General features: G+C 64.5%; 55 protein-coding genes (2 of these 55 only partly in view). 39 read left to right on the top strand and 16 right to left on the bottom strand.

Annotated features, from left to right (window positions below; all coding sequences use genetic code 11):
• The 12 genes from GS_RS04575 to GS_RS04520 form a co-directional block, all read left to right on the top strand.
• A protein-coding gene (locus GS_RS04575) for an NAD(P)/FAD-dependent oxidoreductase (RefSeq protein ID WP_010941577.1) crosses the window boundary here: on the top strand, window positions 1–861 show its 3' portion. It extends 363 nt beyond the left edge of the window; only the last 861 of its 1,224 coding nucleotides appear in the window; its start codon lies off the left edge, out of view; the stop codon is at window positions 859–861.
• Window positions 861–1,148 carry a MoaD/ThiS family protein gene (locus tag GS_RS04570; protein WP_235044974.1) on the top strand — a complete coding sequence of 96 codons (288 nt, stop codon included), beginning with the start codon at window positions 861–863 and terminating at the stop codon, window positions 1,146–1,148. The genes GS_RS04575 and GS_RS04570 overlap by 1 nt, the downstream gene beginning before the upstream one ends.
• A gap of 3 nt (window positions 1,149–1,151) precedes the next feature.
• Window positions 1,152–1,823, top strand: a complete 672-nt coding sequence (locus GS_RS04565; protein WP_010941575.1) for a HesA/MoeB/ThiF family protein — start codon at window positions 1,152–1,154, stop codon at window positions 1,821–1,823.
• Window positions 1,824–2,012: 189 nt separating this feature from the next.
• Window positions 2,013–2,213 carry a 30S ribosomal protein S21 gene (gene rpsU, locus GS_RS04560; RefSeq protein ID WP_010941574.1) on the top strand — a complete coding sequence of 67 codons (201 nt, stop codon included), beginning with the start codon at window positions 2,013–2,015 and terminating at the stop codon, window positions 2,211–2,213.
• 89 nt (window positions 2,214–2,302) lie between these two features.
• On the top strand, window positions 2,303–2,503 hold the full coding sequence (locus GS_RS04555; RefSeq protein WP_010941573.1) for a cold-shock protein: 201 nt from the start codon (window positions 2,303–2,305) through the stop codon (window positions 2,501–2,503).
• Window positions 2,504–2,776: 273 nt separating this feature from the next.
• The gene (locus GS_RS04550; protein WP_010941572.1) at window positions 2,777–3,109 is read left to right on the top strand and encodes a hypothetical protein; all 333 of its coding nucleotides are present in this window, start codon (window positions 2,777–2,779) and stop codon (window positions 3,107–3,109) included.
• The gene (locus tag GS_RS04545) at window positions 3,096–3,965 is read left to right on the top strand and encodes an HDOD domain-containing protein (RefSeq protein WP_010941571.1); all 870 of its coding nucleotides are present in this window, start codon (window positions 3,096–3,098) and stop codon (window positions 3,963–3,965) included. The genes GS_RS04550 and GS_RS04545 overlap by 14 nt, the downstream gene beginning before the upstream one ends.
• Complete coding sequence (locus GS_RS04540; protein ID WP_010941570.1) at window positions 3,962–5,332, top strand: sensor histidine kinase; 1,371 nt, start codon at window positions 3,962–3,964, stop codon at window positions 5,330–5,332. Before GS_RS04545 ends, GS_RS04540 begins: the two co-directional genes overlap by 4 nt.
• Complete coding sequence (locus GS_RS04535) at window positions 5,329–5,709, top strand: response regulator (RefSeq protein WP_010941569.1); 381 nt, start codon at window positions 5,329–5,331, stop codon at window positions 5,707–5,709. The genes GS_RS04540 and GS_RS04535 overlap by 4 nt, the downstream gene beginning before the upstream one ends.
• Window positions 5,710–5,749: 40 nt before the next feature.
• Window positions 5,750–6,142 (top strand): response regulator, encoded by a 393-nt coding sequence (locus GS_RS04530; protein WP_010941568.1) that lies wholly within the window; start codon window positions 5,750–5,752, stop codon window positions 6,140–6,142.
• A gap of 90 nt (window positions 6,143–6,232) precedes the next feature.
• Window positions 6,233–6,940, top strand: coding sequence for a YkgJ family cysteine cluster protein (locus GS_RS04525; protein WP_010941567.1), 708 nt, complete (start codon window positions 6,233–6,235; stop codon window positions 6,938–6,940).
• Window positions 6,941–6,979: 39 nt separating this feature from the next.
• Window positions 6,980–7,921 carry a Trm112 family protein gene (locus tag GS_RS04520; RefSeq protein WP_010941566.1) on the top strand — a complete coding sequence of 314 codons (942 nt, stop codon included), beginning with the start codon at window positions 6,980–6,982 and terminating at the stop codon, window positions 7,919–7,921.
• A 24-nt stretch (window positions 7,922–7,945) separates the two neighbouring features.
• Here the strand turns inward: GS_RS04520 and GS_RS04515 are convergent, their stop codons facing one another.
• The 3 genes from GS_RS04515 to GS_RS04505 form a co-directional block, all read right to left on the bottom strand.
• A complete protein-coding gene (locus GS_RS04515) occupies window positions 7,946–9,541 on the bottom strand; it encodes a DUF445 family protein (RefSeq protein ID WP_010941565.1) in 1,596 nt (531 codons plus the stop codon).
• A 116-nt stretch (window positions 9,542–9,657) separates the two neighbouring features.
• Window positions 9,658–11,469: a DNA helicase RecQ gene (gene recQ / locus GS_RS04510; RefSeq protein ID WP_010941564.1), complete on the bottom strand. Its 1,812-nt coding sequence runs from the start codon at window positions 11,467–11,469 to the stop codon at window positions 9,658–9,660.
• Window positions 11,470–11,471: 2 nt separating this feature from the next.
• On the bottom strand, window positions 11,472–12,353 hold the full coding sequence (locus GS_RS04505) for a formylglycine-generating enzyme family protein (protein ID WP_235044973.1): 882 nt from the start codon (window positions 12,351–12,353) through the stop codon (window positions 11,472–11,474).
• A gap of 294 nt (window positions 12,354–12,647) precedes the next feature.
• Here GS_RS04505 and GS_RS04500 point away from each other — a divergent pair, with 294 nt between their 5' ends.
• The 3 genes from GS_RS04500 to GS_RS04490 all read left to right on the top strand — a co-directional run bounded on the left by GS_RS04500 (window position 12,648) and on the right by GS_RS04490 (window position 16,533).
• Window positions 12,648–12,902 (top strand): DUF4911 domain-containing protein, encoded by a 255-nt coding sequence (locus GS_RS04500; protein WP_010941562.1) that lies wholly within the window; start codon window positions 12,648–12,650, stop codon window positions 12,900–12,902.
• On the top strand, window positions 12,887–14,269 hold the full coding sequence (locus tag GS_RS04495) for a TldD/PmbA family protein (RefSeq protein ID WP_010941561.1): 1,383 nt from the start codon (window positions 12,887–12,889) through the stop codon (window positions 14,267–14,269). Before GS_RS04500 ends, GS_RS04495 begins: the two co-directional genes overlap by 16 nt.
• Window positions 14,270–14,475: 206 nt before the next feature.
• Window positions 14,476–16,533 carry a diguanylate cyclase gene (locus tag GS_RS04490; protein ID WP_235044972.1) on the top strand — a complete coding sequence of 686 codons (2,058 nt, stop codon included), beginning with the start codon at window positions 14,476–14,478 and terminating at the stop codon, window positions 16,531–16,533.
• Window positions 16,534–16,590: 57 nt separating this feature from the next.
• On the opposite strand, the gene GS_RS04485 is transcribed toward GS_RS04490, so the two are convergent.
• On the bottom strand, window positions 16,591–17,106 hold the full coding sequence (locus GS_RS04485) for a peptidylprolyl isomerase (protein ID WP_010941558.1): 516 nt from the start codon (window positions 17,104–17,106) through the stop codon (window positions 16,591–16,593).
• A gap of 167 nt (window positions 17,107–17,273) precedes the next feature.
• On the opposite strand from GS_RS04485, the gene GS_RS04480 reads away from it, so the two are divergent.
• Window positions 17,274–17,945: a peroxiredoxin gene (locus GS_RS04480; RefSeq protein WP_010941557.1), complete on the top strand. Its 672-nt coding sequence runs from the start codon at window positions 17,274–17,276 to the stop codon at window positions 17,943–17,945.
• A gap of 40 nt (window positions 17,946–17,985) precedes the next feature.
• On the opposite strand, the gene GS_RS04475 is transcribed toward GS_RS04480, so the two are convergent.
• Complete coding sequence (locus GS_RS04475) at window positions 17,986–20,028, bottom strand: ATP-dependent helicase (RefSeq protein WP_010941556.1); 2,043 nt, start codon at window positions 20,026–20,028, stop codon at window positions 17,986–17,988.
• A gap of 174 nt (window positions 20,029–20,202) precedes the next feature.
• Window positions 20,203–22,512 (bottom strand): S8 family serine peptidase, encoded by a 2,310-nt coding sequence (locus GS_RS04470; protein WP_235045024.1) that lies wholly within the window; start codon window positions 22,510–22,512, stop codon window positions 20,203–20,205.
• A gap of 222 nt (window positions 22,513–22,734) precedes the next feature.
• Between GS_RS04470 and ligA the strand changes: the two genes are divergently transcribed.
• The 4 genes from ligA (at window position 22,735) to GS_RS04450 (ending at window position 25,926) form a co-directional block, all read left to right on the top strand.
• Window positions 22,735–24,747 carry an NAD-dependent DNA ligase LigA gene (ligA, locus tag GS_RS04465; protein WP_010941554.1) on the top strand — a complete coding sequence of 671 codons (2,013 nt, stop codon included), beginning with the start codon at window positions 22,735–22,737 and terminating at the stop codon, window positions 24,745–24,747.
• Entirely contained in the window at window positions 24,748–25,023 is a 276-nt protein-coding gene (locus GS_RS04460; protein ID WP_010941553.1) for an acylphosphatase, read from the top strand.
• 104 nt (window positions 25,024–25,127) lie between these two features.
• Window positions 25,128–25,337, top strand: coding sequence for a hypothetical protein (locus GS_RS04455; protein ID WP_010941552.1), 210 nt, complete (start codon window positions 25,128–25,130; stop codon window positions 25,335–25,337).
• The gene (locus tag GS_RS04450) at window positions 25,312–25,926 is read left to right on the top strand and encodes an AAA family ATPase (RefSeq protein WP_010941551.1); all 615 of its coding nucleotides are present in this window, start codon (window positions 25,312–25,314) and stop codon (window positions 25,924–25,926) included. Before GS_RS04455 ends, GS_RS04450 begins: the two co-directional genes overlap by 26 nt.
• On the opposite strand, the gene GS_RS04445 is transcribed toward GS_RS04450, so the two are convergent.
• Window positions 25,923–27,248, bottom strand: coding sequence for a radical SAM protein (locus tag GS_RS04445; protein ID WP_010941550.1), 1,326 nt, complete (start codon window positions 27,246–27,248; stop codon window positions 25,923–25,925). The two genes, GS_RS04450 and GS_RS04445, sit on opposite strands and share 4 nt — an antisense overlap.
• A 229-nt stretch (window positions 27,249–27,477) precedes the next feature.
• Between GS_RS04445 and GS_RS04440 the strand changes: the two genes are divergently transcribed.
• The gene (locus GS_RS04440) at window positions 27,478–28,572 is read left to right on the top strand and encodes an AAA family ATPase (protein WP_010941549.1); all 1,095 of its coding nucleotides are present in this window, start codon (window positions 27,478–27,480) and stop codon (window positions 28,570–28,572) included.
• On the opposite strand, the gene gptM is transcribed toward GS_RS04440, so the two are convergent.
• Window positions 28,514–29,851 carry a geopeptide radical SAM maturase gene (gene gptM, locus GS_RS04435; protein ID WP_010941548.1) on the bottom strand — a complete coding sequence of 446 codons (1,338 nt, stop codon included), beginning with the start codon at window positions 29,849–29,851 and terminating at the stop codon, window positions 28,514–28,516. The two genes, GS_RS04440 and gptM, sit on opposite strands and share 59 nt — an antisense overlap.
• 220 nt (window positions 29,852–30,071) lie before the next feature.
• Window positions 30,072–30,191, bottom strand: a complete 120-nt coding sequence (gene gptA / locus GS_RS04430) for a geopeptide (protein WP_235044971.1) — start codon at window positions 30,189–30,191, stop codon at window positions 30,072–30,074.
• 222 nt (window positions 30,192–30,413) lie between these two features.
• Between gptA and GS_RS04425 the strand changes: the two genes are divergently transcribed.
• The 6 genes from GS_RS04425 to GS_RS04400 all read left to right on the top strand — a co-directional run bounded on the left by GS_RS04425 (window position 30,414) and on the right by GS_RS04400 (window position 38,983).
• Window positions 30,414–32,204, top strand: coding sequence for a TonB-dependent receptor plug domain-containing protein (locus GS_RS04425; RefSeq protein ID WP_235044970.1), 1,791 nt, complete (start codon window positions 30,414–30,416; stop codon window positions 32,202–32,204).
• Between the two features lie 20 nt (window positions 32,205–32,224).
• On the top strand, window positions 32,225–33,097 hold the full coding sequence (locus GS_RS04420; RefSeq protein WP_010941545.1) for an ABC transporter substrate-binding protein: 873 nt from the start codon (window positions 32,225–32,227) through the stop codon (window positions 33,095–33,097).
• Window positions 33,098–33,100: 3 nt separating this feature from the next.
• Window positions 33,101–34,675 carry a sensor histidine kinase gene (locus GS_RS17690; RefSeq protein ID WP_010941544.1) on the top strand — a complete coding sequence of 525 codons (1,575 nt, stop codon included), beginning with the start codon at window positions 33,101–33,103 and terminating at the stop codon, window positions 34,673–34,675.
• Window positions 34,676–34,694: 19 nt separating this feature from the next.
• Window positions 34,695–36,710 carry a molybdopterin oxidoreductase family protein gene (locus tag GS_RS04410; RefSeq protein WP_010941543.1) on the top strand — a complete coding sequence of 672 codons (2,016 nt, stop codon included), beginning with the start codon at window positions 34,695–34,697 and terminating at the stop codon, window positions 36,708–36,710.
• A gap of 109 nt (window positions 36,711–36,819) precedes the next feature.
• Entirely contained in the window at window positions 36,820–37,758 is a 939-nt protein-coding gene (locus GS_RS04405; protein WP_010941542.1) for a chemotaxis protein, read from the top strand.
• A 106-nt stretch (window positions 37,759–37,864) separates the two neighbouring features.
• A complete protein-coding gene (locus tag GS_RS04400; RefSeq protein ID WP_235044969.1) occupies window positions 37,865–38,983 on the top strand; it encodes a TIGR04283 family arsenosugar biosynthesis glycosyltransferase in 1,119 nt (372 codons plus the stop codon).
• Here GS_RS04400 and GS_RS04395 read toward each other — a convergent pair.
• On the bottom strand, window positions 38,907–39,653 hold the full coding sequence (locus tag GS_RS04395; protein WP_010941540.1) for a response regulator: 747 nt from the start codon (window positions 39,651–39,653) through the stop codon (window positions 38,907–38,909). The genes GS_RS04400 and GS_RS04395 overlap by 77 nt on opposite strands.
• A gap of 292 nt (window positions 39,654–39,945) precedes the next feature.
• On the bottom strand, window positions 39,946–40,815 hold the full coding sequence (locus GS_RS04390) for a diacylglycerol/lipid kinase family protein (protein ID WP_010941539.1): 870 nt from the start codon (window positions 40,813–40,815) through the stop codon (window positions 39,946–39,948).
• A gap of 134 nt (window positions 40,816–40,949) precedes the next feature.
• Between GS_RS04390 and GS_RS04385 the strand changes: the two genes are divergently transcribed.
• From GS_RS04385 to GS_RS04375, 3 genes are all read left to right on the top strand, one after another.
• The gene (locus GS_RS04385) at window positions 40,950–41,393 is read left to right on the top strand and encodes a hypothetical protein (RefSeq protein WP_010941538.1); all 444 of its coding nucleotides are present in this window, start codon (window positions 40,950–40,952) and stop codon (window positions 41,391–41,393) included.
• 182 nt (window positions 41,394–41,575) lie between these two features.
• Window positions 41,576–44,818, top strand: coding sequence for an AsmA family protein (locus tag GS_RS04380; protein WP_010941537.1), 3,243 nt, complete (start codon window positions 41,576–41,578; stop codon window positions 44,816–44,818).
• Between the two features lie 112 nt (window positions 44,819–44,930).
• Entirely contained in the window at window positions 44,931–45,398 is a 468-nt protein-coding gene (locus GS_RS04375; RefSeq protein ID WP_010941536.1) for a lipoprotein, read from the top strand.
• Between the two features lie 78 nt (window positions 45,399–45,476).
• On the opposite strand, the gene GS_RS04370 is transcribed toward GS_RS04375, so the two are convergent.
• The 4 genes from GS_RS04370 to cdaA all read right to left on the bottom strand — a co-directional run bounded on the left by GS_RS04370 (window position 45,477) and on the right by cdaA (window position 50,142).
• Entirely contained in the window at window positions 45,477–47,141 is a 1,665-nt protein-coding gene (locus GS_RS04370; protein WP_010941535.1) for a B12-binding domain-containing radical SAM protein, read from the bottom strand.
• Entirely contained in the window at window positions 47,119–47,532 is a 414-nt protein-coding gene (locus tag GS_RS04365) for a (deoxy)nucleoside triphosphate pyrophosphohydrolase (protein ID WP_010941534.1), read from the bottom strand. Before GS_RS04365 ends, GS_RS04370 begins: the two co-directional genes overlap by 23 nt.
• A 60-nt stretch (window positions 47,533–47,592) precedes the next feature.
• Entirely contained in the window at window positions 47,593–48,621 is a 1,029-nt protein-coding gene (locus tag GS_RS04360) for a C40 family peptidase (protein ID WP_010941533.1), read from the bottom strand.
• Window positions 48,622–48,729: 108 nt separating this feature from the next.
• Window positions 48,730–50,142 carry a diadenylate cyclase CdaA gene (gene cdaA / locus GS_RS04355; protein ID WP_010941532.1) on the bottom strand — a complete coding sequence of 471 codons (1,413 nt, stop codon included), beginning with the start codon at window positions 50,140–50,142 and terminating at the stop codon, window positions 48,730–48,732.
• A gap of 118 nt (window positions 50,143–50,260) precedes the next feature.
• Here cdaA and ubiE point away from each other — a divergent pair, with 118 nt between their 5' ends.
• The 9 genes from ubiE (at window position 50,261) to galU (ending at window position 55,998) form a co-directional block, all read left to right on the top strand.
• Complete coding sequence (ubiE, locus tag GS_RS04350) at window positions 50,261–51,031, top strand: bifunctional demethylmenaquinone methyltransferase/2-methoxy-6-polyprenyl-1,4-benzoquinol methylase UbiE (RefSeq protein WP_010941531.1); 771 nt, start codon at window positions 50,261–50,263, stop codon at window positions 51,029–51,031.
• A gap of 74 nt (window positions 51,032–51,105) precedes the next feature.
• Window positions 51,106–51,420, top strand: coding sequence for a YggT family protein (locus GS_RS04345; protein ID WP_010941530.1), 315 nt, complete (start codon window positions 51,106–51,108; stop codon window positions 51,418–51,420).
• On the top strand, window positions 51,420–51,869 hold the full coding sequence (locus GS_RS04340) for a DivIVA domain-containing protein (RefSeq protein ID WP_010941529.1): 450 nt from the start codon (window positions 51,420–51,422) through the stop codon (window positions 51,867–51,869). Before GS_RS04345 ends, GS_RS04340 begins: the two co-directional genes overlap by 1 nt.
• Window positions 51,862–52,179: a DUF167 domain-containing protein gene (locus tag GS_RS04335; protein ID WP_041914001.1), complete on the top strand. Its 318-nt coding sequence runs from the start codon at window positions 51,862–51,864 to the stop codon at window positions 52,177–52,179. Before GS_RS04340 ends, GS_RS04335 begins: the two co-directional genes overlap by 8 nt.
• A 102-nt stretch (window positions 52,180–52,281) precedes the next feature.
• On the top strand, window positions 52,282–52,533 hold the full coding sequence (locus GS_RS04330; protein ID WP_010941527.1) for an FmdB family zinc ribbon protein: 252 nt from the start codon (window positions 52,282–52,284) through the stop codon (window positions 52,531–52,533).
• Window positions 52,534–52,689: 156 nt separating this feature from the next.
• Window positions 52,690–53,547, top strand: coding sequence for a bifunctional methylenetetrahydrofolate dehydrogenase/methenyltetrahydrofolate cyclohydrolase FolD (gene folD / locus GS_RS04325; RefSeq protein WP_010941526.1), 858 nt, complete (start codon window positions 52,690–52,692; stop codon window positions 53,545–53,547).
• An 18-nt stretch (window positions 53,548–53,565) separates the two neighbouring features.
• Window positions 53,566–54,213: a methylenetetrahydrofolate reductase C-terminal domain-containing protein gene (locus tag GS_RS04320; RefSeq protein WP_010941525.1), complete on the top strand. Its 648-nt coding sequence runs from the start codon at window positions 53,566–53,568 to the stop codon at window positions 54,211–54,213.
• Window positions 54,210–55,115 carry a methylenetetrahydrofolate reductase gene (locus GS_RS04315; protein WP_010941524.1) on the top strand — a complete coding sequence of 302 codons (906 nt, stop codon included), beginning with the start codon at window positions 54,210–54,212 and terminating at the stop codon, window positions 55,113–55,115. The genes GS_RS04320 and GS_RS04315 overlap by 4 nt, the downstream gene beginning before the upstream one ends.
• Before the next feature lie 13 nt (window positions 55,116–55,128).
• A complete protein-coding gene (galU, locus tag GS_RS04310; RefSeq protein ID WP_010941523.1) occupies window positions 55,129–55,998 on the top strand; it encodes a UTP--glucose-1-phosphate uridylyltransferase GalU in 870 nt (289 codons plus the stop codon).
• A gap of 37 nt (window positions 55,999–56,035) precedes the next feature.
• Here the strand turns inward: galU and GS_RS04305 are convergent, their stop codons facing one another.
• Window positions 56,036–56,514: the 3' portion of an energy transducer TonB gene (locus GS_RS04305; RefSeq protein ID WP_010941522.1), read on the bottom strand. 403 nt of this gene lie beyond the right edge of the window; the window shows 479 of its 882 coding nt (coding positions 404–882); its start codon lies off the right edge, out of view — the gene reads right to left on this strand; the stop codon is at window positions 56,036–56,038.

The following is a 56,514-nucleotide window of genomic DNA, read 5'->3' as shown; positions in this document are numbered from 1 at the left end:
GGGGTCTGCACCCTGCGGCACCTGGCCGACGCCGACCGGTTGGAGCGGCTCCTGAAGGGGGCCCGAAGCGTCACCGCCGTGGGCGCGGGACTTGTGAGCATCCCGCTGCTCTCCCATGCGGGACCGGAGGTGGAGCGGCACCTGGTGATCGGCTCGGATCGGGTCTTCAGCCGGGTGGTGGACCCTGAGGCATCCGCCATCCTGGAGGAGCGCTTCCTGGCAGACGGCCTTGTCCTTCACAAACGGGACGACATCGTGAACCTGTCCGGCACTGACCGGCTGGAGCTCTCCCTGGCCACGGGCAAACGGATCGTCACCGACATGCTGCTGGTAGGCAAGGGGGTGGTTCCCAACACTGACCTGGCCCTCCGGGCGGGGTTGGAAGTGCGGGAGGGCATCGTGACGGACGAGCGCTGCCGCACCAGCCACCCCCAGATTTTCGCTGCCGGTGACGTGGCCGAGGGAAAGGACTTCGTCACCGGAGAGCCGACCATCCAGGGCAACTGGCTGACCGCGGTGGAGCAGGGGGAGATCGCGGCCCTGAATATGCTCGGCTTCGACTGTGCCTACGAGGGGAGCCTCAAGAACAACACCACCGAGGTCTTCGGCGTGGATGTGGCCGTGGTGGGCTACTGCCGCGACGACGCCCCCCGAACCGCCACGGCTCGCGACCCGTTCACCGGCCGGTTCCGCAAGGTCTTTCTGGACGGGCGCGACCGCGTCATCGGCGCCACCATGATCGGCGAGACCAACGACGCCGGCCTCTACTATCAACTGGTCAGAACCCGCGCCCTCTTCCCCGGCCCCACCTTCCTGCGGGGAACCGGCACCCAGGCCGCGGCCCTGGCCCGGCTTGCCTGATGCCCATGGTCAGCGTCCGGTTCTACAGTCTCCTGCGCCTGATGCTCGGGCGCGAAGTCGTGGAACTCCCCTGGGAGGCGGGGGAGACGGTCCGAAGCCTGGTCCAAAGGGCGGAGCAAGCGGTGGGGAGCCCCCTTTCCCGCAAGCTGCTGGACGGCGACGGGGTCCTCCACACGGGCACCATCATCCTGGTGAACCGCCGCAACATTCACCACCTGGAGGGGCTGGAAACCCCCATCCGCGACGGTGACACGGTGGCCCTGTTCCCGCCGGGCGCGGGGGGCTGAGCCGTGACCGGGGGAGAGCGCTACAGCCGGCAGGTACTCGTCTGGGGCGAAGAGAACCAGCGGATGCTGGAACGGTCGGCCATTTTGATCGCCGGGGTCGGGGGGCTCGGCGCCACCGTGGCTCAGCTCATGGCACGAGCCGGCGTGGGAATGCTCTACCTGGCTGACCACGGCGTCGTGGATTGGCCCGACCTGAACCGCCAGCTCCTCTACGACGAAGGGGATGTGGGGCAGAAAAAGGTAACGGCGGCAGCCCGGAAAATAATGGCCATCAACGGCGCCGTCCAGGCAATTCCCCTTGACGTACGTATCGACGGAGCCTTCACCCCACCGGCCGGCATCAACTGCGTTGCCGACTGCCTCGACAGCTTTTCCGGTCGTTTTGCCCTCTTCAACTCACTTGCGGACGGCACGATCCTTATTCACGGGGCCATCCAGGGAGATCACGGGCAGGTGCTCACCCTGGTCAAGGGGGTGTCACGTCCCATCGACGAGATCTTTGCCGGCAGCAGGCAGCCGGCGGGCCCCATCCCGGTCACCCCCGCCGGGCCCGCTGTCATCGCCGGATACATGGCCCATGAACTCACGCGAGCCATCCGGGGCGGGCCGGGACTTGCGGACCGGGTCCTTGTCGTCGACCTGACCGATTATTCCTGCTCTTTTCTCGACGTGTGATGAATAATTGCCGAGCAATAACGAATTTTACATACACATGTCCCCGCTTTGTGCTAATGTGTCAGCACTTTTGGAATGTGCCGGCCGAGGTGCTTTAAAGGAATCCCTTGGCCATTTTTATTTTCGGGAGGGCAGCGGCAACTAGCCACGGACGACCCAACGTCTACCGACCGAGGAAGGAGAGATCACGTGCAGGTAAGCGTTCAGGGAAACGATGTGGACAAGGCCCTCCGGCTGCTGAAGCGCAAGCTCCAGACCGAAGGGTTCTTCAAAGAGATCAAAAAACGCAAGCATTACGAAAAGCCCTCGGTCAAGAAGAAGCGCAAGCAGATGGAGGCCGAGCGCAAGAGAAGAAAGGCCCAGCGGTTCAGAAAGCCCGACAGGGACTGACGCCGGACAGGATGGGAAACAGGCCGCGCAGCGGCTTGAAGCCGGGACCCCCCCCGGACATATCACGCGAAAGCAGGAGAATGAACACCATGGCAAAAGGCAGGGTAAAGTGGTTTAACGACAGCAAGGGCTTTGGTTTCCTCGAGCAGGAGAACGGTGTCGACGTGTTTGTCCATTTCTCCGCGATCACGGGTTCCGGGTTCAAGTCGCTGGCAGAAGGCGAGGAAGTGACCTTTGACGTGGTCAACGGTCCCAAGGGGCTCCAGGCCGCCAACGTCTGCAAGATCTAACGTCCGCCCGGCAGCCGCCTTCCGGGCGGCACAGCACGGCACCATCGAAGGGCTCGTTCACGCGGGCCTTTCTCATTTTCGGCCTGAACGAAGCAGGCCTTCCGCCGACGCCCCGAGCATCGGGCGCTCCAGCCGTTCCTCAGGCCCACCCCCCGGGCAATCCCACCTAAAGTTTAGGTCCATCCGGCCGATGAGATACCAGTGAGCGACGTGGAACATGTCCGTACCTAACGTTACGAATATGTTCCCAATGTCTACCTTCCGGAGGCCTTCATGGGGATGGTCCCCATCGATAATCTCGACGTCGGCATGACCCTGGCCGCGGACGTCATCGACCGAACGGGCCGGCTCCTGCTGGGGGCCGGCGCGGAACTGACCGCCAAGCATCTCCACATCTTCCGCACCTGGGGGGTCGCAGAAGCCGACATCGCCGGTATGGACGACGATCCCGGCAGCCACCTCCCCCAGGAGATCAGCCCGGCCGAACTGGCCACCGCTGAAGAAGCCCTGCGCCCCCTCTTCCTCCACACGGACCTGAAACATCCGGCCATGCGTGAGATCATGCGCCTCGGGGCGGTGAGAAAGGCCATGCATGGCGCATCCTGACCGCGACCGGATATCACTTGAGCGGCTCGTGGAGGAGACGGTAACGGTCTACTCCCTCCCCTTCTTCTACGAGCGCCTCAACGAGGCCATCAACCATCCCCGTAGCTCCATCGCCGACATCGGCCGGATCATCACCGAGGACCAGGGTCTCACGGCGCGCATCCTCAAGCTCGCCAACAGCCCCCTGTTCGGCTACCACTCCCGAGTCGACTCCATCACCAGGGCGCTGACCATCATCGGCACCCAGCAACTGCGCGACCTGGCCCTGGCCGCCTCGGTCATGGGCATTTTCAAGGGGATTCCGGAAGACCTGATGGGGATGACTTCCTTCTGGAAGCACAGCATCGCCTGCGGGACCATTGCCCGAAATCTGGCCACCAGCCGCCGCGAGGTGAACGTGGAGCGGTTCTTCGTGGCCGGCATGCTGCACGATCTGGGACAGTTGGTCATGTGTACCGCCATTCCCGGCACGGTTCGGGAGATGCTGGAGGAGAGCCGTGACAACGAGTCGCTCCATTTCGCCACGGAGCGTCGCCGGCTCGGCTTCGACCACGCCAAGGTGGGAGGAGCCATCCTGAAAAAATGGAAGATCCCGCCGAACATCGCCGAGCCCGTGGCCTGCCACCACATTCCGGCAAAGGCGGAGCAGTTTCCCCTTGAGACGTCGATCATCCACCTGGCAGACATAATCTGCCAGGCCATGGAATTCGGTTTCAGCGGCGAATGGTACGTCCCCCCCCTGGCCACCGAGGCATGGGACCGGGTCGGCATCCCGGTCAGCATGCTCGGCGCGATCATCAGGCAATCGGAGCAGCAGCTGGAAGAAACGTTTGCCATCCTGACGGAGAACGGATGACCGGCACGATCCACGCCATATCCCCGACCGACCCGCGGGAGGAACGGATCCGCTACCTTGAGGAGTCCAATCTCCGCTACGTGGCGATTCTGGACATGCTCGCCTCCAGCGGCGACTTTCAGGCCGGCCTGAGCCGCGCCAAGGATTCGCGGGCCATCTTCCGGGCCACCATGGCCCAGGTGAAACGGCTCATCCCCCTGCGGGGCATGGGATGCCTGGAGGTTGGCAAGGACGGGGATTTCGAGCTGGCCGCCAGCGATCCCCCCTCCTGCCGTGCGGCCCTCCAGACGGAGATCGATGCCAAGATCATGGATGGCACCTTTGCCTGGGCCCTTAACCGGAACCAGGCCATTACCGTGCCGTCGGCCGATGGGGAATACACGCTCCTGCTCCACGTCATCGCCACCCGTTCCGAGGTGCAGGGGATGTTCGCGGCCCTGCTGCCGGCGGAGATCGCCACGATGGACGTGCCGTCGCTCAACGCCCTTTCAATCGTGCTCTACACCTGCGCCTACGCCCTGGAGAGCGCCACGCTCCACGCCATGCTGCGGGACCACATGCAACACCTGGAGGAGCGCGTCCGGGAGCGGACCAGCGAGCTCCAGGCCGCCCGGGAGATGGCAGAATCGGCCAACCTAGCCAAGAGCGAGTTCCTGGCCACCATGAGCCACGAGCTCCGCACGCCGCTCAATGCCGTCATCGGGTTCACCGACGTCCTCCTGTCCCGCACCTACGGCGAGGTGACCGACATCCAGGCGGAATTCCTCGGCTACGTCCTCCAGTCCAGCCGCCACCTCCTGTCGCTCATCAACGACATCCTCGACCTCTCCAAGATCGAGGCCGAGCGGATGGAGCTTGAACCGTCGGACGTGGACATCCGGAAACTCGCCTCCGGCAGCCTCGTCATGGTGAAGGAGCGGGCCCTGCAGCACCGTATCCGGCTGGCGGAAGAGGTGGCGCCCGGCGTCCCCCCGACCATCACGGCGGACGAGCGAAAGTTGAAGCAGATCGTGTTCAACCTGCTGGCGAACGCGGTGAAATTCACCCCCGACGGCGGCAGCGTCACCCTGTCAATCGACCTTTCGCCGGCCGGAGAGCGTGAAGGGAGCATCATGATCGCCGTACAGGACAGCGGCATCGGCCTGGCTACCGGGGATCTGGAGCGTATCTTCGACCCCTTTGTCCAGGCGGACGGTTCCGCGACCCGCCGCTACGAAGGGACCGGGCTGGGGCTTCCCCTCACCCGGAAACTGGTGGAACTTCATGGCGGCACCATCCGGGCGGAAAGCCCGGGCCCGGGGCTGGGGAGCACCTTCCGGGTCATCCTCCCCCCGTGCCCGCCGCCCCTGCACAGTGAGGTCCCATGACCCGTCAGCGCACCATTCTCATCGTGGACGACAACTTCATGAACCGCCGGCTCGTGTCGGCCATGCTCAACGGTACCCTCTACCGGCTGATAGAGAAGGACAGCGGCCGCGAGGGGCTCGACTACGCCCTGAATCACCGGGAGGAACTGGACCTGGTCCTGCTCGACATCGGCATGCCCGACATCTCCGGCACCGAGGTCTGCCGCTCCATCCGGGAGCATGAGACCCGTGACCGACGCCTGCCGGTCATCGCCTATACTGCCCACGCCATGAGTGAAGAGCGTCGCTCGTTCCTCAACGCCGGGTTCGACGACATTCTCATCAAACCGATCACCCGCAACGAATTTCTTGCCGTTCTGGAGAAACATCTGAACTGACACGCCCGTCCCCTCGGGGCCGGACACCACGGGAGCAGCCATGAAGATTCTCATTGTAGAAGACGACCCCGCAAGCCGCCGCCTGATGCTGGCCTATCTGGATCCGCTGGGCCGATGCACCGAGGCCGCCGACGGCCACGAAGCCCTTGCCGCCTTCACGTGGGCCCACGATCTGGGCGAGCCATTCGACCTCATTTGCCTCGATATCATGATGCCTTCCATGACCGGTCACGAGGTGCTCAAGACAATTCGTCACTTTGAGGAAGAGCGGGACATCGACTCCCCCGTCAAGGTCATCATGACCACGGCCCTCAAGGACAGGGACAACGTCATGGCCGCCTTCTGCAACCAGTGCGAAGCCTATCTCGTGAAACCTCTCGAACGGGAGAAACTGCTGGAGCAGATCCAGACCCTGGGGCTCACGACAGCCTGATCACCGCGGGATTTCCCCTTCGCCGCGCCGCGGATCCTGTGATAAGCTTGCCGGAAAATGGCTGGGACACCGGCCGGTTAAGGGGACTCCATGCGGCGAGAAGTGTGCGATGAAGTGCGGATACTGCAGGAGCGGTTCGACGGGGTGATCCGGCGCTGGATCGACGGCTACGCCGAGGGGGGCGGACGGGTCCACTGCGGCAGGGGCTGCAGCGCCTGCTGCTCCCTGACCGTCAACTGCACCTTCACCGAAGCAGTCCGGGTCGCGGACGTCATCAGCGATCTCCAGGCAGCGGCCGTTGCCGGGCATGTGGCGCGGCTGCGGCAGCTTCTCCCCCGGGCCCGGGACCTCACCGGCTGGCTGCGCCTCCATCGGCGGGAGGCGGGCTACTGTCCCTTCCTGGATCATGATGGGGCCTGCGGCGTCTATGCCGTCCGCCCCTTTTCCTGTCGGGCGCTTCTGGCCACCCGGGAGAGCCGCTGGTGCGGGGCGGACTTCTCGGAACTCTCCAGCGAGGAAAAACGAGGCTTCGTGGAAAGTCTCGACCGCTCGGTGGTTGCCTTTCCCATGCACTACGTGGCGGCCACCCGGGACCTGGGCGAAGAGCTCGAACAGCGGGCCGCCCTGACGCTCATGGCCCGTTTTTCCTTCTCCCTCTACGGCAGCTTCCCGATCCTCGTCCACCTTGAGCGGGAACACCGGCTGAGCGACCTGCTCCCCCGGGGGGCGGACGCGGTCCGGCACCTGCTGGAGCGGGAGGGGCTGTTCCACCCCTTCCTCGCCGCCATCCACGATTGACCACTCCCCCCAGCGGCATCCCCCTGCGGGAGGTATCCCATGAAACGCATTCTGCTTCCCCTGCTCATCTGTCCCGCCTGCCTTCCCAAGGAACACCCCCTGGACCTCTCCGGGGCCGGTGAACAGGCCGAAGACATCGTGAGCGGCACCCTCTCCTGCCGCAGGTGCCGTCGCCGCTACCCGATCCGCGAAGGGGTGGCGCTCTTGCTGCCGGAACCGGAGGAAGGGCCATGGGGGGGACAATGGAAGTACGAGGAGGCGGCAACGGTGAACTCCTACCTCTGGAGCCACTTTGCCGACCTGATGGGGGACCTCGATGCGGGAACGGCTTACGGCGATTGGGCGGGGTGTCTTGCCATCGGCGGCGGGCGAGCATTCGACGCCGGGTGCGCCGTGGGGCGGCTGACCTTCGAGATGGCACAGCGGAGCGAGATTGCCGTGGGGTGCGACCTGTCCGTCGCCTTCGTGCGCACGGCCCGGCGGCTGGCCGCCGAGGGAAGGATCGACTTCTCGCTCCCCCTGGAGGGAAACCTGCGGGAGGAATTCCGGATCGAGCTGCCCGGCCACTGGCAGACCGACCGGACCGAATTCGTGGTGGCCGATGCCCTCAGGATACCCTTTGCGCGGGGCAGCTTCGACCAGACCGCGTCCCTCAACCTGGTGGACCGGGTCCGCCACCCCCTGGCCCACCTCTACGAGGTCAACCGCGTGGCGTTGGCCGCCGGCGCATCCTTCCTCTTCTCCGATCCCTTTTCCTGGTCCACGGCCAACACCCCCGAGGAGGCATGGCTCGGCGGTACCGCCGGAGGGCCCTACGCAGGTCGGGGAATCGACAACGTCCGCGCTCTCCTGGAGGGAAAGGACGGCATCATCGCCCCACCCTGGCGCATCGACCGGCAGGGGAGCGTTGACTGGAAGCTCCGCTCCCACCACAACCACTTCGAACTGGTCAGGAGCCGGTTTCTCGCGGCTTCCCGCTGAAAACCGGCACGACTGGCCGCCCCTCTACCGTCCGAGCCCCATGAGCAGCACGTTGAAAGACCCCATCACGAAGCCCAGCAGGGCTCCGAAGAGATTGATGTAGAGAAAGTGCTTCTGCATGATGGAGAGGAGCAGTCCCTCCACCGCCAGAATGTCCAGGGTGTTGATCTTCTCCTCAACCATGCGCGCCACGTCCAGGGCATCGATCAGGGGCGGGGCCTCCCGCTCCAGCAGGTCCGCCACCTGGCGGTAGATCAGCTGGTCCAGGTCGCGCCTGACCTCGGCCGAGATCCGTGCCGACAGCCGGCCCAGGGGGCGATTGAAGAGCCATTCCTCCACCCGGCCGGCCACGATCCGCTCCAGGGTTGCACGGATTCCGGGATCGCGCAGCCTGTCCGTCAGCCACCCTACCAGGCCCTCACGCAGCCGGGAGGGGTCATCTTCGGGGGCGAGCCGTTCCAGTATCGGGCGGGAGGGATCAGCCGCCAGCCTCACCAGTTCGCGCTCGGCCAGGGCCAGCAGGAAGCCGGCGGTTTCCGGCCGCCGCACCACCCCCAGCGCGCCCCGGCGGATCGACCGGCGCAGGAGCGCCACGCGGCGATAGGGGAGCTGCTCCACCGTCGCGGCCAGGGGTCGGTCCAGAATCCGGCCGAGCCCCTGATCCACCATGGCCGCCACCCGCCGGTGGGTCGTTTCCTCTCCCAGCCAGCGCACCACCTCGTCGGTCACGCTCCCCACCAGGCCGGGGAAGTACGAGTTGAGCTTCTCCACGCTGATGAAGCCCGCCATGAAGCCCAGGGTCCCCTTCAGATTGGCCAGGTACTGCTGAACCCCCTCCCGCAGCTTGGCCTCGAAGGTATCCCGGATCTCCGGGGAACGGACGAATTCCGCCACCCGGCCCAGGATGACCGGCATCGCCTCCCGGGCCTGGGCCGTCGCCAGCTCCACCAGCTCCGGCGGCAGGAGCTCCCGCAGCGGCCGCTCCGATGCCAGCAGTTCGTCGAGCTTGTCATCCACCAGCCCGGCCACGGCCCGGCTCACCCCCCGCGACTGGAGCAGCGCCGCCAGCGCGCGTCCGGCCCCGGCCCGCACCGCATCGCCCGTCTCCCCCGCGAGGATCCGCTCCAGTTCGCGGGGGAGCACCCGCTCCTCCAGGTCGCGGAGAAACAGGGACAGCTCCCGGCGAAAATCCTCGCCCTGCAGGTATCCGGCAACGGTCTCGCCGGCCCGGCGGGCCGCCAGGTCAACCCCATCACGGAGCCAGCTCTCAAACCCTTCCGGCAGGAGGGAGCCCACCGTGCCCAAATCCCTGTCCAGCAGGGTGTCCAGCTTGCCGCTCACCGCCTCCTGAAGCTCGCGGCGGAAGGAATCCTTGCCCAAAGCCCGGGCCACGTCGGTCCCCGTTACCAGGTGGGTGCCCACCATCCGGCCGATGGTGGCGGCGAACTCGTGGCGGCCCGCCGGAATGACCCCCGGAGTGAGGGGGACGCGGATGCCGAAGACGCGCCATGGCTTCAGGGGCCGGAAGAGCATCCGGATGGCGATGTCGTTGGTTACGTAACCGATGACGGCGCCCACCACCGGCGGCGTCACGTAGGGGAGCATGCTTTGGAGCGACATGGGATTACCTGCTTGCAAGGGGATGGGAAACGGCGAGCGCTTCGGGCGTCGGCCCACCCGGTTCAATAGCACACCGGAGCGCCCCGCGCAACATGGGGAACGGGGAAAGAACCCACTCAACCGGCGCCATGGCTCCGGATCGCCTCCAGGAACGGGGCGCCGTAGCGGCCGAGCTTCCGCTCGCCCACCCCGTTCACCCGCAAAAGTTCTTCCGGCGTGGTCGGCCGCAGCGACGCCATCTCGGCCAGGGTCGCATCGCTGAAGATGATATACGGAGGAACCTGCTGGTCATCCGCCAACCGTTTGCGGAGCGCCCGCAGCTCCTGGAAGAGCTCCTCGTCCCGCTCCGCCGGCGTGGCGGCTCCCGGCCGGCGGGGGGCCTTTTCCTTTTTCGGAGCGGCCATCCGCAGCCGCGGCTTCGCCAGGACCAGGCTCTCCTCGCCCCGCAGCAGCGGCCGGGCCGCAGGGGTCAGCTTCAGCACCGAGTAGTTGGCCAGGTCCTGCTCCAGGTATCCCCGGTGGATGAGCTGGCGGATGATGCTCCCCCAGGCCTCGGCCGCCAGGCTGGCGCCGATGCCGTAGGTCGAGAGCCGGTCGTGGCCCAGGGCCAGGATGCGTTCACTCCGCGAACCGCGCAGGACATCGATCACGTGCCCCACGCCGAAGCGCTGCCCCACCCGGTAGACGCAGGAAAGGGCCTTGCGGGCCTCTTCGGTGGCATCGAAGGTTTCGGGCGGAGCCAGACAGAGGTCGCAGTTGCCACAAGGTTCCTCCAGCCGCTCGCCGAAGTAGCCGAGCAGTGCCCGGCGCCGGCAGACGAGTGCCTCGGCGAACCCCACCATCGCGTTCAGCTTGTGCAGCTCGATCCGCACCTGCTCGGGGTTCCCGCCCGACTCGATGAGGGAGCGGGAGACCGGGATGTCGCCGTAGCCGAAGAGGAGCAGCGCCTCGGCCGGGAGACCGTCGCGGCCGGCCCGCCCGGTTTCCTGGTAGTAACTCTCGATGTTCTTGGGCAGGTCGTAGTGGACTACAAACCGGACGTTGGGCTTGTCGATCCCCATGCCGAAGGCCACCGTGGCCACCACCACCCGGATGTCGTCCCGCAGGAACGCCTCCTGGACCCGGCTCCGTTCCGCGTCGGCAAGCCCGGCGTGATAGGCCCCCGCCTCCACCCCGGCCGCCCGGAGCTTCTCCGCCACTTCTTCCACCCGCTTGCGGGAAAGGCAGTAGACAATGCCCGCCTCCCGGGGGCGCGTCGCCAGGAACTCCTCCAGTTGTCGGAACGGCTTCTGCTTTTCCAGAACGCTGTAGCGGATATTGGGCCGGTCGAAGCCGGTCACGAACATCTCGGCGTCCCGAAGCCCCAGCCGCGTCACGATGTCGCCTCGGGTCTGGGCGTCGGCGGTGGCGGTCAGGGCGATCATCGGCACGGTCGGGAACAGCCCCCGCAACCGTCCCAGCTCCACGTACTCAGGACGGAAATCGTGCCCCCACTGGGAGACGCAGTGGGCCTCATCAATGGCGAAGAGCGCGATGGGTATCTCCCGTAGCCGCTCCAGAAAGGCATCGGTCATGAGCCGTTCCGGGGCCACGTAGAGAAGGTCCAGCTCGCCGCCGTGGAGCCGGGCGAGCACCCGGCGCGACTCCCGCTCGCCCAGGGTCGAGTTGTAGCAGGCCGCTGCCACGCCGTTCTCGCGCAGGGCATCCACCTGGTCCTTCATGAGGGAAATGAGGGGGGAAATCACGATCCCCACGCCGGGCCGTACCAGGGAGGGTATCTGGTAACAGAGGGACTTGCCGCCGCCGGTGGGCATCAGGACGAACGTATCGCCCCCGCGCGCCACCCGGTCAACGATCTCCTCCTGGAACGGGCGGAAGGACCGGTACCCGAAGACCGTGCGGAGGACGGCGAGGGTTTCGTGCCCCACGGTCAGAGTTCCCGCACGACCCGGAAGCCCAGGTAGACGTAGCGGCCATCCTGGGCACCCCGCCCCCGGGCCGATGAGCGGATGTAGCGGGGCTTGCTGCCGAAGGACCCTCCCCGCTGGACCCGGCGGGAATCCTCTCCGCCGATCCAGGGAGAGCCATCCGCCGGGGCGCCGTCGTAACTCTCGTGCCAGGTGTCGACGCACCACTCCCACACGTTGCCGGCGGTGTCGAACATACCGTAGGGGTTGGGCGCGAAGGAGCCCACCGGTGCAGTAATCTTCTTGTCCCACCGGCTGCCGCACCCCTTGCAGTTGGCCTTGTTCTGGCCGACCGTGCCACCCCACCAGTAGGGGGTATCCTTGCCGCCGCGGGCCGCGTACTCCCACTCGGCCTCACTCGGCAGGCGATAGCGGTGTCCCGTCTGGTCAGACAACCATTTGACGTAGGCCACCGCATCATCCCAGGAGACATTCATGGCCGGCTTGTTGCCCCTTCCCCAGTTTCGCGACAAGGGGCCGAACCAGCGGCGGCCATCCTTGGGTTTTTCACGACCCGTGGCTTCGCAGAACCGATCGTACTCGGCAAAGGTCACCTCATACGCCCCGATGGCAAAGGCTCGGGGAATGCTCACCTCATGGACCGGCTTCTCGTCAGGGTCGCCACCGCCGAAAATTGCTCCCATGCGGAAGCGACCCGGTGGAATCACCACCATGACCGGACCGGGCGATCCGTCGGCCAGCCGGTCGCGAAAGCTTGTCCCTACAGGCTGAGTCCCGACCGAAGCTGGGGCGTACCCCCCAGAAGCGGCACCGGAAAATTCCGCCATATAACTGAAAACAAGCAACACAATCGCCGCACTATGCACGGCACGGATCATCTTCATGCATCTCCCTCCGAAAAAACTGTGGCCACGGACTCACTATTGTACGCACAGCCCCCGCAAAAGACAACCCGGCCACCAAGCTGTTTTGCACCGACTGCGGCATTTCGCCACCACTCCAGTTAAGTGCGATTAATTTGTATCGTGCAATCGCTCCCCCTGTCAACCAGCTTCCGGCGTCGCTGCACAGGCAGAGTTCAAGCTATTTCGAAGTGTTCGAGTATCATAATTTTTATATTGTTTTCTAAGCACTTGCGTGATACATACTTAACACCATAAATGACCGGAGGAGACACCGTGACCGCCCCCCGCGAAGCATTCCGCTCCTTTCAGGTCGCACGAAAGGATATCGCCTACCTTCACTTTGTCCTGGAGTCCTACGAAGGCCTCGCAGTACTCAGCTCGGCCGACAAGTCGAACGGAACCGTCACGGTACGATACCCCAGCGATTTAACGGAAACTGTCAACGAACTTTTAACAGCACTCGGCACTGAAATTGCTTTAAAAAAGGTGCAAGGTGACGGGAAACAAGAGATATGCTCGACCAGATGAACCTATCCGCCATCCTGCGACAGGCCCTCGCGGGCGGCGGTGAATTCGCGGAGATTTACTTCGAAGAAGGCTCCACCACCGCAGTATTCTGCGAGGACGGAAAAATCGAGAAGGTCCTCGCCGGAACGGACCGCGGGGTGGGGATCCGGGTCATTTCCGATCTCCGCACCGCCTACGCGTACACCAACGAGGTGACCGGCACCGCCCTCATGGAACTGGCCACAACGGTGAGCAGGGCAGTGCGGGGCAAGGTCTTTGAGCAGACCATCGCAATGAAACCGAGGGCAGTGGGGGCAGGGTTCCCCATAGAAATTACGCCAGATGGCGTAGCTCTCCATGAAAAAATTGCACTGGTGGAGAGAGGCAACAAGGCTGCCCGCGACATCAGCGAAACAATTCGGCAAGTTACAATTGCCTATCGCGACAGCCGAGTGAAATGCCAGATCGCCAATTCACTGGGCGACTTCATCGAAACCAATCGGACGGGCACCCTGTACCTGGCCCATGTGGTTGCTGCTGGCGCGGACGTGATCCAGACCGGCTATGAAGCAACGGGGAAATTCATGGGCCACGAGATCTTCCGGGAGCGCCCCCCCGAAGAGATCGCCCGTGCCGCCGCCCGCCGGGCGGTCATGATGCTCGGCGCGCGCAAGGCGCCGGGAGGGCTGATGCCGGTGGTCCTCTCGTCGGAGGCCGGCGGCACCATGGTGCACGAGGCAATCGGCCACGGCCTTGAGGCGGACCTGGCCGGCAACGGCCTGTCGGTCTACACGGGAAAAGTGGGGCAACAGGTGGCATCGCCCCTGGTGACGGTGATCGACGACGCCACCATCCCCAACGCGCGGGGCTCGTTCTCCTTCGACGATGAGGGAACCCCGGCCCAGCGCACGGTACTGGTGGAGAACGGCATCCTGAAAGGGTATCTCTACGACCGGCTGTCCGCCATGAAGGACGGCTGCGCCTCCACGGGCAACGGCAGGCGCGAGGGGTACCACACCAAGCCCATCGTCCGGATGACCAACACCCTCATTGCCCCCGGCGAGTCGGACCCGGAGGAGATCGTGCGGGGGGTCGGCCAGGGACTCTTCGTCCGCAAGATGGGCGGCGGGCAGGTAAATACGGTAAACGGCGACTTCGTGTTCGAAGTCACCGAAGGATATCTTATTGAAAATGGAGCCATCGGGGAACCGGTCAGGGGAGCCACCCTTACCGGCAACGGCCCGGACATTCTCAAGAAGATCGTCAAGGTCGGCAGCGATCTCGGCTTCGGCATCGGGACCTGCGGCAAGGACGGTCAGGGTGTGCCGGTCTCCGATGCCCAACCGACGCTTCTCATCGACGAAATAACGGTGGGCGGCGCGGCATGATGCAATTGGCAGCGATGGACGGCGCCATGCGATGTTTCAGGAGGGAAGGATGTACCTCCCGCTCCGTCACCGGAGGGGAGGGGCCACGGATGGCTCGCGTCGCGAGGACCGTTTCCATGAGGGGGAAAGCGCTCTACGCCCGGGGATGAGATAGAGATCACCCGCGTAGCGCCCTTGATATTCCCGAGGAAACAACCGTGCCCCATGTGAACCTGACGACAATTCAGCCGGTGGAACTGCTTGAGGCCCTCAAGTCACACCAGTTCCTCGCGCCCTACCACCTGACTTTCTGCTGCGATCAGGACGGAGGGATGCCGCGCTACAAGTCCAGGTTCACGGTCTGCGGCTCGCCGCACCAGTATCACTTCTGCACGCATTCCTGCATGCTGGCCTTGGAAGACGCGGTCGGACGCGCGGTCGCCGGCAACCGCCCGGTGGTGTTCCAGTGCAGCGTCGGCCTCCTCAACTTCGCCGTCCCTCTCCGGGCCGGCGACATCCCCTTCACCTGCCTGATCGGCGGCGGAGTCCGCGACAAGAGCATTGACCTCGCCCGCATGGAATCGCTTGCCGCCGCCGACGGCATGGACGCCTTCGCCCTGCTGGCCGAGATCGAGGAACTGCCGGTCGCCACCGTCGAAGAAGTCGAGGAGGTGGCGCGCAAGGTGCAGGAACTGGTCCCCTCCCTGCTGGCCCGCAACCTCCACAGCCAGATATTCGAGAAGACCATGCAGCGGCTCACCGCCATCTCCGGCATCTCCACCGGCATCGACACGGCGGAATCCGTCTGCGATCTCATGACCCTCATCAGCGAGACCCTCGGCGTCCTCTTCGACATCTCCAAGATCGCCGTGCTCATCCCCCAGAACGGCCCCACCTCGCCCTACACCGTCAAGGGGATATGGGGACTGCAGCGGGATCTCGGCACGATTTCCGGACCCAAGGCGCTGGGCATGTTCCCCAGGGACCGGGCGGGCAGCGTCGTTCTGCAGGAAGATGAATGCCGCTCGATCTTCCCGGACCTGGAGGTGAGCCACGCCACTTGCCTCCGCCTCACCTCTGGCCAGGCCGTCCACGGAATTCTAGTCCTCTTCGATGCCAGCATCCCGCCCCGGGAAGAGCTGCTGGTCTCCCTGGTGACCGGCAAGGCGGCGACACAGCTCGCGCGGATGCGGGAAAAGGATAAATACACCTCCGAGATCGCCCAGGCCCGGGAGCTCCTCACCATGTTCAGCGCCCTGTCGCGGACCGAGAGCAAGGATCAGCTCAACGAGCAGATCCTCGGCATGGCCGCCGACCTGGTGGACGCCACCTGCGGCTCGCTCATGTTCATCGACGAAAGCGGCTCCCAGCTCAAGATCGAATCGGCCCTCGGCATGAATCTTCACCTGGCCCAGAGCATGGTGGTCCAGGTGGGGACCGGCATTGCCGGCAAGGTGGCCGCCAGCGGCAACCCGCTGTTGGTGAACGACATCGAGAAGGACCGCCGGGTCGGCACCCCCAACCGCCCCCGCTTCAAGACCAAGTCGTTCGTGAGCATTCCCATAAAACTCCGGGAAGATACCATCGGCGTGCTCAACCTCTCGGACAAAAAGAACCAGGGGATCTTCACCGACGCCGACCTCAAAATATTGATCACCTTCACGGATCACGCCTCCATCATGATCGAACGCGCCCTCTCCATCGAGCGGGCCGACATCCTGGAGCAGCTCTCCATCACCGACCACCTGACCGGCCTCTACAATCGCCGCTTCCTCAAGCGGCGCATGGAGGAAGAGCTGGCCCGCAGCATCCGTCACAACCTGAACCTGACCGTGATGCTCATCGATCTGGACCACTTCAAGATCTACAATGACCTCTGCGGCCACCTGGCCGGCGACCGGGCGCTCAAGAGAACGGCCAAGATCCTCAGCGAAACCGCCCGACAGATGGACGTGGTCACCCGCTTCGGCGGCGAAGAGTTCTGCATCATCCTGCCGGGAACATCCAAGAAGGAGTCCATCTTCGTGGCCGAACGGATCCGGCGCGAGATCGAAGGAGAGGATTTCCCCCACGAGGATAATCTTCCCTTGGGCCGGCTCACCGCCAGCATCGGCATCGCCTCGTTCCCCGAGGACGGCAGCACCGAGGCGTCGCTCGTCAAGGCGGCCGACGTGGCCCTCTACCGGGCCAAGTCCGACGGGCGGAACCGGGTAATCATCGCAGGGAATTCAGTTGACGACCACGAGCAGATCTCCCGCTTCAAAACGGCGCTCAACCTGCCATGAAAAAAGGCCGCCCGATCGGACGGCCTTTTTTATGCGACCTCATTACGCAGCTGAACCTTATTCGATCACCGAAGCCCTGGTGATAAACACGTTCTCCACCGGCACATCCGAGTGGCCCGCCCTGTTGCCGGTCTTAACCCCGGCAATGGCGTCCACTACCTCCATCCCCTCCACGACCTGTCCGAACACGGCATAGCCGAAAAGATCGGGAGTCTTGCCCCGGTTATCGAGAAACGCGTTGTCCACCAGGTTGATGAAGAACTGGGACGTGGCGCTGTCGACCACCGCGGTCCGGGCCATGGCCAGAGTCCCCCGCTTGTTGGAGAGGCCGTTGGTCGCCTCGTTCTTGATGGCGAACTTGGTCTTCCGGGGTTGCATGTTTTCGTCCATCCCGCCCCCCTGGACCATGAATCCCTTGATGACCCGGTGGAAGATGAGACCGTCATAGTAGCCGTCCTTCACGTAAGAGAGGAAATTGCGGGCGGAAATCGGCGCCTTGTCCCTGAACAGTTCGATGGTGATGTTCCCCTGGGAGGTCTCAAGCATGACCCGGGGGTTCTGCTCTTCGCTCATGGCATGCTCCTTTCTGTAATCATCAGATGACACTGTGAGGCTCAAGGTGTATCACAAAAGACGGACGGCGAACACCCTTTTCTCGGCTTGCATCGTCTGTCAAATCAAGTATAAGGGTAGATGTATTTCAATTCGAAGCCGTACTTATTCGCGCCAGGAGGCAACAAATGAAATCAACCGGTCCCATCATGCTGACGCTTACCCTGCTGCTCGCCGCAAGCACCGCCATGGCAGCCTCCGACAAGGTCGACGGGATGACCCGCGCCACGGAGCTCATGGTGCAGCACCACAAGGGTATGGTCCAGAGCGAGCCGGAACGGGCCATGGTGGGTGAGCCGGCCCCGGCGTTCTCGCTTGAGGCGGTGGTCAACAAGGAGTTCAAGCGGGTCAATCTGGCCGACTACCGGGGCAAGTGGGTGGTTCTCTTCTTCTACCCGGGCGACTTCACCTTTGTCTGCCCCACCGAGATCAGGGGCTTCAACGCCGCCGTGGACCGTTTCACCGAACTGAACGCTGTCGTGCTCGGCGCCTCAGTGGACAGCAAGTTCTCTCACTTGGCCTGGATCAACCGGGGCGACCTGGGCGACCTCAAGTTCCCGCTGCTGGCCGACAACAAGAAGGAAGCCACCATCCGCTACGGTATCCTGGACGAAAAGGAAGGAGTCGCGCTGCGCGGGCTCTTCATCATCGACCCCAATGGCGTCCTCCAGTACCAGGTGGTCCAGACCCCGTCGGTGGGCAGGAGCGTGGAGGAGACCATCCGGGTCCTGGAGGCGCTCCAGACCGGCGAACTCTGCCCCCTGGGCTGGAAGCCGGGCGAGAAGACCATCAAAAAGTAACCGCCCGGGAACCGGCCGTGTTCAACCGCTGAACACAGGTTCACTCCTGCTGGAGCATCGACCGCATCCGGGCAAAGAAATCCTGGGCCAGGGCCTCCGCCTCTTCTTCGGTGGAGGCCTTTTTTACGCTCCCTTCGTGGACCTGCAGGAGACGTCCGGGGATCTCCTCCAGGAACCGGCTCGGCTGTCGCTCCTGAAGCTTGCCGTACTTCTTCCGGTTCAGGCACCGGGTGATGGTCAGGTGCCGGCGGGCCCTCGTTATCCCCACGTAGCAGAGACGCCGCTCCTCGTCGATGGGCATCCCCTCCTCCACCGTCCTCTTGTGGGGCAGGATCTCCTCCTCGAATCCCACCAGGAACACAAAGGGAAACTCCAGCCCCTTGCTGGAGTGGAGCGACATGAGGGTAACCGCGTCCTTGCCGTGCTCCTTCTTGTCCTTGCCGGCGAAGCGATCCTCGTCCATGAGGGAGACCTTTTCCAGAAAGCCCGACAGGGTGGCGCCGGGTATCCGTTCCTCGAACGCGGCCAGGGAGTTGATGACCTCGGCCACGTTCTCCACCTTGCGCCGGGCCGTGGCCGGGTCCTCGATGGTCCGGTAGAGCTCCTCCTCCAGCCCGAGCCGGTCGAACAGCCCCTTCACCCGTGCCGCCAGGTTGCCGGCATGGCGGAAATCGCGCACCGACTCCTCCACCAGCCGGTGGAAGGCCAGCACTTTCTCCCGCACCGCCCCCGTGACCCCCTCGATCTCCTCCACCCGGCCGAAGGCCTCCAGAAGGGGGCAGTCGTGCTCCAGGGACCACTGGTTGATCTTCAGGACCGTGCCGTCGCCGATCCCCCGGCGTGGAAAGTTGACGATCCGCAGGAGCGACTGCTCGTCCCGGGGGTTGTCGATCACCTTCAGGTACGAGAGGGCGTCCTTCACCTCCTTGCGCTCGTAGAACTGCATTCCCCCCACCAGCACGTAGGGGATGTCCTCGAAGCGGAGCTGCTCCTCGAAGGCCCGGCTCTGGGAGTTGGTCCGGTAGAGGATGGCGAAATCGCCGAAGGAGAGATTGTGCCGGTAGCGCTCCATCTGGAGCCGTTCCACCACCTGGCTGGCCTCCTCCTCGTCGTCCTGGGCGATGACCAGGTCGATGGGCCGGCCCTCGCCCGCGTCGGTCCAGAGGCGCTTCTCCGTGCGCACGCTGTTGTTCCTGATCACGTGATTGGCCGCCTCCAGGATGGTGCCGGTGGAGCGGTAGTTCTGCTCCAGCTTCACCACCCGGCAGCCGGGGTAGTCCTTCTCGAAGGCGAGGATGTTCCCCACGTCGGCGCCGCGCCAGCCGTAGATGGACTGGTCGTCGTCCCCCACCACGCACAGGTTGCGGTACTTCTTCGCCAGCAGCGACACGAACAGGTACTGGGAGGCGTTGGTGTCCTGGTACTCGTCCACCATGATGTAGCGGAACCGCTCCTGCCAGTGGTCCAGGACCTCCGGCTGCTCCTGGAGGAGCCGCACGGTCAGCATGATGATGTCGTCGAAGTCGATGGCATTGCAGGCCATGAGCAGCCGCTGGTAGCGGGGGTAGATCGTGGCGGCCAGAAGCTCGTCCGGGTCGTTCAGGCGGGGCTGCACCCGGTCGGGGGGAATCAGACGGTTCTTCCAGCCGGAGATGCGCCAGAGGATCCCTTCGGTGTCCACCTTGCGGCCGTCGTCGCTCACCTCGCGCAGGGCCTGGCGCACCAGCCCCAGCTGGTCAGACGTGGTGTAGATGCCGAAGTTCCTCTTGTAGCCCAGCCGTTCGATATCGCGCCGCAGGATGCGCACCCCCAGGGAGTGGAAGGTGGAGACGATCATCCCCTTGGTGCGGCCGCGGCCCACCAGCTCGCGCACCCGCTCCTTCATCTCTCCCGCTGCCTTGTTGGTAAAGGTGACGGCCAGGATGCTCTCGGGCGCAACCTTCCTGTGGAGGACCAGGTGACCGATCCGGCAGGTGATGACCCGGGTCTTGCCCGAGCCGGCCCCGGCCAGGACCAGGAGCGGGCCTTCGGTACAGTCGACCGCCTCCCGCTGGGGCGGGTTGAGGGTGGAAAGATCAAGCATGTGCATGCCTCGGGATGCAAAACGAAAAGAGCCGGGCGTTCATGCCCGGCCGCATCAGTGATAGCAGAACGGGGGGGAGGAAATCAAGACGGCGATATTCGTGCCAGGGCAAATTGCTGTACCGGTTCGCCTCCCGGAGGAGGGCGCGGGAGCCCTGCACGCTGCGGCAACAGATCAGCGGACGATCAACCGGTCAACGGTCACCGCCCCTCTGGCAAGGGTCAGGCTCCCCTGCAGGGTGGTGTAGCCGGTGGCGGAGGTGAAGAAGGCGTCATAGCCTCCCTGCAGGGTGAACCGGACGGCGCGGCTCAGCAGCAGCTGTTCCGTGAACAGGCTCGCCGTGGCCATGACCACGCCCCCCTCCTGGACAATGTCGAAGCCGTTCTGAAGCATTGGATACTGCACATTGTCCACCAGCACCGGATACACAAATGCAGCCACCGGCGTATAGACAGCCGAGGCGTTGTTGCCCGGGGCGGGATCGTTGGTGAAACCGGCCGCCTGGAAGGTGTTGCTCAGGGTGCCAGCCAGCGTGGGGCTAAGCACGATGGTGTAGGAGACGCTCCCCCCGACTGCCAGGGTTCCGATGTTGCACGTAACGGTGCTGCCTGACAGGGCGCACCCCGGGGAAGCGGAAACAAAGGTGGCCCCCGCAGGGATCGGATCGGTCACCGTCACCTCGGTTGCCGTCTCCGGGCCGTAGTTGATGACACTCACCGTGTAGGTTACCAGTTCCCCCACGAAGCTCGTCGACGGTGCTCCCGAGGCGGCGACGGCAATATCTGCTGTGGCCGACGGGGTAAAGTTCCGGTTCAGGGTAATGCGCCCCGTGACTCCGTTCCGGCCGTCCACGGCAATCCGGTACACCTCTCCCGCCAAGGCCGTAAAGGTCAGCCCGCTGGTGCCGCCGACGCCGCCGTCGTTGTCATTGGCGGCGGCCGGCGTCAGATTTCCCACACTGGTGCCGGTATAAACCGCCAGCAGGGTATCGAAGGAGCTGCCGTGGGTATCCAGGGACACGATTCCGCTGGTCTGGCCCTGCCAGGTCCACCAGACCGAGGCACCCCCGGCCACCCCCGCGTGATCGGGCTCGCCTGTCTCACGGGTGGCGTTCAGGTTGACGCCGGTAGTCTGGCCGGCAGTGGCGGGCAGGGCCTGGGCTGCGGAAAAGAGATCGTTGGCGGGCGGGCCGATGGCCGCGGCAACATTGATGCGCGGTTTCGTCACCCCGTTCCGGGAATCGGTCACCGGCTTGCCGGTGGAGGTGAGGCGCGCCTGAATCGCATCGAGGGACTCCGCCGGAAAAGCCGATCGGAGTACCGCCACGGCCCCCGACACATGGGGGGTCGCCTCGGAGGTGCCGGCCGTGAGCTCTCCGGCCGCGGTGATATAGGCCCCCGGGGCCAGCAGGGTGAGAAAGGATGCGCTGTTTGAGAAGCAGGCCACCTTGTCGGGCACCATGGGATCGAGACAGGTTCCGTGGAAGTAGCTGTAATCATCGTAAACCGCGCCCACCGAAATCACGCCCGGGATGCATGCCGGCGCAATGAGGGCGTTCGTCAGTCCTTCGTTGCCCGAGGCGGCAACGGGCATGATCCCTGCCGCGCGGACCTGGCTCACCAGGGTATTGTAGGTGGTATCGGTGCAGGGCGAGGTGAACGAGCCCGCGCCAAGGCTCATGTTGATGGCCACGATGTTGTAGGTGGCGCGATTGGCGATCGCCCAGTTGGCGGCCTCGATGATGTCCGCATCATAGGCGTATTCACCGTCGAAGACGTCGATGGCGATGATGCGGGTGTCGGGAGCCACCCCCAGGACAATGGCGGACACGCCGGTGCCGTGATAGGAGTCGGGGTCGTCAAGCTGGAAATCCGGGGACGCCGTATCGATGGACACGATTACCTTGCACCCGGCCGGCGTGCCCGGCGCGGTGCAGGAGCCGAAGGCCGGCCGGGTGTAGTCGACCCCCGTGTCGAAGACCGCCACCGATGTGTCGGCGCCCGTGAAACCGGCAGCCGCGGCCCGGGGCTGTTCAATCAGGGGAAGACTCTCGGTGAGCTGGAGCTTCCGGGCCTCGTTGGGGAAAACCCTCTTCACCTCGGCGCGGCCCGCCAGCCGCTCAAGGGCCCTGGCCGATCCCACCCGCGCGAAGAAGAGCGGCAGGTGGCTGTACTCTCTGACCACCTCCATTCGCTCTTCCGCCAGGTCGGCGGCGAGGCGCCCCTTCATCTCGCCGTACCGCGCCGACTTCAGCGCGAGCCGTCGGCGAGCCGCCTCCCGCTCGTCGGCCGGCGACGCGGATTGCGCCCGGATGCCCGCCAGTTCGGCCTCCACCGGGCCGTCATCCAGCAGGACGATCAATTCCCGGGACTCGCCCCGCGCCAGGGCAGCCCCCACCTCGGCGGGCACCTTCGACCCCGCAGCCGGCGCGGCCCATGCCGGCGCCGTCGCCATTGCCAGCAGGACCGGCAGAAACCGGCACATCACGCTCACACGCTCCCATACTCCATGCTTCACGGTATCCCCTTCTCGCGGCGGGGTGGAAATGCTGCCCGCCGGTCCCTGTTCTGCGCCCCGAGCCTCCACTATAACAGATACCGGACTGAAACCGCGAGGCCCTAATGCCCCGTCCCGGCCGGGAGCGCAAATTGCCATCCGGGTGCCGCTGTGCTATAAGCTCCTCTATCCCCACGCCACGGAGCCCCCATGGACAAGCAGACCGCCGCGGACCGCGTTGCCGCACTCCGCACTGAACTTGAGCGCCACAACCGCCTCTACTACGCGGAAGACCGCCCCGAGATCACCGACGCCGAATACGATCTCCTCTTCCGCGAACTGGTGGACCTGGAAACGCGGTTCCCCGACCTGGCCGCTCCCGACTCCCCAACGCAACGGGTGGGCGGCGCGCCCCTGGACAAGTTCGAGCAGGTCACCCACCGCATCCCCATGCTCTCCCTGGAAAACGCCTTTACGGACGTCGAGATCGCTGACTTCGACGACCGGGTCAAACGCTTCCTGGGGCTCCACGGCGACGTGGAAATCGATTACGTCTGCGAACCCAAGATGGATGGGCTTGCCGTGGAACTGGTCTACGAGCGCGGCATCCTCACCGTCGGCTCCACCCGGGGCGACGGCGTGGTGGGGGAGAACGTCACCCACAACCTGAAGACCGTCCGGGGCATCCCCCTCCGACTCCGGTGCGAGCAGCCGCCGGAATTGCTGGAGGTGCGGGGCGAGGTTTACCTCCCCCTGGCCGCGTTCCAGCGGCTGAACGCCCAGCGGGAGGAGGAGGGGGAGCCACCCTTTGCCAACCCCCGTAACGCCGCGGCCGGCTCCATCCGCCAGCTGGACTCCCGGATCACGGCCCGGCGCCCCCTGGCCATCTTCTGCTACGCGCCGGGCGAGGTCCGGGGCGCCTCCTTCGCGGCACAGACTGAATTTCTCGACCGGATCGGCGAATGGGGCCTGCCGGTCAATCCCCTGATCCGGCCGGTCAAGGGAGTGGCGGAGATCCTCGCCTACTACCGGGAGATGACCGAACGCCGCGACTCGCTCCCCTACGAGATCGACGGCGTGGTGGTCAAGGTGGATTCCTTTGCCCTCCAGCGGGAGCTGGGAGAGAAGAGCCGCTCCCCCCGCTGGGCCGTGGCCGTCAAGTTCCCGCCCCGGCAGGCGGTGACCGTGGTGGAGGACATCGTCCCCTCAGTGGGGCGCACCGGGGTGATCACCCCCACGGCCAACCTCAGGCCCGTGGAGGTCTCCGGCGTCACCGTCTCCCGCGCCACCCTCCACAACTGGGAGGAGATGGAGCGCAAGGACATCCGCATCGGCGACACCGTGGTGATCGAGCGGGCCGGCGACGTGATCCCGGCCGTGGTCAAGGTCCTGACCGAAAAGCGTTCGGGCAGCGAACGCCCCCTTCCCATCCCGGCCGTCTGCCCCGAGTGCGGCTCCGAGGTGGTGAAGATCCCCGACGAGGTGGCGGTCCGCTGCATGGGGCTCTCCTGCCCGGCCCAGATCCGTGAATCCATCATCCACTTCGCCTCCCGCGACGCCATGGACATGGAGGGGCTGGGCGAGAAATACATCGAACAGCTCCTGCGGCTGGGCCTGGTAAAGAACGTGGCCGACCTCTACACCCTCACCAAAGACCAGTTCATGCAGTTCGACCGGATGGGGGACAAGCTGGCCGAAAACCTCCTGAACGCCATCGAGGCCAGCAAGCAACGGGAGCTCTCCCGCTTCATCTTCGCCCTGGGCATCCGCCACGTGGGGGAACACACGGCAAAACTCCTGGCCGGCGCCTTCGGCAGCATCGAAAACCTGGAGCGGGCCACCGAGGAGGAACTCCTCTCCATCCGCGAGGTGGGCCCCCAGGTTGCCCGGAGCATCATCACCTTCTTCCGCAACGAGGGGAACCGGGAGACCATCCGGCGGATGTTCAAGGCCGGGGTCCGGCCCACGGCGGAGGAGAAAAAGGTGGGGGGCCGCTTCACCGGCAAGACCTTCGTCTTCACCGGGGCGCTCACCCGCTTCAGCCGCCCTGAGGCCCAGAAGATGGTAGAGAAGGAGGGGGGCCACGCGGCCGGGTCCGTCTCGAAAAAGACCGACTACGTGGTTGCCGGCGCCGAGGCCGGCAGCAAGCTGGACAAGGCCCGCCAGCTGGGAGTCAGGGTGCTGACCGAGGATGAATTCCTGGCAATGCTGGAGGAGGGATAGATGAAGATCCGCGCCATCGTGACCATCAAGGGGCTGGTGCAGGGGGTGGCCTTCCGGCACCACACGGTGCAGCAGGCCCAGCGGCTCGGCGTATCCGGCTGGGTGAAAAACCTTGCCGGCGGCGATGTCCAGGGCTGCTTCGAGGGGGAAGAAGAGGCCGTCGACGCCCTGGTGGCCTGGTGCCACCACGGCCCTTCCCGCGCCCGGGTTGACCGGGTCATCCTGGAGCGCGAGCACTACCGGGGCGAGTTCGACGACTTCGACGTCAGGTACTGAGGGAAGCGGTCAGCCCCCTGACGTTAGACCCCGTTCCCGTTTTATTGAATTGACCCCATGGAGCGGTTCCGTTAGATTGGACCTGTACCGATTGTGGAGGCGCCATGAAGCCTGTTGAAAAACATAAGGAATCCCACGAGCGACCCCGGGAGATTTCCGAGAAGGAACTGAACGAAATGATGCGGGCTGTCGCCGAGCGGACCAAGGCCCAGACCATTGAGCTGAAGCAGTTGCTTCGAGACAACCTGCGGCGCGAGATTGAGTCGGCCCGCGAGGCGTTCCAGGCCCATGGCGAAAAGCGCTCTCAGGCATAAGCTGATCGTCATTGCCGGGCCGAACGGCTCGGGCAAGACAACGTTCACGAGCCAGGTCCTCAGACACGACTGGTCGGAGGGCTGCATCTTCATCAACCCCGATGAGATCGCCAAGAATGAATTCGGTGACTGGAACTCTCCCGAGGCCGTAATGAAAGCTGCGGCCAGGGCTCAGGAACTCAGGGAGGAGTGCTTGAGGGGAAAAAGGAGCATGCTCCTGGAAACGGTTTTTTCCGTCCCGGAAAAACTGGATTTTATCAGGCGGGCGAAAGAAGCCGACTTCTTCATCCGCTTCTTTTTCATCGGCACCGACAGCCCCGCGATCAATGCTGCCCGCGTCGCCAGGCGGGTCATGGCGGGCGGTCACGATGTCCCCATCGCCAAGATCATTTCCCGCTACCAGCGCTCCATTGCCAACAGCGCCCTGGCGATCTCCATGGTTGACCGGGCATATGTGTACGACAACTCGATCGACGACCGCGAACCCAAAAAGCTCTTCCGCACGAGAGATGGACGGATTTTCAAGACCTACCGGGATCTGGCGCTGCACGAGTGGGCCCGGATGGTTGTGGAAGGGCTGCCCGACTAGCGGATCGGCCACCCCTTCTCATACCCCGCCGGAAAGAAGTTCTCTCTGGTCCGGTTGTAGTAGCCGTACTGGATGTGGGGAAACTCCCGCTTCACCCGCTCCAGCATCCGGTACATGCCGATGCCCCGCCCCGTGGCGCCCATCCGCTTGTTGTAGAAATCCGGGTCAATGGACAGGTTCCGCATCTGGATCATCTTCACCCCGGTCTCGCCGATGAAGCGGAGCAGGGCCTCCACCTCGTCGGCGCTGTCCGACACCCCCGGCGACACCAGGTAGTTGATCATGGTGAACAGCCCCCGCTCCCCCGCCAGCCGCACCGACTCCTTCACCTCGGCGAAGCGGTATCCCACCGGCCGGTAGTACCGGTCGTAGACCTCCTCCCGCACCGAGTTCATGGAAAAGCGCATGGAGTCCATGCCCGCGTCGCAGAGCATGGCGATCCGGTCCGGGAAGGAGCCGTTGGAGTTGAAGTTCACCGTCCCCCGGGAAGTGGCCGCCTTCAGCCGCCGCGTGGCCTCGGCCACGGTGTCCGCCTGCATGATCGGGTCCCCCTCGCACCCCTGGCCGTAGGAGACGATGGGTTCCGGCGCCTCCAGCAGGTGCGGCAGGGCCAGTTCCACGATCTCCTCCGGCGTGGGGACGAAGCCGATCCGCTCGTGGTTGGCCGGGCAGCAGTCCGAGGGCTGGAGGCTGATGCACCCGAGGCAGCGCGAGTTGCACGCCGGCGAGGTGGGGAGCGGCGCCTCCCATCGGCGGAAAAAGAGGTTCTTGGCCGCGAAGCAGTGGTAATCCACCGCGCAGCGGGCCAACTGCTCCAGGAGCCGGTTGTGGGGCATTTCCGCCAACCGCTGCCGCACCAGGGGGTCCAGCTTCCGGTCGTCGTAGTTGCAGGGGTTCCAGTTCTGGTTGGTGTCCACCCGGCTCGCCGCCACCACGAAGCAGTCCCGCTCCTCGTCCCAGCCCACCGCCGTGTACGACCAGAGGGGGAGGTGCACCTTCTTGCGCGAATAATCGCACGCCGGCAGCAGCAGCCGCACGTACCCCGGCGCCATGAAGGCCGACACCGCCTGCACCGGCATCGGGCGCCGCCCCTCCCGCACCGAGGCCACGGTCACGAACTTCCGCTGCTGCTCGTCCCAGGCAACGGGCGGCGTATCCGGGATGGTAAAGAGCCGGCTCCCCTCGGGCAGCGGGATCAGCTCCACCGATTCGGGGAGCACCGCTTCGGAGCCGCTCATGCCGGCCATGCAGAGATGGGGATGATCGAAGATGTTTCCTTTGGCGTCGGCGTAGAGGAGTTTGGGGAGGGTTTTTCGTTTCATGGCTGCAACCTTACCACAGGCAGTGCGACGTTGCCAACCGGGGGGACGTTACGAACACCGGAGGGCATGCCCGGGCGAACCCCGCCGCGTCACCCGTCGGCCGGCGCGGCACCCCTCTGTCTGAGGGATGAAAGAAATCGGTTCGGTATACATGCTTGCATCCCTTTGAATGGTAAAATTATACTGCTCATTCTACCGGAATAACCATTGTCGGGAGATCGTCACCGTCATGAGCAGAAAGATCTTCATCGCCGCCACCGGCATGAACGCGGGCAAGACCACCATCAGCGTCTCGCTCATGCACCTGGCCCGCAAGAAATACGGCCGGGTCGGCTTCATCAAGGCCGTGGGCCCCAAGTGCCAAGTCTTCAACGGCATCACCGTGGACAAGGACGCGGCCCTCATGGCCCGCATCTTCGGGCTTGGAGAGGACATCGCCCACATGTCCCCCGTGGTGCTCGGCCGGGGCTCCACCAAGAAGTTCATCGACGGCGAGATCCCGGCGCTCTGGCCCGTGGAGCGGATCACCGAGGCGGTTGCCGCCCTGGAGAAGAAAAACGACTTCCTGATCATCGAAGGGTCGGGCCACGGCGGGGTGGGCTCGGTCATCGGCCTCAACAACGCCCGGGTTGCCAAGATCACCGGTGCGCCCGTGATCCTGGTGAGCGGCGGCGGCATCGGCAACGTCATCGACTCGGTCCAGCTCAACCTCCCCCTCTACCGGATGGAAGAGGTGCCGGTCAAGGCGCTTGTGGTCAACAAGCTCCTGCCCGAAAAGCGGGAGACCTCCCTCTCGTACCTGGGCCGTTCCTTCAAGCCCTTCGGCATCGAGGTAATCGGTGCCTTCGACTGGTCCCCGGTCCTGGCCAACCCGACCCTCAATCACATCTCCCGCCTGCTGGAGCACCCCCTGCGGGGCGACCAGACCCAGGGGACCCGCATCGTCCACCACATCCAGCTGGGGGCTGCCTCCTCCCAGAAGGTCATCGACGGCCTGGAGCAGTCCACCCTGCTGGTGGTCACCAGCTCCCGGGACGAGCTCCTGGTCACCATCTCGTCCCTCTACCACATCCCGGCCTACCGGGAGAAGATCGCCGGCCTGGTCATCCCCGGCCACGCCCCGGTGTCGGCCATCACCCAGCAGATCCTCGACGGGAGCAACATCCCCGTCATCCGCATCCACGAGACCACCGCCGACGTCTTCTCGGCCATGAAGCACCACGTCTCAAAGATCAGCGCCGAGGACACCGAAAAGATCGAGCTGGTCAAGGCCCAGGCCGAAGAGATTCTGGACTTCGATCACCTGGATTCACTGCTGGACTGAGCTGCCCACCGCCAGCCCCCCGGCGCACCATCGTCTCCACCGTGCCGGCCAGGTACTCCCGCTGGCACGACACGCCGGTCACCGCCCCGGCCTCCACCAGCTTCATGAAGCGGCAGCCGCCGAAGCAGAGGGGGAGCCAGGAGCAGTCCAGGCACTCCTCCCGGCGCCAGATATCGTAGCCGTAGGACGGTGCCGTAGGGCTGAAGCCGGCGCGCAGGTCGCCCACGGCATACCCCTCGTGCCCCATGAAGGCCGGGCACTTGTAGCAGCGGCCGTCGGCGTCCACGGCCAGGTCGCTCTCTAGCTCGATCATGCAGGAAAAGGGGCCGGGCTTGGGCACGCCGAAGCCCCGCTTCATCAACTCCTCCCGCAGCACCAGCTCCGCCTCGGCCAGCCACGGCTCCTCGCAGGTCACGCACCCCTCGGCGAAGTGGGGCAACGCTCCGCTCCCCTTCCCCCCCACGGCCGGGGTGAAGCGCACCGTGCCGAGCCGGTCCGGGGTGAACCCCTCTGCCAGCAGCAGGTCCAGGAGCGCCGGGTATTCCCGCCAGGTCTCCCGGGTAAAGTTCCCTCCCACGTGGATCTTCACCAGATCGACCACCTCGCCCATTCCCCGCAGGATGTCGTGAAAGCTCCCGGCGCCGCCGCCGTAGGGGCGGTACCGGTCGTGCACCTGGGGCGGACCGTCCAGGGTCACTTTGACCGACTCGATCCCCAAAGCTGTCAGGTCCGTCATCACCGCCCGGTTCAGCAGGGAGCCGTTGCTGACCATGTTGCCGTGGAACAGCCCGCCCCCCGCGGCTCGCAGCGGCTCCGCGATCCGCCTGATCAGGTCGGGCCGGAGCAGCGGCTCGCCGCCGTAGAAATCCATATCCACCCGCCACCCCTTTGCCAGGTACTCCCGCTCGATCATCGCGGCCAGGAGGTCCGCGGTCTCCTCGCTCATGTCGCCTTCCGGCGCCTGCCCTCCCTCGAAGCAGTAGGGACAGGCCAGGTTGCAGCGCCGCGTGAGCACCGCCACCATGCCGGCCCGGCGCCGCTCGGCGTTGATCCGGTCGAACCAGGCGAGCATCTCCGCCCGCTCGGCCTCGGGGCCGGGCGTGAGAAAGCCGTGCTTCTCCAGGGTCTCGGCCGCGGCAGGAGAAAGGGTGCCGGCCTGGGCCGCGTCGAGGGTGGACCGGGAACCCCGCACCACCGCGCCGGTACGGCAGGAGAAGAGGATGACGTGGTCGGGTGATTCCGAACAAGGGTAAGAGGAGACGTAGCGGGAGAGGATCATGGGATGGACTCCGAAAAGGGATGAAGAAATAACTATCTCAGAGATTGCCGCATCGCCCCAGCACCATGGACGAAGACGCCAAAGTCCATGGCGGTCCGGAAAACGGGGGCTTCGTGGCTGCTTCCGTGGCCGTCCGCCGGCCGGGGATGGACAGTTCGTACCGTTTTTGTGAGAGCAGAACGAGAAAGGGGCCATGGCCCCTTTCTCGTTCTGCGGTTTTCTACTCCTCCGGCTGGACCCTCGTAGCGGCAATCGTCGACGTGCAGCAAGCCGCCCGCCCCTCTGTGGGGGTCGGATTGCCAGCGTCGAGAACCGTCACATCATCCGTCATTTGGCTCATTAGTCTCACCCCCTCTCTTCGACCTGACGTCATTACCCTTTCGGACAAAAAGCGATAGACATTCGTCCTGCTCCTCTGCTATAAGCCATACGTCTGTTCCAACTTTGCCAGCTCATCAAAGCAAGCCCCATGCCAACTGCGAGCCCTATCAACACTGCGAAATCGCGCGCCGGAAGCACCTTTCGGCGCCTTTCGTCGTTGCTTCCGGGGCTCTTTTTTTTCTTGGGTCTCCTCGCCCTGACCTTACCCTTCACGGCCCACGCCGAAACCGACAGCGACCGAGAACTCCTGGAACTCTACTACGAGCCCCAGGACCTGACCGTCTCCACCGCCACCCGCTCCCCCCGGCCACTTTCGCGGAGTGCTGAAAACATCACGGTCATCACTGCCGAGCAGATAGAAGCGATGAACGCCCACACTCTGGCCGACGTGCTAGCTACGGTTCCCGGTGTTCAGGTCTCCGGCAATACTGCTCCGGCATCCATCACCTTCACTGAATTCGCAGGCGCCACCACCCGATACATCCAGATTTTGGTCGATGGAGTTCCCATTGACGATCAGTTCGACAACTTTGCCGCCCCAGGCATGGTTCCGGTCCAGATCATCGAGCGGGTGGAGGTACTCAAGGGGCCTGCCTCCTCAAGCTGGGGCAACTCACTGGGGGGGATCGTCAACGTCATCACCAAGGAACCGGCCCTCCACGCCTCCTTCAGCGGCGCCGCTTCCTTCTCGGGCGGCGAGAACGGCACCCGTGACGGCCGGGGCGAAGTCTCCGGTACGGTGGGAAGCTTCGGCTACTACCTGTCGGGCGGCAACGTCAAGAGCAACGGCTTCCACTCCTTCAACGCCACCGAAAACAACAACGCCTATGCCAAGCTCCGCTGGAACCTAGCCGACCGGGGAAGCTTACGTCTAACCTTCAATTCCATGGAGACGGCGCCGCAGATTGGCCTGATTACGTTTGCTGACTATTCCGATCGACTCAAGATCCGCTTCCTCCAGTCGACTATCTCTCTCGACTACAATCTGACCGACCGACTCACTTTCAACACGTTCTTTAAGGGTAGCCGGTTTGACTATACCCGTATTGATGACACCCTCAGCACTGGCGAACGTTTCTCCACCATCACCAGCGACGAAATAACATCAGGCGGTGCGGCCATCCTCACTTGGCGCCAGGGGGTCCACACCCTGACCGGCGGAGTCGAGTTCGACCATGGCCAGACCAAGACGAGCTTTGACTACCCTCTTTTCCTGTTCAACCAAACGATCGACGCCTCCAACGACAAGTGGGGCTTCTTCCTAAACGACACCATCACCTGGGAGCGGTTCAGCATCACCCCGGCGGTCCGCTACGACCTCACCAGCCACTCCGGCGACTTCTTCAGCCCGAGCCTCGGGGCCACCTTCAGCGTCACGGATAAAACCCTGCTCCGGGCCTACGCCGCCCGGGGCTACAACTTGCCGATCCTGAACCCGGCTTATTCCACCAAAGACAACGGTTGGACCGTACAGGCCGGCCTCGAAACCACCGATATCCCCTTCCTCTGGCTCAAAGGGACTTGGTTCCGCAATCAATTCAAAGAGCGGGGTGATACCGTAACAAGGACGCTACGGGAAGGATTTGAGATAGAGGCCCGCACCGCACCGATTTACAACTCATGGCTCACCGCCGGATATGTCTTCACCGACGCCAAGAACCTCCAGACCGACGAGAAACTTCCCGCAGTCGCCCGGCACACCTGGGACCTGGGACTTCACTACGACGACCGAACCTTCCGCGGCGCTCTCACCGGTGCGTATCGCTGGTGGAACACCCCCGATTACTTCGGGGCCGAATACAACAACTTCATCTGGGACCTCAACCTAGGGTGGCGCTTCTTCCGGAGCGACAACACGGAGGCCGAGCTCTTCGCCACCGGCCACAACCTGTTCAACGGTGCCCAGTATCACGACGAGATATTCAAAAACCCCGGCCGCTGGTTCGAAGGCGGCCTGCGCATCAAGTGGTAAAGAAAACGATTTAGGAACCCATGACGGCACGTATCTTCCACATACTCGCCTTGCTGCTCCTCTGGGGCTTCCCGGCTTTCGCCGCGGAGGTCGTGGTGGTGCAGGGCGAGCGGAACATCCCCTACGAGGCGGCAGTGCGCGGCTTCGAGGGGACGGCCGGGGTACGTACCGTGGAGCGGCTGGTCCTCTCGGAGCTGCGGGGCGCCGACGTGGTGCGGACCGTGCGCGAGGCGCGCCCCCGCCTGGTGCTGGCCGTGGGCCGCGAGGCCCTGATCCGGGTGAGGGAGATCCGCGAGATTCCGGTGGTGTACGTGATGGTGGCCTCCCCCGAGTCGACCGGCGCCCTGGGCCGCAACGTGACCGGGGTGACCATGACGGTGGCGCCCGAGCGCTACCTTACCTTCATCCGCGACAGTATCGGCGGCCGGCGGGTGGGAATCCTCTACGACCCGGAGCGCACCGGCGTCATGGCGCGGCAGGCCCGCGCGGCGGCCGAGCGCCTGGGCATCACCCTGGTTGAAGGGGTGGTCCGCTCGCCCCGGGACGTGCCGCGCACCCTGTCGGAGCTGGCGGGCAAGACCGATGTGCTCTGGCTCTTCCCCGACGCCACGGTACTCACCCGGGAGGGGCAGGAGGCGATCTTCCTCTTCTCCCAGAACAGCCGGGTACCGGTGGTGGCCTTTGCCGAGAAGTACCTGGGCACGGGCGCCCTGGCGGCGCTGGCCATCGATCCGGTCGACCTGGGCCGCCAGGCGGGCAGGATGGCCCGTCGTATCATGGACGGCGTGGGCGTCGAGAGCGTACCGGCCGAAGGCCCGGCACGGCCGACCCTCAAGCTGAACGGCTCGGTGGCGCGCCACCTGGGAATCGACCCGGCACGACTCGGAGAGTAACCAATGGGTGCGAACGCTCCTCCAGTGCGTTCTTTTTTTGCCGTTCTCCGCACGAGCTTCCGGGCGAAGCTCTTTACGGTGATCTGTCTCTCGATCATCGCCCTCTCCGCCTGTTTTGCCGCCTTCTTCCTCTACAACCAGTACCGCTCCCTGCACGACAAGCTCCTCACCGAGGGCCGGCTCATGACGCGGCTCCTGGCCCACAACGCGCGGCTCCCCCTTTTCGCGGGCAACACCGACCAGCTTCAGGAGGTGGTCCAGGGAGTCACGGGCCACGGCACTGTGCTTGAAACGGCAATCCTGGACCGGGAAGGGCATCCGCTGGCCCACTTCGTCCGCCAAAATCCGCGTAACGACAAAAGTACTCCAACGGCTTTTTCCCCGCCCGGCCCTGGGGTGGAGGGACGCATCCGCGACGGACAGGACTCCCTGGAGTTCGTGGAGCCGATCCTGACCCAGCATTCGGCCGGCAACGAGGAAGACCTCTTCTTCGAGGGCGGCCGTGAAAGCAGTACTGTCATCGGATCGGTGCACCTGGTGATGGACGAGAGGCCGCTCCACCGGAAAGTGAACCAGCTGGCAGCCACGGCGCTGCTGGTTACCGCCGCTGCGCTGGTGGCGGTAATCGGAGCACTCTACCCCGTGATCAGGGGAATTACCCGGCCACTGACCCACCTGGAGCGGGGGGTCAGGGAGATCGCTGCGGGCAACAAAGAGGTGCGGGTGCCGGTGGAGTCCCAGGACGAGTTGGGGTCCCTGGCGGCGTCGTTCAACAGCATGGCCGAGTCGCTGCTCCAGCGCAAGCTGGCCCAGGAGGAGTCGGAGCGCAAGATTCGGGAACTGAACGTCAACCTTGAGGAGATGGTGCGCCGGCGGACCGCCGAGCTCATGGCGGCCAACCGGGAACTGGAGTCGTTCAATTACTCGGCCTCCCACGATCTGCGGGCGCCGCTGCTCCGGCTGCGCGGCCTGTGCCAGGCCCTTGAGGAGGACTGCGGCGACCGCCTGGACGGGGAGCTGCGGGACTACCTGGACCGGATCGCCGAGGTGGGGGTTCAGATGGAGCGGGTCATGTCCGCCATGTCGAGCCTGTTCCGGGTTCAGCGCCGGGAGCTTGAACTGCAGCCGGTGAACCTGAGCGAACTGGTGGAGAAGGTGGTTGCGGCCCACCGGGCAACGGAACCCCAGCGGCAGGTGGCGGTGTCGGTGGAACCGGGGGCCGCGGCCACGGGGGACCCTGAGCTCCTCTGGGTGGCCCTGGACAACCTGATCGGCAATGCCTGGAAGTTCACCTCCCGCAGGGCCGACGCGCGGATCGAGTTCGGCAGCATGCACCAGGAGGGAGAGCTCGTCTGCTTCATCCGCGACAACGGCGCCGGCTTCAACATGGGCTATGCCCACAAGATCTTCGAGCCGTTCCATCGACTCCACGGCCAGGACGAGTTCCCCGGTACCGGCGTGGGGCTGGCCATCGTGCAGCGGATCATTTCCCGCCACCAGGGCCGTGTCTGGCTCGAAAGCGCCGAGGGGGCGGGTACCACCTGCTACTTCACCCTCCCGGAGAGTGCCCCGGCCTGATCCTCCCAGGGAGGCGACCATGCCCGAACTGAAGCGTTCCGTCTGTCCCTATGACTGCCCCGACACCTGCGGCTTGCTGGTGGAGGTCGAGAACGGCCGTGCGGTGCGCGTGACCGGCGATCCAGACCACCCCTTCACCCGGGGCACCCTCTGCCCCAAGATGCTCCACTATGAAAAGACGGTCCACTCTTCCCGGCGGCTGACCACTCCGCTCGTGCGGACCGGCCCCAAGGGGAGCGGTTCGTTCCGGCCCGCGTCGTGGGACGAGACCGTTGCCGCCATTGCATCCCGCTGGCGCGAGATCATCGCCGTCCACGGAGCCGAGGCGATCCTCCCCTATTCCTACGCGGGCACCATGGGACTGGTGCAGCGCAATGCCGGTCACCCCTTCTTCCACCGGCTGGGGGCGTCGCGGCTGGAGCGGACCATCTGCTCACCGGCCAAGGAGGCGGGGTGGAAGGCAGTAATGGGCGATACTCCGGCCCCCCATCCGGACGAAGTGGCGGAGAGCGACCTGGTAATCCTCTGGGGGATCAATGCGGCGGCCACCAATATCCATTTCCTCCACGGAGTGCGCGAGGCCCGCAGGCGGGGAGCCCCTGTCTGGGTGATCGACACCTACCGGACCCCTACGGCCGCTGCAGCCGACCGGGTGATCCTGCCCCGCCCCGGCAGCGACGGAGCACTGGCACTGGGGATGATGCACGTGCTGGCCCGGGACGGCCTGGTGGACCGGGCATTCCTGGCTGAACGGGTACAGGGGTACGATGAGCTGGCGGAGCGGATTCTCCCGGACTATCCCCCGGAGCGGGTGGCGGCCCTCACGGGCATCCCGGCGGCGGAGATCGAAGAGCTGGCCCGGCGCTACGGCCGGGCGCGCGCCCCCTTCATCCGCCTGGGGAGCGGGCTTTCCCGCTACGGCAACGGGGCCATGACGGTGCGCTGCATCGCGGCCCTGCCCGCCCTGACCGGGGCTTATGCCGTGCGGGGCGGCGGCTGTCTGGCCTCAACGAGCACCGGTCCCGCCTTTGCCCTGGGAGAGGTGCTGCGTGAGGACTTCATGGCGCGGCCCACCCGCGTCGTGAACATGAACCGGCTCGGCCACGCCCTGACCGGGCTGGCCGACCCGCCGGTCATGTCCCTGTATGTGTACCACTCGAACCCGGCCGCGGTGACCCCGGACCAGAACGAGGTGATCCGGGGGCTCTGCCGGGACGACCTCTTCACCGTGGTCCACGAGCGGTTCCTGACCGACACGGCCCGTTACGCCGACATCGTGCTGCCGGCCACCTCGTCCCTAGAGCACGCAGACGTGTACCGGGCCTACGGCACCTACTGCATCCAGCGGGCCCACCCTGCCATCCCGCCCGTGGGGGAGAGCAGATCCAACTGGGACACCTTCGCCCTGCTGGCCGGGGCCATGGGGTTCGAGGAGGAGTTTTTCCGCCGGAGCGCCGGGGAGATGATCGACCGGCTCCTGTCGGTCCCCACCGCCATGCGGGCCGGGATCGACCAGGTCCGTTTCGACGCGGGTCTGGCCGTGGAACTCCCCCTGGCCCCCGATGCCCCGCGCATCTTCGCCACTCCCTCGGGCAAGGTGGAGATCCTCAATCCCCGCGAGCCTGAACCACTCCCCCGTCACATTCCTTGCCACGAAGACGCGGGCGAGCTTCCCCTCAGGCTCATGACCGCCCCCACCCCCTACGCCCTGAACGCCTCCTTCTACGAGCAGGAAGAGCTGCGGCAGAAGCAGGGGGGCGCCATGTCGCTCCTCCTGAACCCGGCCGAGGCAACAGCCCGGAACCTGGCCGAGGGGCAGCGGGTGACCGCCGTCAACGACCGGGGCCGGGTCGCCTTCATCCTGCGGATCACCGACCGGGTTCCGCCGGGGGTGGCCGTGGCCGAGGGGGTCTGGTGGCTGGAGCACGCCCCGGGCGACCGGACCGTGAACGCCCTCACCAGCCAACGGCTCACGGACCGGGGCAACGGCAGCACATTCTATGATACGCGGATCGAGGTGCTCCCCGCCCCGTGACAGCCTTTCCGCAACTTTTTCAACAGCCTGGCTAAAGTTTCCTCATGCATGGCCGATACGTTAACCATGCCTTCATCCGGAAGGCGATCACTCTGCGAGGTTAACGGCCATGGCGGAACCGAGAATTCTCCTTGAAAGCGGCACCAACGAACTCGAAATCGTCGAGTTCATGATCGATGAAACCGGCCCCAACGGCGAGACGGTTCATTCCTACTTCGGGGTGAACGTGGCCAAGGTTCGCGAGATCATCCGCAAGCCCCAGATGTGGAAGGTGTTCAACGCCAATTCCGCCGTGTCCGGCATGATGAAGCTGCGGGACAAGGTGATCACGGTGGTGAACCTGGCCACGGTGCTGGGCAAGGAATACAGCGCCCTGGCGCCCGACCGGGTGGTGGTGCTGGAGTTCAACCGGATGATGGTGGGTGTGCTGGTAAACGGGGTATCGCGCATCTACCGGATTTCGTGGGAACAGGTGGAGCCGCCGGTGCGGGCCATCGAATCGGCCTACGTGACCGGGGTGGTGAAGATGGAGGACCGGATCATCCTGATCCTCGACTTCGAGAAGATCGTGGGCGAGCTCTGCTCCGAGGAAACCCTGCGGGCCCTGAGCGAGGAGCAGCTCCTGCCCGGGCCGGTGCTCGACCGCTCCCAGCGCCGCATCCTCGTGGCGGACGACTCCGCCTTCATCCGCAACAGCATCTGCTCCAGCCTCCGCGGGGCCGGCTACAACGTGGATGAGGCCGAGAACGGCGAGGATGCCTGGAACATGATCCAGGACAAGCTTACCCGTTGCCGCGCCGCCGGTGTCAACCTCAGGAGCGAGCTGGACCTCCTGATCACTGACGTGGAGATGCCGAAGATGGACGGCCTCCACCTGACTACCCTGGTCAAGAAGGACGACGTGCTCAAGGATCTGCCGGTGCTGATCTTCTCGTCCCTGGCCAGCGACGACAACAAACGCAAGTGGAAGGACCTGGGCGCCCTGGACATCGTGACCAAACCCGACCTGCCGAACCTGGTCAAGATAGCTGACAGCGTCATGCATTGAGATTGCGGCTCATCTGCCCATCAGGCCCCGGGGGAAACCCTCAGGGGCCTTTTTCATGTCCGCGGGACCATGAACGTCGCGAGAGGCAATGGGGGCATTCCGTGCTATGATGGCGAAAATCGCTCTGCCGGCAGGTGATATGGCCTTCTCAGCCCCTGAACCCGAACTTTCCGTTGTCGTTCCCACCCTGAACGAGGCGGAGACCGTGGCAACACTGCTCGCCGCGCTGGCCGCCCAACGGGATGTGGCCCTGGAACTCCTGCTCTGCGACGGCGGCTCCACCGACGGCACCGCAGCGCTGGTGCGCGGCCGCGCGGGGGATCTCCCCTTTCCCGTGACCGTCACGGAGACCCCGCCCGGGAGAGGGCGCCAGATGAACGCCGGCGCGGCCGCCGCCCGGGGCGCGACGTTCCTGTTCCTGCACGCGGACAGCATCATCGCCGATCCTCTGGCACTGCGGCGGGGGCTCGATCATCTGGCCGCGGCCCGCCGGAGCGACAAACGGGCGGCCGGGCACTTCCGGCTCCGTTTTGCCGGTGACAGCCCGTCTCCCCTCGCCTACCGCTTCTACGAACGCAAGGCGCGGCTCCACCGTCCCGGCTGCACCCACGGAGACCAGGGGCTGCTCATCCCGCGGGAGTTTTTCGATCAGGTGGGACCCTTTGACGAGGGGTTGCCGATTCTGGAGGACGTACGGCTGGCGGAACGGATTGCGGCGATGGGAACGTGGGTGCTGCTGCCGGCGGAGATCATCACTTCGGCCCGGCGGTTCGAAACGGAAGGGTTGCGGGAGCGGCAGACTCTGAACGCGATCCTGATGAATTTCGCCGCCATCGGCTGGCAGCAGGGGGTGGAAGAACTGGTGGCCGGTTACCGGAGCCAGGACCGGTCCGGCCGCCTGCGGCTGGGACCGCATCTGGCGCGCATCGCCGGGCTGACGGCTGCGCTACCCCGGCAGGAGCGGCTCCGACTCTGGTACTTGACGGGCGGCTACGTGCGGGGCAATGCCTGGCAGATTCCGCTGTTCCTGGATGTCCGCAACGCCTGGCGCCGGGGCGGGGACGACGGTGCCACCCCGCTCCTTTCGCTCCATGACCGCTGGTTTGATCTCCTGACCGACAATCCGGCTGGCCGGGCGGCGGCGGCGCTCATGACGTTCCTCTGGTTCCGGCTGACCCTCCGCCGGGAGATGAAAGATTGGCCAGGGATTCTACGAACTCCCTGACCTGCTCCAGATCCTGGGGGGAGATGTCCATGAATTCAATCCCGAAGCCTGACGGAAACCGGGGTTTGACCTTCCCGTCGACGCCATTGAGCCAGGCCACCCGCCCCCGGGCCCTGACCGGGGCGCCGCCACCGGGGATGGTGATGGCGATCTCCACGCTCTCCTCCCGAGCAATGCCGTGGTCGATGGCCAGGTAGAGGCCGCCCACGCTGATGTCGGTCGTGGTGCCGGTCAGTTCTTTCTGCTCCGTGCGGCAGGTGACCGGCAGGGAAAAGGGAATCCGCTGCTCCCGGCGGTCGATGTCGGGGATGTACCGCCGGCCGATCTCAAGGAACAGCCGCCGGTCCACGGGCTTGGTGATGTAGCCGTCGCAGCCGGCTCGGGCGCAGAGTTCCTGGTCTTCGGGCTTGCCGGCGGTGGTCACCATGATCACGGGGGTATCCCGCAGTTCCGGGTCGCTTTTGATGGCGATGCAGCAGTCGACCCCGTTCATCTTCGGCATGTTCAGGTCCATGTAGACCAGGTCGGGCCGTTCGCTGCGCACCAGCTCCAGGGCCTCCTCGCCGTTGCGGGCGGTGAAGACCCGCACAGGGGAAAAGCGCAGCAAACTCTTCTCCAGTTCGAGCATGAGATTCACGTCATCGACTATCAGTACCTTGGGCTTTGCCATGGGTTGCTCCTTCCATTCATCCCCGTGCTACCTCTATCCGTATCGGCAGGAACGCCGATTTCTTAACGTCCCATCATGATTTTTCTCCCCGCGCCAAGAGAGCCGGCGACTCTCCCGGAGAAAAAAGTCCCGCAAAAAGCAGACCGGCAGTACAAAAGGAACCCGTCACTCCCGCCCGCACGGGTGGACCGGACCACGCGGGGCGACGCTTGAGTTTTTTCGGAGGGTGAGTCGCCGGCCCTCTTCTCCGTAGCGGCATTCGCCGTGTGCGCCGACGTGTGAGCCGGCCGGGTCAGACCACGAGCCGGGCGAAATCGGCCTCAGCAGTCACGGTGACCGGGGAGTGGCAGATGAAGTCGCCGTCCACCTGAACGGGCTTGTTGCCGCCCACGGCTACCCGCCGGGCCGATACGACCTCGGGGCCGCCGCCGGCGCGGCGCCCCGCCGCCACCCGCAGGGCAAGGGAGAGGTAGCGCCATCGGGACGGGTCCCGGATCAGGACGACCCGAAATCCGTCGTGGAAAAGGTTCGCTCCCGGGGCCAAGGTAAAGGGGCCCCCGTACCGGGCCGCGTTGCAGATCACCGCCCCGTGGCAGGCGATGGCGACGCCGTCCACCTCCACCTCCAGGAGCCGCCGGTCCCAGGCGGCAAGGGTCCTGATGGCTGAAAAAAGGTATGCTCCGGCGCCGAAGCGCTTCTTCTCGTCGCTGCGCACCCCCTCCACCACCTGGCCGTCAAAGCCGATTCCGGCCATGAGAAAAAAACGCCGCCGTACTCCGAACCCTTCCAGGAGCCCCGTGGCGAGAGAACGCGTTTCCCGGCGCACGATCCGGGCCACGGCATCCTCGGCGGAACGCAGCCCCAGCTCGCGCCCAAGCACGTTGGCGGTACCGAAGGGGATGTAGCCGAGGGTGGCGCGCCCCGGTTCGAGGCCGTTCAGCACGCCGTTGACGGTTCCGTCCCCCCCGACGGCAATGACGAAGGGATGCTCCTCCTGAGCGCAGAGCCGAGCGGCAAAGGCGGCCGCATCGTCGGGGCCGCCGGTGAGAAGCAGGCGGGGGGCCAGTCCTCCCCGGCGCAGGGCGTCCATGGCGGCGCTGACGGCAGCCTCCGAGTAGCTTCCGGACACGGGATTGACGATAAGGGTGCAGCGATCGGACATGGGCTTCCTCCGGCAGTTCGGCCGGGCCATTATCCGGGCGGACGAGGCGCCCTGTCAACCGATTCTCCGCGGCTCCGTTAAATCGGACATATCATGACAACAGCGGCAGATGCCGCACTGAAAGGAGTCACACCATGCGCAGAAGAATCAAACTTGCCCTGGCGGCACTGACCGCCGTCGCAGCTTTGGCCGGCACCCAGCAGGCGGTCCTGGCCCAGACCGACCCGGCGCCCGGAGCCGGGATGGGCAAAGTGCGGGGCGGCGGCGGAGTGAAGAAGATGGACCCGGCCGAGCGACTGAAACGGATGGAGCGGCATCTGGGGCTGACCGAGGAACAGAAGACGGCCATCGCTCCGATCCTGGCCGAGGAAAACGGAGAGATGAAGGCCGTCCGTGACGATGCGTCCCTGAACCGCACCCAGAAACGCGAGAAGATGCGCGAGATCCGAGATCGCTACCACGACCGGATCGGCGCCATCCTCACCCCGGAGCAGCGGCAGAAGGCCGACGAGGCGCGCGACCGGGCGCGCGACCGCTGGGAAAAACGCCAGCAGCGCGCCAAGGACCGGCAGAACTGACCGAGTGACCGGACAGGGACCTTCGGCGAACCGGAGGCCCCTGTCCAGTATAAACGCCACGTTGCTGCGCCGGCCGACCGGCCACGGGTTCCAACTTCCCGCAAGGGGTTGCGGCACCATTCCCACCTGTATATACTGTCTAACGCATTCCCACACCCGCCCGGTTCCGAGGACTCACCCCCATGACCCTTCCCTCCTGGAAAAAGATCCTGCTGTACGTCGCGGTTCCGCTGGCGCTTCTGTGCGGACTGGTCTTCACCGTGCTGGTTGCGCGGCTCCACGAGTTGGATACCTATAAGGACCAGCTCCTGGCGGAAATCCGGAAGGAACTGAACCGCCCCGTGACCTACCGCACGGGGGAGGTGTCACTGCGGTTCGGACCGGCCTTCACTTTTACGGATGTGAAGATACTGGAACGGGACGGCAGCACCCCCTTTGCCACCGTCGCGACGATCCGGTTCCGGCTGGCGATTCTGCCCCTGCTGGAGAAAAAGGTCATCCTCCGGCGGGTAGAGCTGGAAAAGCCTGTCGTGCAACTGGTGCGGAACAAGGACGGCATCCTCAACATCGACGACCTGTTGCGCGAACGGGAGACGAAGAGCACGATGGAGCTGCGGGTGCGGGGGGTGAGGGTCAAGCAGGGGAACCTGATCTTCACCGACCACGCGGCGGTTGGCGGCCCGCTCGTCACCGCCCTCAGGGAGGCCGACCTGTTCATCGGCCGCCTGGTGCGGGGCAAGGAAAGCCCCATCTCTATCGAAGGGCGCCTCGTGGACGGGAAGAACGAGAGCCCCGTGGCCATCGAGGGCAAGCTGAAGCTGCCCGCTAAAAACGCCCCCCTCACCACCGCGCACCTGGATGCCCGGGTGAGCCTCCACAACATCAACGCAAGCCACTACTGGCCCTATTACAGCAACCTTGTCCCGTTCCAGCGCATGAGCGGGCGGTTTAACCTTGACTGCACCGTGGACGGCACGCCGCTCGAGTTCACCTCCAAGGGATCGCTGCAGGTGGCGGGACTGCGCTTCGTCTACCCGGAGGTGTTCCGCCAGCCGCTTACTCCCGCCGATGTGCGCCTGGCCTATTCCCTGACGCGGACCCCCAAAGAGGTTAACATCTCCTCCGTCGACTTCCGCATGGACGGCCTCACCGTGAAGGGGGGGTGCGCGGTGAAGGACATCCACACCTCTGATCCCCGTATCGTCGCGTGGACCACTATCGCCCCCTTCCGGCTGGAGAAGTTCTTTTACTACATCCCCTTCGGCATCATCGCCGACGACGCGTCCCAGTTCATCGAGCAGCACATCAAGGCAGGATACTTCCGGGTGGACGAAGGACGGCTCGACGGCCGCGTGAGCCAGATCCTGACCATGGAGAAAGGGGAGAACTACAACGTGCTCCGGGTGCGCGCCACTGCCCTGGAAGGGGCCGTGGTCGACATGGGAGACGGCTGGCCGGTCTTCAACAGCATCAAGGGAGACCTGGAGCTGGCCGGCAAGAACTTCACCCTGCGCAACATGTCGGGAAAGTTCGGGACATCTCCCTTCACCCTCAACGGCATGATCAGCGACTACTGCCTCGACACGCCGTCGGGCTACCCCTTCAAGGGCGTTTTCACGCCACGCAAGGCGGAGCTGGACTGGCTCTTCGGCAAGGAAGCGGCGGCATCGCTCCAGTTCACGGGCGACTCGATCCTCAACCTGTCCGGCGAAGGGGGGACGGCATCCTACACCTTTACCGGCGACTGCAACCTGACCGCCGCTGACTACTCCTACGGGAAGTCCTTTGCCAAGCCGGCGGGCCAGGTAAACAGCCTGGCGTTCCGAATGAACCTGCTCCGCAACGGCGACCGGTCCCTGTCGTGCCAGTACGCGCTCCCTCCCCTGGCCCTGTCTATCGCGGCCCGGTTCCAGGACGGGAAGTCCCTGCCCACGCAACTCGACATCTCCTCGAACCAGTTTGCCATGGGGGCGCTCGCGGCCAACATCCCCAAGGCGAAACCGTACCATCCCCAGGGGAAAATGCAGATTTCCGCCCGGGCGGAGGGGGTGGCCGAAAGCCTGGCCGACATGAAGTGGAGCGGCCTGGTGGCGCTGGCGGGGGCTTCATTCAAGCCGGCCGAGTCGGTGAAGCCTCTCAGCAACGTGACCGGCACGCTCCGGTTCAAGGGCAACTCTCTGGAAAGCCCCCGGCTCTCCCTGATGCTCGGCAATTCACCGCTTCAGGGCAAGGGGTCCCTGACGAACTTCAGCGATCCGTCCTTCACCCTGGATGTCTCGTCTCCGGCCCTCGACCTGAACGACGTGGGCCTGAGGCACCCTAAGGGCACCGTGAAGATCCAGAATTTCCAGGGCACCCTCACCTACCAGGACGACGCCCTCAAAATCCGCTCGCTTGCGGGCAAAATCGGCTCGTCCCAGCTCTCCGCCAAGGGGACCGTGACCCAGATGCGGCAGCCCAAGATTGATGTGAGCGTCACCTCTCCCACTATCGACCTGGACGACATCCTGGCCCTTTCTGCCCTGGAACGGGAACGGAAGCAGGGGGACGAGGGGGGCGCAGTCACAGTAAAAGCCACCATAGACGCCGATTCGGCCTCATTCGGCAAGATGGCGGCCCGGCATCTCCACACGGTAGCCCTCTACGAGAACGGCATCCTCTACCTGCAACCCTTCGAGTTCAGCGCCTACGGTGGGCGAATCTCCGGCACGCTCCGGGCCGACGGGGGAGGGAACGGTCCGTCCCGCTACCAGGTGAAGCTCAAGGCGGACAAGGTATCAGCCGAACCGCTGATCAACGCGGTGGACCTGATCCCCGGCGACGCCATCGTCACCGGCACCCTGTCGCTTCAGGCCGACGTGACCGCCAGGGGGGCGACCATGGCCGACCTGCGGAAGAGCCTGCTCGGCCACGCCACCCTCCGGTTCGACGACGGCAAGATGCGCAAGTTCAACGTACTGTCGAAGGTATTCTCGATCCTGAACGTGTCCCAACTCCTCAAGTTTCAGCTTCCCGACATGGTCAAGGACGGCATGCCCTACAACAGGATCACCGGCACCTTCGCCATGAGCGACGGCGTGATCTCAACGGAGGACCTCTTCATCGACAGCAATGCCATGAACATTTCCACCGTGGGCAAGATCGATCTGGTGCGGGAGGAGCTTGCCGTCACCGTGGGGGTCCAACCCCTCCAGACCGTGGACAAGGTGGTCAACCGGATTCCCATTGTCGGCTGGATCCTGACCGGCAAGGAGAAGCACTTCATCACCACCTACTTTGAAGCCAAGGGGAAGATATCCAACCCCACCGTCACCGCGATCCCGGTAAAATCCATGTCGCGGGGGGTGTTCGACATCTTCAAGAGGGTATTCCAGCTCCCCGCGAAGCTGATTACCGATACGGGAGAAGTCGTCATCGGAAACTGACCGGCGCGGTAAACGATCCGCCGTTACTCATCCGCAACTTTTGCTGTTGTAAAATATTCGGGTTGTATGGTAGCTTTTGCCCTTGTGAGAAACTAACCACAGGAGGATACAGGTGAAAAGATCAGTATTGGTAGCGCTCGCCGTTGTTTCGCTCGCCGCCGCCGGATGCAAGGATAAGCCCAAGGCCCCCGAGACCGCTGCGCCTGCTCCGCAAGAGCAGAGCGGCATGCCCGCAGGCATGCCGGCAGGTATGCCCCCCGCACCCCAAGGCGAAATGCCCAAGGACGCCGTTCACGGCGGAGGAGATCCCCACGCCGGTCTCAAGCCGGTTGAAGTCCCCGCCGGCGTAGGCCACAAGGGCAAGGTCCTCTCCACCATGGACGCTGCCGGCTACACCTACCTGGAGGTGGAAGAGAAGGGACAGAAGCTGTGGGTTGCCGTCATGCAGACCAAGGTCAAGGTCGGCGATCAGGTTGAGTTTCCGGATTCACCGCCCATGCTCAACTTCCACAGCAAGACCCTCAACCGGACCTTCGAAAAGATCATTTTCGCTCCGGGCATCAGAATCGGCGGCAAGTAACCTGCAGACAGCAACGCAAAAGGCGGCACACCCCACGGTGGCCGCCTTTTTTGTTTCCTCTTCCCGCGTTTATCTCTCTTACTCTTTCAGCTCCTTCAGCCGCTCCCGGGCCTCGACGTCACCGGGGTTCAGCGTGAGCGCCGCCTCGTAGTTGCGACGGGCTCCCCGCCGGTCACCGTCGTGCAGGCACAGATCGCCGAGGGCAAGATGGGCGGGGATGTGCGCCGGCACAAGTTCAAGAACCCTGGTGAACATCTGCCGGGACTGCTCCAGGTCGCCGACGCTCCCGTGGAGCCCGCCCAGAGCCAGCCAGCCCCAGGGATTGGCCGGCTGTCGGTGGGTAATCTGCCGGTAGCAGGCCTCGGCTTCCCGCCATTCCTCCCGTTCCTCGTACCAGCCCCCCTCCGCCAGGGCACCGGCATGGCACCAGCCGACGAGCTTCGCCTGACGGGCAAAGTCGGCGGGTCCGAAGCGGGCCTTCCGTCCAACCCGCGCCAGGGTTGTCAGCAGCCGGTCAATGGACCGCTGCACCGTCGCGTCCTTCCTGACGAAGCAGGCCTCGCCCTTTTCCCGCTCGAAGAGATCGGCCGGCACCCGCCCCTCGCGCACCGCCTCGGCAAAAAGCGCCGTGCCGGGATAGTAAGCCAGGGGGGCCACGTGGCCGTCATGGGGGCGGATATCTTCGATGAGGCGCAGAGTAGCCCGCAGGTCCTCCTCGTCCTCGCCGGGCACGCCGGCAATCAGGTAGATGGAGAGATCCATGCCGGCACGGCGGGTAGCCGCGGCGGCGCGCTGCACTTGGTCCGGGGTGATCCGCTTGCCGAGCCGGGCAAGAATCCGCTCGGAGCCGGACTCTACCCCGTACTGGACATACTCGCAACCGGCACGCCGCATCCAGAGGAGCATCTCCTCGTCGACGCAGTTCACCCGTGACTGGCAGCTCCAGAGGATATGGAGCCCTTCGGCCGTCAGCAGGCGGCAGAACTCGATGACCCGGTCGGCGCGGGCCGTGAACGTATCGTCGCGAAGCGAAAATGAGAGCAGGCCGAACCGGTCGCGGATATAGCGGATCTCGTCGACCATGGCCCGGGGCGAACGGAGGCGCAGCGACGTACCCCAGAAGCGCGGCGACGAGCAGAAACGGCAGGAGGCGGGACACCCGCGGGAGGTAATGACGAACTCGAGCTGGCGCCGAAGGTCGCATCCCAGGGCGTTATCGAAGTAACGCGCGGGCACCGGCAGGTCGTCGAGATTCCGCAACGGTGCACGGGACGAATGGCTGATCCCGCTCCCCTCCCGAATCGCCAGGCCCGGGATGCCGGCGAGGCTCCGATTACCTTCCGCCACCGTCCGGACAAGCTCCAGCATGGTTTCCTCCCCCTCGCCGAGGACCACGGCATCCACCTGGGGGTGATGCTGAAGGATCATGTCGAAGGAGTGGGTCGCATGAGGGCCGCCAAGCACCGTCAGGCACGTGGGGTCGGCTGTTTTGGCGCTGGAGACGAGCCTGAGTGACTCGAACCGGTTGTGGGTGTACTGGGAGATGCCGAGGATGGTCGGCCGTTCCCGGCGGAGCAGGGCGTCCACCTCTCGCCATCCCATGGTCGACAGGTTGGCGATGCGGGAAGCGAAGCCCTGTGCCCGCAGGAGCCCATTCAGGTAGCCGAGCCCCGTGGGCAGCAGCGACGCAAAGGGATCCCGCGCCCCAGCATGGTGGGATTTATAGGCGAGAAGAACCTGCATTGCCGAATTCCCGTGCTATCCTGGCCGCGAGCGGAATATCCGCGGGAAGAAGGTCGAAGGCGGGCACCTCCGCCGGGGCGACCCACCGGTGTCCGGCCACGTCGCGTTCCTGCAGCTCGCCGCCGGTCCAGGTGCAGCGGTAGGCCAGCACTATCACGGCCCGTTCGGGATAACGGTAGTAGATTACGTCGTAGATCCCCTCAACCGCCACCTCCATGGCAAGCTCCTCCAGCACCTCCCTGACGATGCACGCCTCGGGATGCTCTTCGGGTTCCACCTTCCCTCCCGGGAATTCCCAGAGCAAGGGATAGGGCGCATCGGGCTTCCGCCGGGTCAGGAGAATCAGGCCGTTGTGCTCGATAATGGCGGCGGTGACGAGGAGCGGGTACATGGTGCCTCAAAAAAAAATCCGGTCCACGGACCGGATTTTGGAATGATTGACCGACAGGTGCTACTTCAACAGGCCAACGCCGAGGGTATCGTTGGCAAGGATGTCTTCGATCCCCTCCTCTTCCACGCCGGTCAGCAGGTCGTCCAGCGTAAGCACGTCGGGGTTGATCTGCGAAATACGCTTGGCGCCGATGAAGCGGGAACGGTAGTAAGGGGTATCGATTGAGGAGATGACCACTCGCCGGTCCCGTGAAGAGGCGTGGATCATCTTGTTGTTGCCGAGATAGATGCCCACGTGGGAAGGGAAGCGGGCATAGGTATGAAAGAAGAGAAGATCGCCCTTCTGAAGGTCTCCGGTGGCGACCGGGTTGCCCACGTGGAACTGTTCGCGGGCGGTGCGGGGCAGGGTTACGTCCAGCTCGCGGAAGACGTGCTGGACAAAGCTGGAGCAGTCGAGCCCCTTGCGGGTGGTCCCGCCGAAGCGGTAGCGGGTGCCGATGAAACTGTAGGCTGTCTTTTTCAGCTCGGTTACGCCATCGCCGCCAAGGGTTACCCCTTTGGTGAAATCGGCCTGTGTGTCTTCGCCGCTCTCGCCCACGAGTTCCGCGAGGCTGCGTTCGTATTCGCTTTCGTTATAGATGTCGAGGCTCTTGAGGGGCTTCTTGAGAGCGAGCTTCCTGGCCGGTTGCTCCTCGTCGGCAACGGCCCGAAGCGCCAGTACCTGGCCGGGCTTGACCCTTTTCTTGCCGAGGTTGTTCAACTGTCGCAGATCATTCACGGACACGCCGGTCTTTCGGGCGATCCGGATCAGAGTGTCGCCCTTGCGCACCTTGTAGGTAGCGACCTCGGCCACGGGCTCCGCTGCGGCAGCCTCGGAACGAGGAGGGACAACCAGGATGGTGCCGGGCTTTACGCGAGTATTGGCAAGGTTGTTGGCTGCTTTGAGATCGGCGACGCGGACGTGGTACTTGCGGGCAATGGAAGAAAGGGTTTCGTTCTTTTTGACTTTATGGCTTTTGGCGGCAAGCGCCAAGGAGGGTAAGGCTAAGAGGATGAGGACGAAGATGGTAAGTCGCAATCGTATACTCATGTATCCCTCCTTCCCTATTGTTTTATTAAATAACGCAAGCAGCCTGCTTTTTATAACAAACTGTCACGCAAATGTCAAACTCTTTCCTTAAAAAATACAGCAAATCAACTACTTGACAGACGTAACCACGACCACTCGCACCGGCTCATCACGCAACACCCTGATCTGGGGCGACGGCGACACGACCCGCCGCTCGACGACTCCGCCCCGGCGCAGACCGGCAAGGTCCACGGTTTCCGTGGGCAGGGATTCGAGCCCTTCAAGGAGATGGCCGGGACCCTCCACAACCACCGTATCGGGGTCAGCGGTCACGCTTCTGAGCTTTGCCCTGCCCGGCAGTTGTCCTGTCAGCTTCGGCCGCACCCGGAGCTGCTTGCGCTCCTTGCCCGCGATGGTCACCTTCACCATCGGCGGATTGATGCCGGTGACGACCACGCCCAGGGGAAGATTCAGGTCGTCGTCCTTGACCGCGAGGCTGTTGACCCCGTCGTGCACGCCCGCCAGGTTCAGGTCGGCCACCAGGTCAAGCTGCCGAGGCGACGGGATGAGACTGGTGAAAACCTTGAGCTGGACCTCCACCGACTCGGGAACGCTCTTCACGAGGACCGAACGGGGGGGCAGGTTATGAAACTTGATCGGCACGGTGACTGTAAAAATCCCGCCCTCTTTTGTCGTCACCACCAGCCAGCCTGCTATCACAATAAGCGTTGTGACAATTTTAGGCACCAGGTTGCGCAAGAGGCGTTGGCGCAGAGTAAACGCAACGTTTTCCGGGCGTTGGGGGTAGAGAAGCCCTTGAATCACCTCGGCAAACTCCTCCGGCGAGGCGATCTTCCGGTACTCTCCTGCAAGCGCCATGCCCACCTCTCCTCGCTCTTCCGATACGATGATGACCACGGCGTCGGACCGTTCGCTGAGCCCGATGCCGGCCCGGTGGCGGGTCCCGAAGTTCTGGGGGAGCTCCGTCTTCATGGAGAGCGGCAAGTGGCACGACGCCTGGCTCACCCGGCCGTCCTTGATGATCACGGCGCCGTCGTGCAGGGGGGTACCGTTCCGGAAGATACTGCCCAAGAGGTGACTGCTCGGGAGTCCGTCGACCTTCACCCCGTGCAGGAGATAGTCGTCAAGGGCCTCCTGGCGCTGAAGAACGATGAGAGCGCCGGTCCTCTCCCGCGCCAAGCCGAAGACGGTGCGGCCCAATTCCGCCAGATCGAGCTCACCGCCCCCCTCCTGCCGGCCGATGAAGGTACGCAACAGGCTGAAGCGGTACAGGGCCTGGCGGATCTCCGCCTGAAACACGACGATGATAAGGACGAAGAGGACTGTGCCGAGCTCCTGGAGGATCCAGCTCGTCATGAACAGCCCCAGGTTGCGTGTGACGAAGTAGACCCCGGCCAGAATCCCGAGCCCGATCAGGACCTGCATGGCGCGGGTGTGCCTGAACCAGCTGTAGAGACGGTAGGCCAGGAAGCTCATGATGATGATGTCGGCGATATCCTGCCAGCGGATCAGGTGAAACACGCGGTTGCCCCATTTTTCCCGGAAAAGGTGAAGCCGGCCCCGCCCGCATGCCGTCCCTCGAAAGTACTGGCATGGCCGGGCCGTTTTGTGCTACAAACGACAGACTTGTTCAGAATGCGTGAAGAATCTGAATTTATATCACTTCTTTGATTGCAAGGACAGAAAAATAACTATGTACCGGCTTACGGAAAAAGGCGAACGCATCCGCGACATGTTCAGCGACATCGCCCCCCGCTACGACTTTCTTAACCGGCTCCTTAGCTTCGGCGTGGACCGGCGCTGGCGTCGAAACGCCGTCAAATGCATCCGGTGGAGCGAAGGCGGGCGCGTACTCGACGTGGCCACCGGCACCGGCGACGTGGCCCTGGAGATTGCCCGGCAAACGCCGCCGTCGGTCGCTATCGTAGGCGTCGACTTTTCCGAGGGAATGGTTGCCCTGGGGCGCGACAAGGTGGCCGGCTCCCCCTACGCGGGCCGGATCACCATGGAAATCGCCCCCTGCGAGGCGATCCCTTTCCCCGACGACACGTTCGATTCGGTGACCATCGCCTTCGGCATCCGCAACGTGGTTGATCGCAGCCAGGGGCTCTCCGAGATGCTGCGGGTCCTTAAGCCGGGCGGCCGGGCTGTCATCCTCGAATTTTCCACCCCCCGTTCGCGGCTCTTCAAGAGGATCTACTCGTTCTATTTCCTCCGGGTTCTTCCCGTAATCGGCGGGCTGTTCTCGCAGTTCGGCGCCTACAAGTACCTGCCCGATTCGGTGCTGGAGTTCCCGAGCCAGGAGGAGTTCAAGGCGCTCATGGCCTCGGTCGGCTTTCGCGACACCGCCCACCGGGACCAGACCTTCGGCATAGCCACCATCTACACCGGCGAAAAAGGGCTGAAATAGCGGAGTTTCTTGACATCACGCCCCGGATTCCGGTATAACAACGGCCGTTGTCACTTCTCTCCAAGGGGCACCCCATGTTCGTGGTCGCCAATTTTCTGCTCGCCATCGCCAAGGTCGCCGACATTCTCCTGACGATCTACCTCTACATCATCATCGCCCGGGCCATCATATCCTGGGTCAACCCCGATCCCTACAACCCGATCGTGAATTTCCTCTACCGCAGCACCGAGCCGGTCCTCTCCCGGGTCCGGCGGATCCTTCCGGACCTGGGGGGCCTCGACCTCTCCCCCATCCTGGTGCTGGTCGCCATCTACTTCATTCAGAGCTTCGTGATCAGGACCATCTACGATTTCGCCTTCCGGATGAAGCTCGGCACAGGGGCCATGTGATGAAAATTACCCCCCTCGACATCCAGCAGCAGCAGTTCAAGGGCAAGATGCTCGGCGGCATCGACCCGGAGGACGTGGATTCGTTTCTCCAGTTGGTGGCCCAGGAGATGGAGGGGCTCATCAGGGAAAACACCGACCTGCGTGAGCAGTGCCGGAAAGCGGCCGCCGACGCCGAGCAGACGGCGCGCCAGGAGCGCGAGTTGCGCGAGGCCATGCTCGCGGCTCAAAAGATCACCGAGGAGATGAAGGCCAACGCCCAGAAGGAAGCGTCGCTCATCGTCTCCGAGGCGGAGGTGAAGGCGGAGAAAATCCTCGTGGACGCCGAGCGCAGGCTCGGGCAGCTTAACGAGCAGCTTCAGGATCTCCGTCGCCAGAAGCTCCAGTTCGAAAGCGCCTTCAAGGCTCTGCTCGACACCCACTACAAGATGATCTCACTTGAGGATGCCTGACCCCCCTTCCCCTGCACCGCGGATTACCGATTCCGCCAACGGCGTCACCTTTTCGGTCCACGTGCAGCCCCGGGCGTCGCGCAACGAAATCTGCGGCGTCCAGGGGGAAGCAATCAAGCTGCGGCTCACCTCGCCACCGGTGGAGGGTGAGGCGAACCGCCTCTGCGTCGAATTCCTCGCCAAGCGGCTCGGCGTGCCCAAGTCCTGCGTCGCCATCATAGCCGGCGAAAAGTCCCGCCACAAAACCATCAGGGTTTCCGGCTCCGACGCAGCCGCCGTGCTGGCCCTGCTCGAAAACAGCCGCCGGTAGCCCGCAGTATCCAGCGCGGCGTCGAAAATGCTCCCGTGGGGTTGACAAACCGATGGGGGGATACTTATAGTAAATCGTAACGATTTTTCAGGAGGTTGTCTCATGCCACTCTATGAATACCGCTGCGACGCGTGCGACAAGCAGTTCGAGCTGCGTCAGAAATTTTCCGATGCCCCGGCCTCCGAGTGCCCCTCCTGTGGAGGCCCCGTACACAAGCTGATCTCCCAGAGCGGGTTCGCCCTCAAGGGAGGCGGCTGGTATGCTCAGGGTTACAGCTCCGGCGGAGCCGGCAAATCCGAGGCCCCTGCCTGCCCCTCGGGGGGCACGTGCGCAGGATGCCCCTCAGCGGCATAAGACCGCGCCAACAAGATCCCCTGGCCCTGCCGGGGGATTTTTTTATCCCGCGGGGCCGGTAATCTGACTTTACAACAAGGGCCCCTTTCCGTATCATTCTGTGGCTGTTCTCACCATTTTTCCCTGCCGGGACGCACATCCAGAAGGAGCCCACCCATGGCCACAATCATCGACGGAAAAGCCATTGCCGAAAAGATCCGGGCGGACCTCGCCGCCCAGGTGAAAGAACTGCAGTCCAGGGGAATAACCCCCGGCCTCGCCACGGTCCTGGTGGGGAGCGACCCAGCCAGCGAAGTCTACGTCCGGATGAAGGGCGATGCCTGCAATAAGCTCGGCATGCACTCGGTGAAGATCACGCGCCCCGCGGAAACGACCGAGGAGGAGCTCCTCGCGCTCATCAACGAACTCAATAACGATCCGGCGATCCACGGCATCCTCGTGCAGCTCCCCCTTCCGCCGCAGATCAACGCGGATCGTGTCCTGGAAGCCATCTCACCCGCCAAGGACGTGGACGGCTTCCATCCTTACAATGTGGGACGCCTGGTGACCGGCAAGCCGACCTTCCAGCCCTGCACCCCCTACGGCGTAATGGTGATGCTGCAAGAAGCGGGAGTCGACTTGGCCGGCAAGGAAGTGGTGGTAGTGGGACGCTCAAACATCGTGGGCAAGCCAGTGGCACTGATGTGCCTTCAGCGCAACGCCACCGTCACCATCTGTCACTCGAAGACCCGCGACCTCCCCGGCCGGGTCAGGGCCGCCGACGTGGTCATCGCCGCAGTCGGGGTCCCCGAGATGATCAAAGGGGACTGGATTAAGGAAGGAGCGGTTGTCATCGACGTGGGCGTCAACCGGGTGGGAGAAAAGAAACTTGTGGGAGACGTGGAGTTCGCCGCAGCAGCCGAACGGGCTTCGGCCATCACGCCGGTCCCCGGCGGGGTGGGCCCCATGACCATCACCATGCTTCTTCACAACACCCTTGAGGCCGCAAAAATGGCGGGTTCCGGGAATCGCTAGCCTGGCACCGGAATCACGATGATAGTCAGCAGGCAGAAACCCTTCGCCGATATCCTGGCCGCCTTGGACGGCGTCTCGCGGGTCTTCGTGATCGGCTGCTCCAAGTGCGCCACCGTCTGCAAGGCCGGTGGCGAGGAGCAAGTCTGGCAGATGCAGGAGCGCCTCACCGAGGCGGGCCGGGAGGTGACCGGCTCCCTCGTCATCGATGAGGCGTGCCACATGCTGCGGGTTCAACGGGACCTCCGGGCCAAGGGCGAAATGGTCCGCAGCGCCGAAGCGCTTCTGGTGCTCGCCTGCGGCGCCGGGGTCCAGTCAGTTTCCGCGAGCACGGACAAACGGACCGTGGCGGGCCTCGACACCCTCTTCCTCGGCAATATCCGCCGGTTCGGCCAGTTCGAGCAGCGCTGTTCCCTGTGCGGGGCCTGCCGCCTGAACGAGACCGCCGGCATCTGCCCCGTGACGCTCTGCCCCAAGGGAATCCTCAACGGTCCCTGCGGAGGTATGGACGAAGGGCGTTGCGAGGTGAAACCCGATGCCGAGTGCGCCTGGCACCAGATATTCACCCGCCTCCACGGTCAGGTGGAAACGGGTCCCCTGGCCGAAACCACTCCCCCTGCCGACTTCTCCACCTGCCGCCGGCCGGCGGACCTGAAACTCGACAAATGACCGGTACGCCGTCATCACTCAGCGCCGCCCTCGCCGCAGGCCACTTCGTCGTCACAACGGAGATCTGCCCGCCCAAGGGGAGCAATTGTACCGAATTCCTCCGCAAGGCCCGGGCCCTGCGCCAGGCCGTCGATGCCGTGAACGTCACCGACAACCAGGGGGCCAACATGCGGATTTCCCCCCTGGCGCCGGCGGCGCTGCTGGTACGGGAAGGGATCGAGCCCATCCTTCAGCTCACCTGTCGCGACCGCAACCGGATGGCGCTCCAGAGCGAACTGCTGGCCGCCTCTGCCCTGGGGATCACCAACGTGCTGGCGCTCACCGGCGACTTCATCACCTTCGGCGATCACCGGGAGGCCAAGCCGGTGTTCGACCTGGACTCGGTTCAGCTCCTGCGGATCATTACCGGGCTCAATGAAGGACGGGACCTCTCGAGGACGGCCCTGACCGGCGCCACTTCGTTCTTTGCCGGAGCCGCGGCGGCCCCCGAAGCGGAGCCTTTTGCACTCACCCTCTCCAAGCTGGCGAAGAAAGCTGCTGCCGGAGCCCGATTCCTCCAGACCCAGGCAGTCTTCTCGCCGGAGCGGTTCGCCCGGTTCGCCGATGCGACGCGCCCTCTAGGCATGAAAATCATCGCAGGCATCCTGTTGCTGAAGTCGCCCGGCATGGCCCGTTACGTGACCGAACGGGTGCCGGGCCTCAAGGTCCCCCCCGAACTTGTTGCGGAGCTAGAGAGTGCCAGTGATCCGCTGGCCGCCGGCGTCGAGATAGCCCGGCGGACCGTGGCGGCGGTCAGACCCTTCTGCGACGGAGTCCACATCATGGCCATGGGGCGGGAGGACCTGGTCCCCGCCATCGTTGCCGGTGTGGAACGGGACAGTCAGGAACACACTACGATCTGAAAGGAGTCGGATCATGCAGGTAAAAAAAGCGGTATTCCCGGTGGCGGGACTCGGTACCCGGTTTCTTCCGGCAACCAAATCATCTCCCAAGGAGATGCTCCCCCTGATCGACAAGCCGCTGGTCCAATACGTGGTGGAGGAGGCGGTTGCCTCGGGCATCGAGCAGCTCCTCTTTGTGACCGGTCGGAGCAAGCGGGCCATTGAGGATCACTTCGACATCTCCTTCGAGCTGGAAGCGCTGCTCCAGGAAAAGGGGAAGGATGACATGCTCCAGGAGGTGCGGGAGATTGCCGACATGGTGAAGATTTTCTATGTCCGGCAGAAACAGGCCCTGGGACTCGGCCACGCCATCCTCTGCGCCAGGGAATTCGTGGGCGACGAACCCTTCGCGGTCCTGCTGGGGGACGACATCATCGACGCGGAACAACCCTGCCTGGGCCAGCTCCTGGATGTCTACCGTAAATACCGGGGTCCGGTCGTGGCCCTGGAAAAGGTGCCCATCGAGGCCATCTCCTCCTACGGCTGCGTGAAGGCAACGGGAATAACCGACCGGATCTTCGAGGTGACTGACCTGGTGGAAAAACCTCGCCGCGAGGAGGCCCCTTCGGACATGGCCATCATCGGTCGTTACGTCCTTACCCCCGACATCTTTCCCATCCTGGAACGCCAGACCCCCGGCAAGGGGGGTGAAATCCAGCTCACCGACGCCCTGCTCACCCTGTCGCGGGAAGAGGCCATTTACGGCTGCCTGTTCAAGGGAAAGCGCCACGACTGCGGCGACAAGCTCGGCTTCCTGAAAGCCACGGTGGACATGGCCCTCAAACGGGAGGAGTTCAACGAAGAGTTCCGGGACTATCTGCGGGAAGTGCTGGCCAGGGGCTGAAAACAGGTATAAAGGGGATGGCCGGACTGCGCCGGCGTCAGCGGAGCGAACGGCTGGCGCCCCGCACGATGCCGTACTGGAAAAAGGCGACCAGGTGGAAGTGATCCTTGGTGTAGCCGCGGGGGAAGCCCCCCACCGTGCCCCCCCTCTTGATGGTAGAAAGGGTCCGCCCCACCTCGTCGTCGAGGATGCGGCTCCCCGAACCCTGCAGGATCTCGTACTTCTCGATCTCACCCGAGCGATTAAAGGTGATCTTCACCGGCACAACGCCCTCAATGCCCAATCGCGCCGCATCGGCCGGGTAGCGCCAGACGCCGTAGACGGCATTCTCGAAACGGCGCAGGAACGAGCCGAACTGGATGTCGTCGGTATCGAGAAACTTGGTGTCCCCCTCCGCCACATCCTCGCTGAATCTTTTTCTATAGTTATCCTCGATCTTTGCCAGCCGCTCCGCGCTCGGCATGAGCTGGGCCATCTCCGGCAGATTCTCCCCCCTGGTCCGCGGCCTCAGGACAC

The organism is Geobacter sulfurreducens PCA (assembly GCF_000007985.2).
Taxonomy (GTDB): domain Bacteria; phylum Desulfobacterota; class Desulfuromonadia; order Geobacterales; family Geobacteraceae; genus Geobacter; species Geobacter sulfurreducens.
Note: the sequence above shows the minus strand (reverse complement) of the source record. Positions and strands in the feature narration are given on the sequence as shown.

Bases quoted from the DNA above. Each gene is read 5' to 3' on its own strand.
- GS_RS04570 (WP_235044974.1), top strand. From the start codon at position 861: ATGCCCATGGTCAGCGTCCGGTTCTACAGTCTCCTGCGCCTGATGCTC.
- GS_RS04555 (WP_010941573.1), top strand. From the start codon at position 2,303: ATGGCAAAAGGCAGGGTAAAGTGGTTTAACGACAGCAAGGGCTTTGGT.
- GS_RS04550 (WP_010941572.1), top strand. From the start codon at position 2,777: ATGGGGATGGTCCCCATCGATAATCTCGACGTCGGCATGACCCTGGCC.
- GS_RS04545 (WP_010941571.1), top strand. From the start codon at position 3,096: ATGGCGCATCCTGACCGCGACCGGATATCACTTGAGCGGCTCGTGGAG.
- GS_RS04540 (WP_010941570.1), top strand. From the start codon at position 3,962: ATGACCGGCACGATCCACGCCATATCCCCGACCGACCCGCGGGAGGAA.
- GS_RS04535 (WP_010941569.1), top strand. From the start codon at position 5,329: ATGACCCGTCAGCGCACCATTCTCATCGTGGACGACAACTTCATGAAC.
- GS_RS04530 (WP_010941568.1), top strand. From the start codon at position 5,750: ATGAAGATTCTCATTGTAGAAGACGACCCCGCAAGCCGCCGCCTGATG.
- GS_RS04525 (WP_010941567.1), top strand. From the start codon at position 6,233: ATGCGGCGAGAAGTGTGCGATGAAGTGCGGATACTGCAGGAGCGGTTC.
- GS_RS04520 (WP_010941566.1), top strand. From the start codon at position 6,980: ATGAAACGCATTCTGCTTCCCCTGCTCATCTGTCCCGCCTGCCTTCCC.
- GS_RS04515 (WP_010941565.1), bottom strand. From the start codon at position 9,541: ATGTCGCTCCAAAGCATGCTCCCCTACGTGACGCCGCCGGTGGTGGGC.
- GS_RS04505 (WP_235044973.1), bottom strand. From the start codon at position 12,353: ATGAAGATGATCCGTGCCGTGCATAGTGCGGCGATTGTGTTGCTTGTT.
- GS_RS04495 (WP_010941561.1), top strand. From the start codon at position 12,887: ATGCTCGACCAGATGAACCTATCCGCCATCCTGCGACAGGCCCTCGCG.
- GS_RS04485 (WP_010941558.1), bottom strand. From the start codon at position 17,106: ATGAGCGAAGAGCAGAACCCCCGGGTCATGCTTGAGACCTCCCAGGGG.
- GS_RS04480 (WP_010941557.1), top strand. From the start codon at position 17,274: ATGAAATCAACCGGTCCCATCATGCTGACGCTTACCCTGCTGCTCGCC.
- GS_RS04475 (WP_010941556.1), bottom strand. From the start codon at position 20,028: ATGCTTGATCTTTCCACCCTCAACCCGCCCCAGCGGGAGGCGGTCGAC.
- GS_RS04470 (WP_235045024.1), bottom strand. From the start codon at position 22,512: ATGTGCCGGTTTCTGCCGGTCCTGCTGGCAATGGCGACGGCGCCGGCA.
- ligA (WP_010941554.1), top strand. From the start codon at position 22,735: ATGGACAAGCAGACCGCCGCGGACCGCGTTGCCGCACTCCGCACTGAA.
- GS_RS04460 (WP_010941553.1), top strand. From the start codon at position 24,748: ATGAAGATCCGCGCCATCGTGACCATCAAGGGGCTGGTGCAGGGGGTG.
- GS_RS04455 (WP_010941552.1), top strand. From the start codon at position 25,128: ATGAAGCCTGTTGAAAAACATAAGGAATCCCACGAGCGACCCCGGGAG.
- GS_RS04450 (WP_010941551.1), top strand. From the start codon at position 25,312: ATGGCGAAAAGCGCTCTCAGGCATAAGCTGATCGTCATTGCCGGGCCG.
- GS_RS04445 (WP_010941550.1), bottom strand. From the start codon at position 27,248: ATGAAACGAAAAACCCTCCCCAAACTCCTCTACGCCGACGCCAAAGGA.
- GS_RS04440 (WP_010941549.1), top strand. From the start codon at position 27,478: ATGAGCAGAAAGATCTTCATCGCCGCCACCGGCATGAACGCGGGCAAG.
- gptM (WP_010941548.1), bottom strand. From the start codon at position 29,851: ATGATCCTCTCCCGCTACGTCTCCTCTTACCCTTGTTCGGAATCACCC.
- gptA (WP_235044971.1), bottom strand. From the start codon at position 30,191: ATGAGCCAAATGACGGATGATGTGACGGTTCTCGACGCTGGCAATCCG.
- GS_RS04420 (WP_010941545.1), top strand. From the start codon at position 32,225: ATGACGGCACGTATCTTCCACATACTCGCCTTGCTGCTCCTCTGGGGC.
- GS_RS17690 (WP_010941544.1), top strand. From the start codon at position 33,101: ATGGGTGCGAACGCTCCTCCAGTGCGTTCTTTTTTTGCCGTTCTCCGC.
- GS_RS04410 (WP_010941543.1), top strand. From the start codon at position 34,695: ATGCCCGAACTGAAGCGTTCCGTCTGTCCCTATGACTGCCCCGACACC.
- GS_RS04405 (WP_010941542.1), top strand. From the start codon at position 36,820: ATGGCGGAACCGAGAATTCTCCTTGAAAGCGGCACCAACGAACTCGAA.
- GS_RS04400 (WP_235044969.1), top strand. From the start codon at position 37,865: ATGATGGCGAAAATCGCTCTGCCGGCAGGTGATATGGCCTTCTCAGCC.
- GS_RS04395 (WP_010941540.1), bottom strand. From the start codon at position 39,653: ATGGCAAAGCCCAAGGTACTGATAGTCGATGACGTGAATCTCATGCTC.
- GS_RS04390 (WP_010941539.1), bottom strand. From the start codon at position 40,815: ATGTCCGATCGCTGCACCCTTATCGTCAATCCCGTGTCCGGAAGCTAC.
- GS_RS04385 (WP_010941538.1), top strand. From the start codon at position 40,950: ATGCGCAGAAGAATCAAACTTGCCCTGGCGGCACTGACCGCCGTCGCA.
- GS_RS04380 (WP_010941537.1), top strand. From the start codon at position 41,576: ATGACCCTTCCCTCCTGGAAAAAGATCCTGCTGTACGTCGCGGTTCCG.
- GS_RS04370 (WP_010941535.1), bottom strand. From the start codon at position 47,141: ATGCAGGTTCTTCTCGCCTATAAATCCCACCATGCTGGGGCGCGGGAT.
- GS_RS04365 (WP_010941534.1), bottom strand. From the start codon at position 47,532: ATGTACCCGCTCCTCGTCACCGCCGCCATTATCGAGCACAACGGCCTG.
- GS_RS04360 (WP_010941533.1), bottom strand. From the start codon at position 48,621: ATGAGTATACGATTGCGACTTACCATCTTCGTCCTCATCCTCTTAGCC.
- GS_RS04345 (WP_010941530.1), top strand. From the start codon at position 51,106: ATGTTCGTGGTCGCCAATTTTCTGCTCGCCATCGCCAAGGTCGCCGAC.
- GS_RS04340 (WP_010941529.1), top strand. From the start codon at position 51,420: ATGAAAATTACCCCCCTCGACATCCAGCAGCAGCAGTTCAAGGGCAAG.
- GS_RS04335 (WP_041914001.1), top strand. From the start codon at position 51,862: ATGCCTGACCCCCCTTCCCCTGCACCGCGGATTACCGATTCCGCCAAC.
- GS_RS04330 (WP_010941527.1), top strand. From the start codon at position 52,282: ATGCCACTCTATGAATACCGCTGCGACGCGTGCGACAAGCAGTTCGAG.
- folD (WP_010941526.1), top strand. From the start codon at position 52,690: ATGGCCACAATCATCGACGGAAAAGCCATTGCCGAAAAGATCCGGGCG.
- GS_RS04320 (WP_010941525.1), top strand. From the start codon at position 53,566: ATGATAGTCAGCAGGCAGAAACCCTTCGCCGATATCCTGGCCGCCTTG.
- GS_RS04315 (WP_010941524.1), top strand. From the start codon at position 54,210: ATGACCGGTACGCCGTCATCACTCAGCGCCGCCCTCGCCGCAGGCCAC.
- galU (WP_010941523.1), top strand. From the start codon at position 55,129: ATGCAGGTAAAAAAAGCGGTATTCCCGGTGGCGGGACTCGGTACCCGG.